Origin of the sequence: Oceanobacillus rekensis (assembly GCF_002153375.1) — a bacterium.
GTDB classification, from domain to species: Bacteria; Bacillota; Bacilli; order Bacillales; family Amphibacillaceae; genus Oceanobacillus; species Oceanobacillus rekensis.
Window position 1 is genome coordinate 57,672 of the sequence record NZ_MTBQ01000006.1, and the last position, 57,671, is coordinate 115,342.

57 protein-coding genes and 2 riboswitches (2 of these 59 cut by a window edge) are annotated in these 57,671 nt (G+C 36.9%); of the genes, 30 read left to right on the forward strand and 27 right to left on the reverse strand.

Annotated features, from left to right (window positions below; all coding sequences use genetic code 11):
• Positions 1-348 carry the start of a GTP cyclohydrolase II gene (locus tag BV906_RS14555; RefSeq protein ID WP_087974366.1) on the reverse strand. It extends 408 nt beyond the left edge of the window, so only the first 348 of its 756 coding nucleotides appear in the window; it begins with the start codon at positions 346-348; its stop codon lies beyond the left edge, outside the window.
• A 249-nt stretch (positions 349-597) separates the two neighbouring features.
• Between BV906_RS14555 and BV906_RS14560 the strand changes: the two genes are divergently transcribed.
• Positions 598-1,326, forward strand: a complete 729-nt coding sequence (locus BV906_RS14560; protein WP_087974367.1) for an EcsC family protein — start codon at positions 598-600, stop codon at positions 1,324-1,326.
• 86 nt (positions 1,327-1,412) lie between these two features.
• Here BV906_RS14560 and BV906_RS14565 read toward each other — a convergent pair whose 3' ends face one another.
• A complete protein-coding gene (locus BV906_RS14565; protein ID WP_281254148.1) occupies positions 1,413-1,907 on the reverse strand; it encodes a TetR/AcrR family transcriptional regulator in 495 nt (164 codons plus the stop codon).
• 37 nt (positions 1,908-1,944) lie between these two features.
• Between BV906_RS14565 and BV906_RS19550 the strand changes: the two genes are divergently transcribed.
• The 4 genes from BV906_RS19550 (at position 1,945) to BV906_RS14580 (ending at position 4,068) form a co-directional block, all read left to right on the forward strand.
• Positions 1,945-2,091, forward strand: coding sequence for a hypothetical protein (locus BV906_RS19550; protein ID WP_176330367.1), 147 nt, complete (start codon positions 1,945-1,947; stop codon positions 2,089-2,091).
• A gap of 307 nt (positions 2,092-2,398) precedes the next feature.
• Positions 2,399-2,722, forward strand: coding sequence for a PadR family transcriptional regulator (locus BV906_RS14570; protein ID WP_087974368.1), 324 nt, complete (start codon positions 2,399-2,401; stop codon positions 2,720-2,722).
• Positions 2,715-3,275, forward strand: a complete 561-nt coding sequence (locus BV906_RS14575) for an HAAS signaling domain-containing protein (protein ID WP_087974369.1) — start codon at positions 2,715-2,717, stop codon at positions 3,273-3,275. Before BV906_RS14570 ends, BV906_RS14575 begins: the two co-directional genes overlap by 8 nt.
• Positions 3,268-4,068: a DUF4097 family beta strand repeat-containing protein gene (locus BV906_RS14580; protein WP_087974370.1), complete on the forward strand. Its 801-nt coding sequence runs from the start codon at positions 3,268-3,270 to the stop codon at positions 4,066-4,068. Before BV906_RS14575 ends, BV906_RS14580 begins: the two co-directional genes overlap by 8 nt.
• Before the next feature lie 85 nt (positions 4,069-4,153).
• Here the strand turns inward: BV906_RS14580 and BV906_RS14585 are convergent, their stop codons facing one another.
• Complete coding sequence (locus tag BV906_RS14585; protein WP_245844166.1) at positions 4,154-4,861, reverse strand: MerR family transcriptional regulator; 708 nt, start codon at positions 4,859-4,861, stop codon at positions 4,154-4,156.
• A 340-nt stretch (positions 4,862-5,201) separates the two neighbouring features.
• On the opposite strand from BV906_RS14585, the gene uvrA reads away from it, so the two are divergent.
• Together uvrA and BV906_RS14595 are read left to right on the forward strand one after the other, a co-directional pair.
• Positions 5,202-7,673 (forward strand): excinuclease ABC subunit UvrA, encoded by a 2,472-nt coding sequence (uvrA, locus tag BV906_RS14590; RefSeq protein ID WP_087974371.1) that lies wholly within the window; start codon positions 5,202-5,204, stop codon positions 7,671-7,673.
• Between the two features lie 531 nt (positions 7,674-8,204).
• Positions 8,205-9,950, forward strand: a complete 1,746-nt coding sequence (locus tag BV906_RS14595; protein WP_087974372.1) for an ABC transporter ATP-binding protein — start codon at positions 8,205-8,207, stop codon at positions 9,948-9,950.
• Positions 9,951-10,262: 312 nt separating this feature from the next.
• On the opposite strand, the gene BV906_RS14600 is transcribed toward BV906_RS14595, so the two are convergent.
• The 3 genes from BV906_RS14600 to BV906_RS14610 are packed head-to-tail and all read right to left on the reverse strand — an operon-like array spanning position 10,263 to position 12,296.
• Positions 10,263-11,054, reverse strand: a complete 792-nt coding sequence (locus BV906_RS14600; protein ID WP_087974373.1) for a hypothetical protein — start codon at positions 11,052-11,054, stop codon at positions 10,263-10,265.
• A 1-nt stretch (position 11,055) separates the two neighbouring features.
• Positions 11,056-11,922, reverse strand: coding sequence for an ABC transporter ATP-binding protein (locus BV906_RS14605; protein WP_217896391.1), 867 nt, complete (start codon positions 11,920-11,922; stop codon positions 11,056-11,058).
• A complete protein-coding gene (locus BV906_RS14610) occupies positions 11,919-12,296 on the reverse strand; it encodes a GntR family transcriptional regulator (RefSeq protein WP_087974374.1) in 378 nt (125 codons plus the stop codon). The genes BV906_RS14605 and BV906_RS14610 overlap by 4 nt, the downstream gene beginning before the upstream one ends.
• Before the next feature lie 232 nt (positions 12,297-12,528).
• On the opposite strand from BV906_RS14610, the gene BV906_RS14615 reads away from it, so the two are divergent.
• On the forward strand, positions 12,529-12,960 hold the full coding sequence (locus BV906_RS14615) for an SRPBCC domain-containing protein (RefSeq protein ID WP_087974375.1): 432 nt from the start codon (positions 12,529-12,531) through the stop codon (positions 12,958-12,960).
• Positions 12,961-13,067: 107 nt separating this feature from the next.
• On the opposite strand, the gene BV906_RS14620 is transcribed toward BV906_RS14615, so the two are convergent.
• Complete coding sequence (locus tag BV906_RS14620) at positions 13,068-14,681, reverse strand: catalase (RefSeq protein WP_087974376.1); 1,614 nt, start codon at positions 14,679-14,681, stop codon at positions 13,068-13,070.
• A 258-nt stretch (positions 14,682-14,939) separates the two neighbouring features.
• On the opposite strand from BV906_RS14620, the gene yfkAB reads away from it, so the two are divergent.
• Positions 14,940-16,061, forward strand: a complete 1,122-nt coding sequence (gene yfkAB, locus BV906_RS14625; protein WP_087974377.1) for a radical SAM/CxCxxxxC motif protein YfkAB — start codon at positions 14,940-14,942, stop codon at positions 16,059-16,061.
• A 584-nt stretch (positions 16,062-16,645) separates the two neighbouring features.
• The gene (gene metA, locus BV906_RS14630; RefSeq protein ID WP_087974378.1) at positions 16,646-17,554 is read left to right on the forward strand and encodes a homoserine O-acetyltransferase MetA; all 909 of its coding nucleotides are present in this window, start codon (positions 16,646-16,648) and stop codon (positions 17,552-17,554) included.
• Positions 17,555-17,628: 74 nt separating this feature from the next.
• Here metA and BV906_RS14635 read toward each other — a convergent pair whose 3' ends face one another.
• Together BV906_RS14635 and BV906_RS14640 are read right to left on the reverse strand one after the other, a co-directional pair.
• On the reverse strand, positions 17,629-18,396 hold the full coding sequence (locus BV906_RS14635) for a DUF3891 family protein (RefSeq protein WP_087974379.1): 768 nt from the start codon (positions 18,394-18,396) through the stop codon (positions 17,629-17,631).
• A 109-nt stretch (positions 18,397-18,505) separates the two neighbouring features.
• A complete protein-coding gene (locus BV906_RS14640; RefSeq protein WP_087974380.1) occupies positions 18,506-18,991 on the reverse strand; it encodes a QueT transporter family protein in 486 nt (161 codons plus the stop codon).
• 8 nt (positions 18,992-18,999) lie between these two features.
• Positions 19,000-19,044: riboswitch (PreQ1 riboswitch) on the reverse strand.
• Positions 19,045-19,566: 522 nt separating this feature from the next.
• On the opposite strand from BV906_RS14640, the gene BV906_RS14645 reads away from it, so the two are divergent.
• Both BV906_RS14645 and BV906_RS14650 read left to right on the forward strand, forming a co-directional pair.
• Positions 19,567-20,427 (forward strand): VOC family protein, encoded by an 861-nt coding sequence (locus tag BV906_RS14645; RefSeq protein ID WP_087974381.1) that lies wholly within the window; start codon positions 19,567-19,569, stop codon positions 20,425-20,427.
• Between the two features lie 448 nt (positions 20,428-20,875).
• Positions 20,876-21,829, forward strand: a complete 954-nt coding sequence (locus tag BV906_RS14650; RefSeq protein ID WP_087974382.1) for a calcium/sodium antiporter — start codon at positions 20,876-20,878, stop codon at positions 21,827-21,829.
• Between the two features lie 122 nt (positions 21,830-21,951).
• Here the strand turns inward: BV906_RS14650 and BV906_RS14655 are convergent, their stop codons facing one another.
• The 3 genes from BV906_RS14655 to BV906_RS14665 form a co-directional block, all read right to left on the reverse strand.
• On the reverse strand, positions 21,952-22,380 hold the full coding sequence (locus tag BV906_RS14655) for a MarR family winged helix-turn-helix transcriptional regulator (protein WP_087974383.1): 429 nt from the start codon (positions 22,378-22,380) through the stop codon (positions 21,952-21,954).
• Between the two features lie 426 nt (positions 22,381-22,806).
• Positions 22,807-23,568, reverse strand: a complete 762-nt coding sequence (locus BV906_RS14660) for an ABC transporter permease (RefSeq protein WP_087974384.1) — start codon at positions 23,566-23,568, stop codon at positions 22,807-22,809.
• Positions 23,565-24,299, reverse strand: coding sequence for an ABC transporter ATP-binding protein (locus BV906_RS14665; RefSeq protein ID WP_087974385.1), 735 nt, complete (start codon positions 24,297-24,299; stop codon positions 23,565-23,567). The genes BV906_RS14660 and BV906_RS14665 overlap by 4 nt, the downstream gene beginning before the upstream one ends.
• 27 nt (positions 24,300-24,326) lie before the next feature.
• Between BV906_RS14665 and BV906_RS19555 the strand changes: the two genes are divergently transcribed.
• Positions 24,327-24,476: a hypothetical protein gene (locus tag BV906_RS19555; protein ID WP_176330368.1), complete on the forward strand. Its 150-nt coding sequence runs from the start codon at positions 24,327-24,329 to the stop codon at positions 24,474-24,476.
• Positions 24,477-24,493: 17 nt separating this feature from the next.
• Here BV906_RS19555 and BV906_RS14670 read toward each other — a convergent pair whose 3' ends face one another.
• Positions 24,494-26,068, reverse strand: coding sequence for a Vga family ABC-F type ribosomal protection protein (locus BV906_RS14670; RefSeq protein WP_087974386.1), 1,575 nt, complete (start codon positions 26,066-26,068; stop codon positions 24,494-24,496).
• Positions 26,069-27,319: 1,251 nt separating this feature from the next.
• Here BV906_RS14670 and BV906_RS14675 point away from each other — a divergent pair.
• The 4 genes from BV906_RS14675 to BV906_RS14690 all read left to right on the forward strand — a co-directional run bounded on the left by BV906_RS14675 (position 27,320) and on the right by BV906_RS14690 (position 30,790).
• On the forward strand, positions 27,320-27,652 hold the full coding sequence (locus tag BV906_RS14675; RefSeq protein WP_087974387.1) for a PadR family transcriptional regulator: 333 nt from the start codon (positions 27,320-27,322) through the stop codon (positions 27,650-27,652).
• Positions 27,598-28,308 carry an HAAS signaling domain-containing protein gene (locus tag BV906_RS14680; RefSeq protein ID WP_245844169.1) on the forward strand — a complete coding sequence of 237 codons (711 nt, stop codon included), beginning with the start codon at positions 27,598-27,600 and terminating at the stop codon, positions 28,306-28,308. Before BV906_RS14675 ends, BV906_RS14680 begins: the two co-directional genes overlap by 55 nt.
• A gap of 286 nt (positions 28,309-28,594) precedes the next feature.
• Positions 28,595-30,067 (forward strand): DUF4153 domain-containing protein, encoded by a 1,473-nt coding sequence (locus tag BV906_RS14685; protein WP_087974389.1) that lies wholly within the window; start codon positions 28,595-28,597, stop codon positions 30,065-30,067.
• A 24-nt stretch (positions 30,068-30,091) separates the two neighbouring features.
• Positions 30,092-30,790, forward strand: a complete 699-nt coding sequence (locus BV906_RS14690; protein ID WP_087974390.1) for an undecaprenyl pyrophosphate synthase — start codon at positions 30,092-30,094, stop codon at positions 30,788-30,790.
• An 81-nt stretch (positions 30,791-30,871) separates the two neighbouring features.
• On the opposite strand, the gene BV906_RS14695 is transcribed toward BV906_RS14690, so the two are convergent.
• From BV906_RS14695 to BV906_RS14730, 8 genes are all read right to left on the reverse strand, one after another.
• On the reverse strand, positions 30,872-31,639 hold the full coding sequence (locus BV906_RS14695; protein WP_245844172.1) for a sensor histidine kinase: 768 nt from the start codon (positions 31,637-31,639) through the stop codon (positions 30,872-30,874).
• 165 nt (positions 31,640-31,804) lie between these two features.
• On the reverse strand, positions 31,805-32,572 hold the full coding sequence (locus BV906_RS14700) for an ABC transporter permease (RefSeq protein ID WP_087974391.1): 768 nt from the start codon (positions 32,570-32,572) through the stop codon (positions 31,805-31,807).
• A complete protein-coding gene (locus BV906_RS14705) occupies positions 32,565-33,488 on the reverse strand; it encodes an ATP-binding cassette domain-containing protein (RefSeq protein ID WP_087974392.1) in 924 nt (307 codons plus the stop codon). The genes BV906_RS14700 and BV906_RS14705 overlap by 8 nt, the downstream gene beginning before the upstream one ends.
• 300 nt (positions 33,489-33,788) lie before the next feature.
• A complete protein-coding gene (locus BV906_RS14710; RefSeq protein ID WP_087974393.1) occupies positions 33,789-34,481 on the reverse strand; it encodes a response regulator transcription factor in 693 nt (230 codons plus the stop codon).
• Positions 34,482-34,524: 43 nt separating this feature from the next.
• Positions 34,525-35,106: a hypothetical protein gene (locus BV906_RS14715; protein ID WP_087974394.1), complete on the reverse strand. Its 582-nt coding sequence runs from the start codon at positions 35,104-35,106 to the stop codon at positions 34,525-34,527.
• A gap of 565 nt (positions 35,107-35,671) precedes the next feature.
• Positions 35,672-37,786 carry an MMPL family transporter gene (locus BV906_RS14720; protein ID WP_087974395.1) on the reverse strand — a complete coding sequence of 705 codons (2,115 nt, stop codon included), beginning with the start codon at positions 37,784-37,786 and terminating at the stop codon, positions 35,672-35,674.
• Between the two features lie 84 nt (positions 37,787-37,870).
• The gene (locus BV906_RS14725; protein WP_245844182.1) at positions 37,871-38,452 is read right to left on the reverse strand and encodes a TetR/AcrR family transcriptional regulator; all 582 of its coding nucleotides are present in this window, start codon (positions 38,450-38,452) and stop codon (positions 37,871-37,873) included.
• A gap of 26 nt (positions 38,453-38,478) precedes the next feature.
• Entirely contained in the window at positions 38,479-38,931 is a 453-nt protein-coding gene (locus BV906_RS14730; RefSeq protein WP_087974397.1) for a YaiI/YqxD family protein, read from the reverse strand.
• Between the two features lie 156 nt (positions 38,932-39,087).
• On the opposite strand from BV906_RS14730, the gene BV906_RS14735 reads away from it, so the two are divergent.
• The 6 genes from BV906_RS14735 (at position 39,088) to BV906_RS14760 (ending at position 43,304) form a co-directional block, all read left to right on the forward strand.
• Entirely contained in the window at positions 39,088-39,675 is a 588-nt protein-coding gene (locus tag BV906_RS14735; protein WP_087974398.1) for a hypothetical protein, read from the forward strand.
• A gap of 142 nt (positions 39,676-39,817) precedes the next feature.
• Complete coding sequence (locus BV906_RS14740) at positions 39,818-40,315, forward strand: GNAT family N-acetyltransferase (protein ID WP_087974399.1); 498 nt, start codon at positions 39,818-39,820, stop codon at positions 40,313-40,315.
• Positions 40,316-40,596: 281 nt separating this feature from the next.
• Entirely contained in the window at positions 40,597-40,983 is a 387-nt protein-coding gene (locus BV906_RS14745) for a GntR family transcriptional regulator (RefSeq protein WP_087974400.1), read from the forward strand.
• Positions 40,980-41,870, forward strand: a complete 891-nt coding sequence (locus BV906_RS14750) for an ATP-binding cassette domain-containing protein (protein WP_087974401.1) — start codon at positions 40,980-40,982, stop codon at positions 41,868-41,870. The genes BV906_RS14745 and BV906_RS14750 overlap by 4 nt, the downstream gene beginning before the upstream one ends.
• Entirely contained in the window at positions 41,857-42,603 is a 747-nt protein-coding gene (locus BV906_RS14755; protein ID WP_087974402.1) for a hypothetical protein, read from the forward strand. The genes BV906_RS14750 and BV906_RS14755 overlap by 14 nt, the downstream gene beginning before the upstream one ends.
• Positions 42,600-43,304 carry a hypothetical protein gene (locus BV906_RS14760; protein ID WP_087974403.1) on the forward strand — a complete coding sequence of 235 codons (705 nt, stop codon included), beginning with the start codon at positions 42,600-42,602 and terminating at the stop codon, positions 43,302-43,304. The genes BV906_RS14755 and BV906_RS14760 overlap by 4 nt, the downstream gene beginning before the upstream one ends.
• 50 nt (positions 43,305-43,354) lie before the next feature.
• Here BV906_RS14760 and BV906_RS14765 read toward each other — a convergent pair whose 3' ends face one another.
• On the reverse strand, positions 43,355-44,641 hold the full coding sequence (locus BV906_RS14765; protein WP_245844184.1) for an ATP-binding protein: 1,287 nt from the start codon (positions 44,639-44,641) through the stop codon (positions 43,355-43,357).
• Positions 44,642-44,951: 310 nt separating this feature from the next.
• Positions 44,952-45,134: riboswitch (cobalamin riboswitch) on the forward strand.
• Positions 45,135-45,318: 184 nt separating this feature from the next.
• On the opposite strand from BV906_RS14765, the gene BV906_RS14770 reads away from it, so the two are divergent.
• From BV906_RS14770 to argF, 4 genes are all read left to right on the forward strand, one after another.
• Positions 45,319-45,750 carry an acyl-CoA thioesterase gene (locus tag BV906_RS14770; protein WP_087974548.1) on the forward strand — a complete coding sequence of 144 codons (432 nt, stop codon included), beginning with the start codon at positions 45,319-45,321 and terminating at the stop codon, positions 45,748-45,750.
• A gap of 79 nt (positions 45,751-45,829) precedes the next feature.
• Positions 45,830-46,123, forward strand: a complete 294-nt coding sequence (locus BV906_RS14775) for a DUF3219 family protein (protein WP_087974405.1) — start codon at positions 45,830-45,832, stop codon at positions 46,121-46,123.
• A gap of 237 nt (positions 46,124-46,360) precedes the next feature.
• The gene (locus BV906_RS14780; protein WP_087974549.1) at positions 46,361-47,557 is read left to right on the forward strand and encodes a class I SAM-dependent rRNA methyltransferase; all 1,197 of its coding nucleotides are present in this window, start codon (positions 46,361-46,363) and stop codon (positions 47,555-47,557) included.
• Positions 47,558-48,286: 729 nt separating this feature from the next.
• A complete protein-coding gene (gene argF / locus BV906_RS14785) occupies positions 48,287-49,246 on the forward strand; it encodes an ornithine carbamoyltransferase (RefSeq protein ID WP_087974406.1) in 960 nt (319 codons plus the stop codon).
• A 72-nt stretch (positions 49,247-49,318) separates the two neighbouring features.
• Here the strand turns inward: argF and BV906_RS14790 are convergent, their stop codons facing one another.
• The 4 genes from BV906_RS14790 to BV906_RS14805 form a co-directional block, all read right to left on the reverse strand.
• Positions 49,319-51,184 (reverse strand): dihydroorotate dehydrogenase, encoded by a 1,866-nt coding sequence (locus tag BV906_RS14790; protein ID WP_087974407.1) that lies wholly within the window; start codon positions 51,182-51,184, stop codon positions 49,319-49,321.
• A gap of 494 nt (positions 51,185-51,678) precedes the next feature.
• Entirely contained in the window at positions 51,679-52,560 is an 882-nt protein-coding gene (gene thrB, locus BV906_RS14795; RefSeq protein WP_087974408.1) for a homoserine kinase, read from the reverse strand.
• Complete coding sequence (gene thrC, locus BV906_RS14800; protein WP_087974409.1) at positions 52,557-53,618, reverse strand: threonine synthase; 1,062 nt, start codon at positions 53,616-53,618, stop codon at positions 52,557-52,559. Before thrC ends, thrB begins: the two co-directional genes overlap by 4 nt.
• Entirely contained in the window at positions 53,615-54,916 is a 1,302-nt protein-coding gene (locus BV906_RS14805; RefSeq protein ID WP_087974410.1) for a homoserine dehydrogenase, read from the reverse strand. Before BV906_RS14805 ends, thrC begins: the two co-directional genes overlap by 4 nt.
• A gap of 199 nt (positions 54,917-55,115) precedes the next feature.
• On the opposite strand from BV906_RS14805, the gene BV906_RS19560 reads away from it, so the two are divergent.
• Complete coding sequence (locus BV906_RS19560; RefSeq protein ID WP_176330369.1) at positions 55,116-55,274, forward strand: hypothetical protein; 159 nt, start codon at positions 55,116-55,118, stop codon at positions 55,272-55,274.
• A gap of 194 nt (positions 55,275-55,468) precedes the next feature.
• Positions 55,469-55,684 (forward strand): DUF488 domain-containing protein, encoded by a 216-nt coding sequence (locus BV906_RS14810; protein WP_087974411.1) that lies wholly within the window; start codon positions 55,469-55,471, stop codon positions 55,682-55,684.
• A gap of 163 nt (positions 55,685-55,847) precedes the next feature.
• Here the strand turns inward: BV906_RS14810 and BV906_RS14815 are convergent, their stop codons facing one another.
• Complete coding sequence (locus tag BV906_RS14815; protein WP_087974412.1) at positions 55,848-56,996, reverse strand: MFS transporter; 1,149 nt, start codon at positions 56,994-56,996, stop codon at positions 55,848-55,850.
• A 230-nt stretch (positions 56,997-57,226) separates the two neighbouring features.
• Here BV906_RS14815 and BV906_RS14820 point away from each other — a divergent pair, with 230 nt between their 5' ends.
• Positions 57,227-57,671, forward strand: the 5' portion of a protein-coding gene (locus BV906_RS14820) for a squalene/phytoene synthase family protein (RefSeq protein ID WP_087974413.1). 374 nt of this gene lie beyond the right edge of the window; the window shows 445 of its 819 coding nt (coding positions 1-445); the start codon lies at positions 57,227-57,229; its stop codon lies beyond the right edge, outside the window.

Below are 57,671 nucleotides of genomic sequence, written 5' to 3' on the forward strand. Positions count from 1 at the left end.
ACCACAGTCACAGCGTTTACTGCCGAAAATATCTCCAGTATGGCAGATGGAATGCATACGGATTAGTGCATCATCCGCATTTTCGAAATCTCCATAGACAAGAACACTTGATTGTTGAAACTCAGCCAGGTTGGAAGAAGATAACTTCTCGATTATATTTTCGTAATCCTCGGTTACTTCATCGTAATTCAACCAACAATACCACTTGAAAATGGTTGTTTCTCCATATAAATTAACAGGCAGTTGGATTGGTCCAACCAAATATATAGCACGATCATCTGATCTTATTAATCGGATTTTGTCTTTTAAGACAGAAAAAACTTTTGATTCAAGCTTCATTTGTACCATTGTAAAAACTCCCTTCTCTTTCACCTTAGTATAGTTAAAAATTACATTATCATCAATTTTATTTTCTCGGATTAAGTAAATTGCCTATAAATTTAAAGAATTCGTGTTTTATGTTGTATCATTATGCTTCATTTCGTTGATTTGTGTAGGCTGCAAGAAGCAATTAATAAGGTTAATCTTAATATTAATAGAACTTTTTCCTGAATGTATACGTATAATAATAAGAAGATAAATTAGAGGATGATCATGATGACAAATAACTATGAAATGAAAGCCTATCAAGAAGTACAGGCATGGAGAATAAAAGTAATGAAACGTTCTGGAATGGCAAACCGGTTTACAAAAAAGGCACAAAATAAGATCAATAGCTGGATTCCAGAACAGGTACATAAAATAGTGACGGATAGCATTAAAAATATGGTTAAAGCAACTTTGGCCGGGTCAAATATGATGACGAAGAAACTAATCTCAACTGACATGATTTTAGAAGAAAGGGACAAGTTGCTTGAAGAAAAACATACTTCCTACCGAAAAACAGCCGTTATTGAAGGTGCTGGAACTGGTGCAGGTGGCTTATTACTTGGAGCCGCTGATTTTCCTCTGTTGTTATCAATTAAAATTAAATTTTTATTTGAAGCTGCTGCTATTTATGGGTTTGACACGAGCAAATATGATGAGCGATTATTCTTGCTCTATGTATTTCAATTGGCTTTTTCCAGTGAAGAAAAACGGAGAGAGACATTATTTATTATTGAAAACTGGGATGAGCAAAAGGAAAAACTCGTTGATATGGACTGGCGTGTTTTTCAGCAGGAATACCGGGATCACATTGATTTGATAAAAATATTTCAACTGATACCAGGATTTGGAGCTATTGTTGGGGCATATGCAAACCATAATCTAATGGACCGACTTGCGGAGACAGCGCTGAATGTGTATCGGATGCGGATTTTAGATGAACGCCCAAGGAACGATTAACAGGCAGAAGTCAGGCAACATTCGACTTCTGCCTGTTAATTTATGTCATTACCCACTATCCCATAGAAGAAAAGCTTTGTAAGATCTTAGGTTAGTGGAAGCAATGCCTGGCCGACATCTTTTTTTTGCATATATTCCTTAAACATTTGCATATAAACTAAAATCGCTTCATTCGATATCTTTGGGTCAATATATCCTTGATCCTTTCCATCATTAAAAAACTTAATTAATCGGGGAAGTGCCTCGGTTGTATAGAGTTCATCGACATAACTTTTTCCTGTTGAATAGTCCTTCATAAAATCTTGAAAGAACTTTTCTCCCATTTCACCGGCAATATCGCTTTTATCAAATGTGATGTGTTTTATTTTCTCCATAAATGGAAGCTCACTATCCAATAATGCTTTCTGTTCCTCCCAAATCTTATCCATATAGAATTTTAAAACGATTTGAACTAAATTATCTTTGCTTTCAAAGTAGTTATAAATCGTTACTTGCGAAACATTCGCCTTCTTAGCTATTTCAGCGACAGAAACCTTTCGGACACCGTATTCCATAAATAAAGCCAATGCTGCTTCAGTAATACTTTAACTTCAGGAACTGCTTGATTTTCCGGAATGGTTGATTAACTTATCTATTTTTGAACATATTCCACAAATACCGGCAGAAGAGATGAATATCATGTCGATAATTATTTTAATTATCATTGCCTTAGTTATTGCGTTTATAGGTTTTATTGGATATAACAGACGAGATATTCATGGATGACCTGAGCAGGTATGGGTTTCTAGTTAATAATTGAACTGATAAGACCACCCACGTCCTGTAGGCAACGTAGAAGTCAGCACTTCCTATGCAAGCCTGCTACTCACGTATTAATTGCATACGTTCCGTTGCCGGGAGCTACGCCGCCTCGAACTTAGCCGACCTCGGTCCTTTTTATCCTCCTTTTTGAACCCCTACTAAAACAAATATATAATATAGTACCTTGCAATGAATAATACTGTATGGTATATTTTTTTCATAGGTACTATACAATATATAGTAGTGGAAAAGAATGAGGTGCAACTATAGCATGAATGTACAATTTAAAAAAGGTGTATTGGAACTATGTGTTCTCGTATTACTTGATAAACAAGATCGTTATGGGTATGAACTTGTACAAAAAATTTCTGATCAGATTGATATCTCGGAAGGGTCTGTGTATCCACTATTAAGGCGCTTAACTAAAGAAGGATATTTTACAACCTATTTAAAAGAGTCTACAGAAGGACCACCAAGGAAGTATTATAGGTTAACGGATGGTGGAAGAATCTATCTTCATGAACTGCTTCAAGAATGGAAGGAATTCACGAATGGTGTCAATCAATTAATAAAAGAAGGTGTTAATGATGACTAAAGATCAATTTTTAACAAAATTAGAAGCCTCTTTAAAGAGACTTCCATCTGATGAACGGCAAGATATTGTACAGGATTTTGAAGAGCATTTTACGATTGGATTAGCAGAAGGGAAGACCGAGGAAGAAATTTCAGTTTCACTTGGTTCGCCACAGCAAATTGCGAAGGATTTAGTAGCAACCTACCATGTGGAGAGAGTAGAAGCGACTGCATCGACAGCAAATATATTTCGTGCGGTTTGGGCTGTGATTGGGTTAGGTTTTTTCAATCTGGTGATTGTATTGGGACCATTTATTGCGCTAGTAGCACTGATTATTGCTGGCTGGATAGTAGCGGGCGCTTTTATTGTTTCGCCATTACTTGTCATTCTAAACACTGTTATGTATCCGGAAATATTCCAGTTCTTTGATTTATTTTTCTCGATTGGACTGACGGGTCTTGGGCTATTTATTGCCATCGGAATGTATTTTGCTACTCGCGCCGTAACAAGTGGGTTTATCCGTTATTTGAAATTTAATGTGCGCGTTGTTAAAGGAGGTATGAAAGATGCTTAATGTTAAGAAAATAGCTGTTATTGCGTTAGTCTTACTCTTAGTTGGTGTAATCGGAAGTATCTTCACAGTAAAATCGGTAGTGGGATCTGATGTCAAACTAGAAACAATTGAAATAAATGATAAAGCTTTTAACCAGATTGCTATTAAGACGAATAATGCGACGGTAGAGCTTTTACCAACAGACGATGAAACGACAACTGTTGAATTTACTGGAAACAGAAAAAACGATCAAAAATATGATGTAAAAGCAGATGTAGATGGGAATGTTCTCTCCATTACAGTGAAGGAAAAATGGCTCAAATTTTTTAATTTCGACTTTTCATTTTCATCTCCAACATTGACTGTTTATGTTCCAGAGAAGGAGTATGAGACAATTCAAATCGATACAGATAACGGGCGTGCCTATGCGAATGGGTTAGAAGTAAATGAAATAAATGTAACCACGAACAATGGGCGAATTGAATTGAAAGATATTAAGAGTACGGTGGTTACTAGCGAAGCGGATAACGGAGAAATCCGGTTAGAAAATGTTGACGGTAAGCTTAACGGAAGAACGAACAACGGGAAAATTACACTCATTACGGAGCATTTAGACCATCCAATTGAATTTAGAACAAGCAATGGCCGTATTCATATTCAAACAGAAAATGAACCGACAAATGCACTTTTTGATGTAAAGGTCGATAATGGAAAAGTTAGGATCTTTGGTGATTCGAATTGGGACACAGTTATCGGTGATGGAGATAATTTTATTAAGTTAACAACTAATAATGGTGGTATTACCGTGGAATAATAGATCATATACGACCACTCTTAAATTAGACTTCAGTCTGGTTTAAGGGTGTTTTTTAAATTTATAGCCAACCATTAATTAAAAGTCAATAGTTGGCTCTACAATCTACTTTCTCACATAATTTGTATAAATAATACACACCCCGAAGCTGCTCCTTAATAAGATAATCCATATACATAAGTGAATCTCTTGCTATTTTTCTTGCTTGGACAAGGTTATTTTGGTCAATTTCATCTACAATCCCTCGAACAATATCCAGCGAGTATACTGCTGCTCGGATGGTTCGAATAATTAATAATCTGCGTATATCTGGACGACTGTATTTTCTGTACCCATTTTCTAGATCACGTTCTGGGATAATTAGACCTTCCTTCTCCCAATGCCTTAGTGTTGAACCGGGTACATCTATCTCTTCTGCAACCTCTCCAATCGTATACCATTCCTTACTATGTCTAGTAGTAAAGCTTTCAAGCTCTTCCAGTTCCAGCGCTTGGAGGGCTTGTTCTGCGCGAAGTTTTTCATTATGAAGGTTTGCTTGGGATTCATTAACAAGCCATAGTGCCTCGGTTATCTTATTTTCTTGTATAAGAGGCATGGTTTTCTTTACAAGATCCATACCAAAACCCTTATACATCGCACGAATACATTCAAAGTAGGCAAGATGCTCTTCTGTATAAAGTCGATAGCCATTTGGTGTGCGGTTAACTTTCGGGACAATCCCCCATGACTCATAATGTCTTAATGCACTCGTACTAATATTTAACTTCCTTGCAATATCAATCGGTTTAATCAACGATGGTTTTCCCCCTTGCTTAATCTTAAACATTAAATCAATATGACGGATAATTGTCAACAGACACCATTGTTTAGTGGAAAATATAATCTAAACATTATCATTTGCATGAATGTCGTACAATGAAGTGGTAAGTGATTAATAATGGTGGAAGGTGAGAATACTTAGAATTGACTATAGGGTCATCAATCAAAATACACATTACAAAAAAAGCTTAAAGTAGCGTGACGGATTAATTTAATAAAAGGCTGTTATAACGGTCTGTATTTACATGAAACTTAGGACTTGCATGAATGTTATATACTATTACTGTGATCCTGAAATTAAAGGAGGAATTCATTTGAAAGATGCAATTATTATAAAAGGTGCACGTGAAAATAACTTGAAAAATATTTCACTAGAAATCCCTAAGAACAAGCTTGTTGTACTGACTGGACCATCTGGATCAGGAAAATCAACATTAGCATTGGACACCCTACAACGGGAGAGTCAGCGACAATATATGGAATCAATGGGAATGCCGACAGATGGTTTTAGTAAACCGAAAGTCGATTCCATGATTGGACTATCCCCCTCCATTAGCGTGGGACAGCATGTTACAAACCGAAACCCCAGATCAACTGTTGGAACCATAACAGATATGTACACGTATTTACGACTAATCTATGAAAAGTTAGGTGAGCGACCGTGTCCTAACTGTCAAACAACCATTTTTCCCACATTAGAAAAAGTAGAAAGGGATGAAGAACCTTCTAGCTTCAAAGAATACATTCATTGTCCCAATTGTGACCACCGCTTAGAAAAGCTAACACGCTCCCATTTTTCTTATAATACATTAGAAGGTGCTTGTACAACATGTGGTGGTCTTGGCAATGTGACTGATATAAATTTAGATTCTGTTTTTGATGAAGAATTGAGTCTAAAGGAAGGCGCAGTTACAATCGGTATGTGGAATGGTTCGTATGGTGAATACCAGCGAAATATTGTAGAGCTAGCTTCCCGGCACTATGGTATACCATATGACGAAAATCTTCCTTTAAAGGAATTTAGTGAGGAGCAGCGGGACTTATTATTTTACGGAGTAGAAAGTGATAAATTTACAAGACATTTCCCAGATGTCAAACCACCTAAAGCGGTTGGAAAAGGAAAGTTTGAAGGAATTCTAACAGGTATGCGAAGAAGATTCGAGGAAAAAGGAGGTAGCTCCAGTTCAGGAGAAGCGGCCTATTTCTATTTTCAAATTTGTCCTGAATGCAATGGAGAAAGACTGAATAAAGTCAGTAGAGAGGTATATGTCGCAGGAACAACGATTACAGAGGTATCTAACTTCTCACTTGAAGCTATGCATATGTGGTTACTAGAGCTACAACAGTCAATCCAACCCGAAGATGCGGTGCTTGTTGAAACGTTTTTACATGATTTAATATCCAAGGTAGAGCGGATCATTCATGTTGGGTTGGGATATTTATCAATGGATAGGCAGACCATTACACTTTCTGGTGGGGAAGCGCAGCGGTTACGTTTGGCATCCATTCTCGGTTCTGGTCTGACAGGGGTTCTCTATATTCTCGATGAGCCAACTGCAGGACTGCATCCAAAGGATACAAAAGGTTTAGTAAAGATTATGAAGCAACTGAGAGACTTAGGGAATACCGTTCTTGTTATCGAGCATGATGTCGATGTCATGGAAGAAGCAGATTATATTATCGATATAGGACCAGGTGCAGGAGTCAATGGTGGGACAATAGTCGGTGAAGGAACATTGCTTGAATTAAAGGAACAGCCGGACTCGATTACTGGTTCATTTTTAAGAGAAAAGCCATTACCTGTCAAAAGGAATCGATCAGGTACAGGCGAGCATTTGACCATCCACAATGCAACCAAACATAATTTGAAAAATGTCACCGTATCGATTCCGCTCGGCTGCCTTGTATCCATTACAGGTGTATCAGGTTCAGGGAAATCGTCGTTAATATTTGATGTGCTCGCTGCTGGCGAGAGTGGGGTGTATCAGGGTTGTGAGAAAATTACTGGGTTTGAATCAGTAGGTAAAATTATCACTGTGAACCAAACTGCATTAAGCAGGATGCAACGTTCGAATGTTGCCACATATACCGATGCGTATACAAACATCCGTAATCTTTTCGCTAGTTTGCCTCAAGCGAAGGAAAGTTACTTGAAACCGAAAGACTTTTCCTTCAATACGACTGGAGGACGATGTGAAAACTGCCAAGGGCTTGGCTTCGTATCCGTGAACATGTATTTCTCTGCCGATATTGAAATACCTTGTCCTGTTTGCCATGGCACGCGTTTTAAAGAACATATTTTACAAGTAACTTATAAGGGTAACTCAATTTCAAACATCTTAGATCTGTCGATTGAAGAGAGCTTTCCTATGTTCGAGGATCATAAGAAGCTGGCTCCGATTGTACAATTATTAATTGAGATTGGACTCGGTTATTTGAAATGGGGTCAATCACTGACTACATTATCTGGTGGGGAAGGCCAACGCCTCAAACTAGCAAAGGAATTAAATAAACAAACGAATAAATCCACCTTGTATTTATTGGACGAGCCATCTACTGGATTACATCCAAACGATGTGAAGCAGCTACTAGTTTTACTAAATAAATTAGTGGATGCGGGTAACACGGTAGTTGTAGTGGAGCATAATAGTGATGTAATTCGTGCATCCGATTGGGTGATTGATCTTGGTCCAGAAGGTGGAAATGCTGGAGGGGAAATTATGGCAGAGGGGACTCCAGAGGTAATCTCGAAGGTAAAAGCTTCCCATACTGGCGCATTTTTGTGAGTGTGATACAGTGAAAAAGGCTCTATTCGTAAACTTTATTGGCCTTTAGATCTTTATTTGAGATAAACTACGGTGTACTTAAACCTTGCTATAGGTAACTGTTATAAACGCCGTCCGGGTGAGCGGAGGGCGGATGCGCATCTTAGGGCACGGCCTCAGCCCCGAAGAGAAAACCACACTTCTGGTCTTCGGACACGTGCTTTTCTAAGTAGGAGTCACCGCCTTCCGCTCACCCGAACTGGTAAAGTTGTATGATGCTATCTTAGCTATTAGAAAGGGTAGTAACTGCAAGCCACTTCTACCCAGCTCTGGGAAATACACGAAGACTCCTACGGGAAATGAGGCATAGGTGAGACCCTGAAATGCGTCAGCATGAAGGGGCTCACCAGCCGCCTTAGGATGCGCGCAGTGCATTTCCCAGAGCGGTCGCCGAAGTTACTTATCTTATTTCAAAGTTTATAGAAAAACAACTTAAGAAAAGATGTTGAATTGTTTTACGTTTAATAGAAAGAAATGACAGGGGATATAGTTATGGAAAAGAATGAAAAGCAAGAAAAACAGGGATTGAAACCATTTATATCACTCGTTTTATCGACAAAACTTCCAAAGGGAGCTCTTATATTTGGCTTAATTGGTAGTGTTATAACGATGCTAGTAGGGCTCTCTATCCCCCTACTTACAGGGAAATTGGTAGATGGATTTTCTTTTGAATCTTTGAGTATTGCATTAATGATTATAATTTTTTCAGTATTTATTTTACAAGCAGTTGTAGATGGAGTATCCACGTATTTATTATCTGTTGTAGGACAAAAAATTGTAGCAAGCCTTCGTGAAATGATGTGGTTTAAACTAATCCGTTTACCGGTAAGTTACTTCGATAAGCATGCAAGTGGGGAGTCTGTCAGTCGAGTAGTAAACGATACAGGGATTGTTAAAAATCTAATCTCCCAGCAATTCCCGCAGTTTATAACAGGATTGATCACTATTGTAGGTGCACTCGTTATCCTAATGATTATGGACTGGAAGATGACATTATTAATGCTAGTTGCAGTGCCGGTTACATTTCTTATTATGATGCCACTTGGAAGTAGAATGGCCAAAGTATCAAAGGGACTGCAGGATGAAACAGCAACCTTCACAGGGGAAATTCAACAAACATTAAGTGAAGCCCGTTTAATGAAATCCTCGACCGCCGAACAAATTGAAAAGGCGAGGGGATTAAAGGGAATAAATAGAATGTATGATTACGGTTTAAAAGAGGCAAAAATCTTTGCGTTAATTGGTCCGTTTATGTACACCGTCATGATGCTTGTTATTGTTGTTATTATAGGATACGGAGGAATTCGTGTTGCAGAAGGTTCGATGTCAACGGGTTCACTAGTTGCATTCTTACTATACCTTTTCCAAATTATATATCCGGTTACCTCTTTTGCGATGTTCTTCACTGAATTACAGAAAGGCAAGGGAGCAACAGAACGAATTATAGAGATTTTGGAAGTGTCTGAGGAAACTGGCCAGGATGGAATCGAGAAGGATATTACCAGTCAACCTGTTCATGTCTCTAATATTTCATTTGCATATCAAGAGGGCGAACCTGTCCTTCAAAATATATCGTTTGAGGCACAACCTGGTGAGATGATAGCCTTCGCAGGTCCTAGTGGTGGCGGGAAAACAAGCTTATTTGGTTTGTTGGAACGTTATTATGAGCCTACAGATGGTGAGATAAGAATTGGAGATACCCCAATTGATCAATTATCAATGAAATCATGGCGCAGTCAAATCGGCTATGTTTCTCAAGAAAGTGCCATGATGGCAGGTACGATACGGGAAAATCTCACTTACGGCTTACATAATGCAGATTCGGTTTCCGATGAACATTTATGGAAGGTTGCAGAGATGGCATATGCCGATCAATTTATCAAAACGTTCACAAATGGTTTAGATACAGAGGTTGGCGAGCGTGGTGTGAAGTTATCTGGAGGACAAAGGCAGCGGATCAATATTGCTCGAGCTTTCTTGCGGGATCCGAAAATTTTAATGCTGGATGAAGCAACTGCAAGTTTGGATAGTCAATCTGAACATGCAGTTCAAGAAGCCTTGTCTCGATTAATGGAAGGCCGCACTACATTCGTAATTGCCCACAGGTTATCAACCATTGTGGATGCCGATAAAATTATTTTCATTGAAAAAGGGAAATTGACAGGAATGGGAACACATCTGGAACTCATTGAAACACATGAGTTGTATCGTAAGTTTGCTGAGCAGCAGTTGACATAGTAGTCTTCGCGATAAAAACATGGCGATAATCTATAGATAACATTGTGACTTTAATATCTTCTGTTTAAAATGAAGATAAATAGTATACAGCAACACTGATCAAACGTTTGATCAGTGAATAAAGAAACACCCCTATAGCTTGATAGTAGCTGTTATAGGGTGTTTTAAAACTCATTCAGTACTTAGGTTGGGGTTAAAAAAAGGAATAAAAGAAAGCCTTATTCATCGGAGATTCCGCTAATCTAAAAAACTGTGTGTTTTCAATTAAGAATCCACACAGTTTTTTTAGTATATTATAAATTAATTTTGCCCTTACATCTTTATCGTTACTCTACGTGTGATTACACGTATAAAGCCTAAAATAATTCCTATCAAAACAATTGCCCCCAAAAATGATCCATAAAGAGGAAGGTCAATAGATGTAAATGGTAGCCAGTTAGATAAGGGTTCCTCTATATCGGTTCCCCAAAGCAAATCACCAATTACAATAAACGCGATTGCCAATGCGATAAATCCGAATCCGGCGATCCATCCAAATCGATAATAACCAGAACCTATAAACCATCCTACTGCATAAATGCTGAGTATATTAAGTGTGTACATAAACATGGATAGTAACCAGTTACTACTGTGAACCAAGATGGAAGAACCTACAATTGCTTTTGGTAGAAAAATGCTAACACTATTATCCGAACTTTCGATTACAGTATCAACCATACCACGGTCCAATTCAATCGGCAGGTTCGTCATTTCTAAAATGATATATTCTAATCCTGTCAGTAACGTTGCAATGATGGCAATGGCAAACGATACTCCAATGGCAGCAAGTGATGCCCCGATAAAGTAATCCTTTCTCGTTATACCTTGGTTAACATAAAAAGTTAAGAAAGCATAGGCAGAAATAATGCCAATGACAAGCATATAAATTTTGGAGGATCCATGGGAAAAGAAGATAAAGTCCCCTAGAGGATTACCAGTATTTATGGAAACGATTATCATGATGATATGTGCCGTTAAAATAAAACTAAGAAACCAAAGAGACCATTTTAGTTGAACATAGAACATGTCTACAGCAACCTTAGAAAAAAATGATTGTTGCTTCATATTAATCCTCCTCACTTGTTAAATGAATGAATAGGTCTTGAAGGGAGATGGGACCAACTTCCAAACCTTTTAGCTGGGCATCTTGTCTCTCGTTTTCATTTAAATCACCATAGACCATAACAGATTTCGTATTTCCTAACTGTTGTACATTCAATTGCTTCATTCCAATTATAAAATCATCCACTTTGTCGGCTGACCCTGTGATGGAAGCACCACGAGAAGCTAATGTTTCGTATTCTTCATGAAGTACAAGGGAGCCTTGATTAATAACGATGACTTCATCAAATAAATAGTCCATTTCGGAAACTAGATGTGTCGATAAAATCATTGTTCGTGGATGTTTTGCTTGATCATCCAATAATTCTTTATAAAAAATCTCCCTTGTCGGTGCATCCATTCCAAGATATGCTTCATCAAAAATAGTAATTGGTGTCCGGCCAGCTAACCCTAATGTTACATTCAGTGCGGATTGCATTCCTTTGGATAACTTGTGCACAGGCTTATCCAATGGCAACTTAAATCGTTTTATAAGATAGTTGGCATATTCCTTATCGAAATTTGGCCGATACCTTTCAATAACCTCAAGCATTCCTTTTACTTTTTCTGTTTCATCGCTATAATCCTTTTCGTAAATAAATGCCACGCTTTGCATAATTCTTGCATTTTCAAAAGGAGATTCTCCATCAATTGTTAAGGATCCATCTGTTTGTTCCCGGAAGGAAGCTAATATGGATAGAAGGGAAGTTTTCCCAGCACCATTTCTCCCGAGCAGTCCATAGATTTTGCCGCTCTCAAGCTTGAAAGAGATATTTTTCAATGCTTCAAAGTCTTTATATTTTAGTGAAAGATTATTTATATCAATGTTCACTTTAGTTCACTTCCCTTTACCTTTTTTATTAATGCCATAATTTCCTTTTCCGATATTCCTAATTTATCTGCTTCCTGGACTAGGCCAATAATATAGTTATCGATAAATGTGTCTTTACGTTTTTGCACTAGCTTCTCTTTTGCTCCATGCGCTACAAACATTCCGACCCCTCGCTTTTTATATAGGATTTCTTCATCAACTAACTGGTTTACTCCCTTTGAAACGGTAGCATGATTAATCTTGTAAAAATTAACGAGTTGAGTTGTTGATGGGGCCTGATCACCTTCCCTTAGTTGATCGTTTACAATCTGATCCTCTATTATTTCTCTGACCTGAATGAAAATTGGCTTATTATTATTAAACTGCCTACTCAATATGTGTACACCACCTTAAATGAGCTTTGTTAATATGGTTATACGGTTATATACCTATGTGTATAACCGTAACAGCAGTGAGTATTTATGTCAACATTTTTTAAAATGTAGTTATCTAGTTTCTGGATGTATTGTAAAAAGTAAGTTATCGTAAAGGACAGGAATCTAAATCTGGAAATGATATGAGTTAATTCTAGGTATAACTGATTTAAAAACGAATGGAGGATGAATGATGGGCACTTTAATCGTAAAAGATGAAATTATTATTCATGCATCAGCTTCGAAAGTGTGGGATGTTCTTGTTAGTCCGAAATATGTAAGACAGTGGGATGAACTGCCAGAAGACTTTCCAGAAGAAAAAATGAGTGTCGGAAGTGAAGTTGTGTGGGATCTGCCTAATGGTGGAGTAACAAAAACAACAGTCATTGAAGCTGAACGGGAGAGCAAATTAACGATTTCTCTCTATGTGTCCAATTGGGATATCAAACCGGATCCAGCAGCTATTGCATATACTTATGAAATGATAAAGCAAGATAATGGGATGAAACTCTCGATAAAAATTGGTGACTTTTCACTACTTCAAAATGGAGAAGACTATTATGAAGCATCTGTCGAGTTTGCACAGGAGTCAAAGCAGAAGATTAAACAATTAGCAGAAGAGTAATAAAGATTGGTTTTTATTGAATTTGAAGCTGTTTTAAGGCATATTTGTAACCAATAGAATCAAAATGGCGAGGTGTCGATTGAGACAACTCGCCATTTTTCTATAACTTAATAAGGTTCTGCGTCATGTCCTTTATCAATAGCTTCTTTAGGTGCTTTTTCTGCATCTTTTGCACCGATCGGATTTTGACTTGTTCCATCCTTATTCGTCATCTTACTGGCCTTTTCCAATCCTTCACGTAACCTCCGACCATATTCTTCATCCGCTGCTTCAGCTAAAGCAATCATTTTATCTTGAATCCGCTGATCACATTCAGACAGATCACCGATAAGATTGGAGATTAACTCATCTTTTTCCCAATCTTCAAACATGCGGTATGTTTCACCAGCCTGTTTTGTGTTGTCATTCCGATCGATGGACTCCCGTACAAGTTTACCTTCTACTTGTGGGGTATGTTCTGCACCAGTATTTTCAGCTTCCTTCAAACCACCCAATACAGATGGTTCATAGTTCACATGTGGATTCTGTCCGGGTGCTTTATCGTTTTCATAACGTAACTGCCCACCTTCTTGGTTTGTGGCAACGCGTTTTTTAGCCGCATTGATTGGCAACTGCAAATAGTTTGCACCTACACGATAGCGTTGCGTATCAGAATAGGAAAAAGTTCTTCCTTGGAGCATTTTATCATCGGAGAAGTCGAGACCATCAACGAGTACCCCAGTACCAAATGATGCCTGTTCCACTTCGTTAAAGTAGTTTTCTGGATTTTTATTCAATACCATTTTCCCAACAGGATGCCATGGAAACTGATCATTAGGCCAAAGTTTTGTATCATCTAGTGGGTCGAAATCGAGTTCTGGATGTTCACTATCACTCATTATTTGAACAAATAGTTCCCATTCTGGATAATCACCTTTTTCAATTGAATCATATAAATCCTGTGTAGCATGGTTAAAACTTTTCGCCTGTATCTCTTCGGCCTCTTTAACTGTCATGTTTTTAATCCCTTGTTTCGGTTCCCAGTGATATTTTATAAGTACTGCTTCACCCTCACTGTTTACCCACCTATAAGTGTTTACTCCTGACCCTTGCATCATTCGATAGTTTGCAGGAATGCCCCAAGGGGAGTAGATAAACGTTACCATATGAAAAGATTCAGGGGAGTTGGCGCAAAAATCAAAGAAACGCTCACTATCTTGTATATTTGTTACAGGGTCTGGTCGGAATGCATGAATCATATCGGGGAATTTCATTGCATCACGAATAAAGAATATTTTTATGTTATTCCCAACTAAGTCCCAGTTACCGTCTTCTGTGTAAAATTTAACCGCGAAACCACGTGGGTCACGAACTGTTTCGGGTGAACCTGCATTGTTTACTACTGTTGAAAACCTGACAAAAACAGGTGTCTGTTTTCCTTTGTCCTGAAACACTTTAGCACGAGTATATTTAGATACCGGTTCCTCACCAACTGTTCCATATGTCTCAAAATAACCATGTGCACCAGCCCCGCGCGCATGAACAATCCGTTCAGGAACCTTTTCCCTATCGAAATGACTAATTTTTTCAATATAATCATAGTTCTCAAGCATTGCAGGACCCCTATTGCCGACCGTTCTTATGTTTTGATTATTTGTAACGGGATGACCCTGTCTTGTCGTTAATGTATCGTCATTTTCTACATTTCCAGATTGATTCTGAGTTGATGGATCTTTAGCCATTTTTTCTCCTCATTTCCATATAGAATTTTGGCCTTTACCAAATGAACACCACACTATTTATCATTACCAGACGTCGTTAAAATAACCGGTTTCCCCTAAAATTTAGATTGGGAAATGAGGGTTTTTAGTCAAATTATTTAAAAGTCCAGATAGAACATATAGGTTTCAATAGTAAGTCATATCTCAGAAGAAATGAACATAGGAAACTATAAGTGTTAAAATGAGGAGTAAGAGTCATAAAGAAAGGGAGATTACGTGATGAAAACAATGGAGAAACTGGATAAAATACCTATCAATGATCCATGGGAAGCATATATGGATGTGGAACAACACGGGGAAATGACTTTATCCAATATCGAATTCACAACTACATATATGTGTAATATGAGATGTGCGCATTGTGCTGTAGGGTACACACTGCAGAATATGGATCCAGATGCATTACCAATGGATCTTATTCAAAAAAGACTGGATGAAATTCCACATCTCCGAACACTAAGCATTACCGGTGGGGAACCAATGATGAATAAAAAGTCAGTGAGAGATTATGTTCTTCCATTGTTAAAGTACGCACATAGCCGCGGAGTAAAAACCCAAATGAATTCTAACTTAACGTTGCCGTATAATCGTTATGAAGAAATTATTCCTTATTTGGATGTCCTACATATTTCTCATAACTGGGGAACGGAAGAGGAATTTGCAGAAACAGGATTTGCGAATATGGAAAGAAAGCCAACAGATGCGAACCGCAAAAAATACTTCGAACGAATGGTGGAGAATTCTCAAAGACTTGCGGGTGTTGGCGTAATGGTATCAGCTGAAACGATGCTTAATAAGCGTACATTTCCGTATCTCGAGAAAATCCATGAACATGTTTTGGAAATGGGCTGTGCACGGCATGAGATTCACCCCATGTACCCAGTTGACTTTGCCAGTAATTTGGAAATACTCAGTCTGAATGAGATGCGGATAGCGATAGAGAGACTTCTGGATCACCGTAATAAAAATATGTGGATGCTATTTGGAACGCTGCCATTTTATGCTTGTAGCTCCTCTGCAGAAGATCTAAAGCTTTTAAAACGTTTATATAAAGAAAAGAATGTCACCGTTAGAAATGATCCGGATGGTCGTTCTCGTCTAAATGTAAATATTTTCACGGGTGATGTAATCGTAACGGATTTTGCTGATGAACCCTCACTTGGTAATATCCAAACCACTTCATTACTGGATTCCTATGCTGCATGGATGAAAACAAATACCGCAAAGAGCCTGAACTGTCACTGTCCAGCAGTTAAATGTCTGGGACCTAATGTATTAGTTAAAAATGCATATTATCCAAATGTGGATTTCCAAAATAGAAACGCCAGTATTTCTATTTAATTATCAACTGGATGATAGGATATCATGCAAAAATTCGATTGATTTATAACATATGCACTCATTCTTCTGTTAAACTAATAGTATTATGCAAAAATTCATTGAATTAGTATTGACAATTACTACAATACCTAATAGATTTTGATATAACAGGGAAATCAAAGAAAGAGGATGTTCAAAAATTCCGGTAAAAATGACACATCGAATTTCGCGCCAAAGCTTGGTTTTCCGTTCGTTGGAAAGGAAAACCACCAATCCTTGTGTGCGAGAATATTTGCTCGCGTATTAGAAGCATACGCCCGAATAGAATTCTGCACCACCGCCTACAAGCGTATTAGGGGGAAGGGAATTCCTTGGTGGAAGCAGAGAAGCAAATTCACTGAAGTAGGCTCGCTGCCTCGAACTTCGACGCACAGGAAGTGCTAGTGTCGGCGTTGCAACAAAGCTATTTGATAGAGCGAGTAATCGCAGCTCCAAATGTTTTCGGTGGGACGAGTAACCGCAGTCCCAGGACGCCTGCGCACTTAGCCGAGTTCGGTCCTTTTTATCCTCCTTTTGAAAACATAAGAGAAAGGGTGCTTTTAAAAATGCCTATCAGAATTCCGGGACAACTTCCTGCAAAAGAAATTCTTGAAAACGAAAATATATTTGTAATGGAAGAAGAGCAAGCGACATTGCAGGAAATTCGCCCTCTAAATATCGTCATCTTAAATTTGATGCCTGAGAAAGAAAAGTATGAAACCCAGCTGCTTCGCTTTTTAGGGAACACACCTATTCAGGTAAATATATCCTTTTTACGATTAACGACCCATACTTCGAAAAATACAAGTAAATACCATCTGGACACATTTTATAAGCCGTTTTCAGAAGTGAAAAATAAGAAATTTGATGGAATGATTATTACGGGCTCTCCTGTGGAACTTATTCCCTTTGAGGAAGTAGATTATTGGGAAGAACTACAGAGTATAATGGATTGGTCACAGGAAAATGTAACATCCAACTTACATATATGTTGGGGGGCACAAGCTGCATTTTATCACCATTATGGACTTCATAAATATGAACTTCCAAGAAAATGTTTTGGGGTTTATGAACATACCGTATTATCACCGAATGAGAATCTAGTTCGTGGGTTTGATGATACTTTCCTTGCTCCGCATTCCAGATATACGGATATTGAATATGAAAAAATTAGAAACCATCCGTATTTGCAAGTGCTCGCTCATTCAGATAAAGCTGGCGTTTTTCTAGCCGCTTCCAAAGATGGTAAAAATATTATGGCTACAGGTCATTTGGAGTATAGTGCAACTACATTGGCTGAGGAGTATCACCGGGACCATGAACGAGGTATAGAAACACAAATACCGGAGAACTATTTCCCTGATGATGACCCGGAAAAAGAACCATTATATCGTTGGAAAAGCCATTGCAGTCTGTTGTTTTCCAATTGGCTTAATTATTATGTATACCAGGCAACCCCATTTGAATGGGATTGATTCTTCAAAAGTAATTAAAAAGCTAAACTTCCGTTTATATAAGAAGTTCAGCTTTTTTAATTATTAAGAGAATATTAACCTGGCAAAATGGTAATAAGCAATTCTTCCAATGAAGCTTCTTCATAACTTTCGATTAATCCTTGATTGGTGATCGAATCCTTTGTGACAACCTTTTGCTTTACATTAAATGTAATCGGACCCTTAAATGGAAAGTTGTTTATCGCAATAGTATGATTATTAAGCCACCTGAGCTGTAATTTTTGTGTACAAAATTGATGAAGAGGGGTATTGGTCGGAATACCTTCTTTGAAAAAGGGATGTTCATTCTGTTTAGAAGTACCAGGTTCATTCATACAAATATATAAGGAAAGGTTATCTGCAAGCTGGAGTAGACTATAATGAAATTCAAACAAACGTTTGTTGAATTTGTTGAGTGTATCAACGATTGCCTGTTGTCGTATTTCCTCATATATAACAAAAGCCTGTGCTTCAATAGAGGTATTATTTAATAGAAAACGCTTATAGTGTTCACTGCAAAGCATTGCTGCATAAGAGTCGACCTTTTCCACTTCATCAATGCCATGTTTATACAGAATGATTTTCGGCAAGTTTGGGAAGTCAAAAAATGTGAATGGTTTGTTTTCTTTATCATTATAGAAAGGCTGTTTATCAAATTCCTTCCAACCATAATCATGCTTGTAAGCCGCATACTCAACAGAATCACGAAGCTCCGGACCAAGGAAGTATTCCGACTTCCATTGTTCCAGGATATATCCGGAAATTTGGGCGTGATGGTCCTGTTGAATCAGTACATAATCATGTTCATGCTCTCGAACAATCATTCATATTCTTCCTTTCCATTATGCATTTTCTTTTAGTATAAGCATACATGGAGCGAGAATAAAATAATAACTCCATCAGCCGTTGTTAAATTCGGGCTGATGGAGTTATTTACATAAGTTTATTAAACTGTAATCTTTTATTTAAAGCATAAATGATTGGAATCCCAATTAACAATACAGCAAATTCTCCGATAGCTGTTGTAAGCCATGTGAACAGAAATGGCAGTTCCAGAGCAAGATTCAGTTCAAGTGCAATGATAAACATATTGAACGTGAATACAAGTGTATTTGCGGTAAGCAGTATCCAAATATTTTTAATATATCTTGCCAGCAAAATAATGACCGCTAATGAGATGGCAGAATGTGCTACACCGAAGACTAAATCATACCAGCCTAAAGGTGAAAATAATAAATTATATAAAAACACACCTAATACAATTCCAAAGAAATATTTCTTATCAAAGACAATCAGATGATTGAATAATTCAGAAATACGGAATTGTATATTTGTAAAACCGAATGGAATAATAAGTGCAGACACAGCAATATATAATGCTGCAAGTAAACCGTTTATGACAAGTGTTCTTACATTCATAAGATATTCTCTCCTTAGTTTTTTATCGTGGGATGGTTACGAACCACGTAAAGCAATGCAAACTAGTATAATACAAAAATGAATAAAAGAAAAGCTTCTTTTTCACATAGTTTGGAACTGCGGGTACTCGTTTCACGGAAAAGAATTGTTGGTTTATAACGTTGCAGCTCGAGATGAACTACGACATAAGATAAGTCTCTATGGCGACCGCTCTGGACGGTGACTCCTACGGGAACAGCACGTGTGCGAAGACCCCACAGCGGTGGTTTTCCGCGAGGAGGCTGAGGCCGTGCCCGTGGAAAGCATCCCTCCAGAGCGATCCCGGACGGTAGGGAAAGCACATACTTTAGAATTTAATTCAAACAGCAGTTAATTCGCTGTAAATAGATTTTGTGAATAAATCTTTTCGGCGGGACGAGAATATGCGTTCAAGTCTTCAAGAAATGAGCCTTCTTTAATAAAGAAGATCAGTTGACATTACTATAAAAAGTAATTATAATACTTACATAAAGTAACTAAGTATAAACTTGTAATGAAATATTGGATAAACAGAAAAATATAGAGGATGATTATAAATGGAAAAGAAGTTTTTTGAAAAACCGACAATCTATGTCGGGGAAGTTAATATAAATGTGACAAATTTGGAAAGGTCCGTGACTTTCTATAAGGATTTCATGGGATTTAAAACTCTAAAAGAAGAGGCAAATAAAGTAGTTTTGACAGCTGATGGAAAAACACCATTAATAACATTGGTACAGCCTAAAAATGTAACTAAAAAAGCTGAAAGGACAACTGGTTTATACCATTTTGCAATTCTGTTACCATCCCGTGCGGACTTGGCTGCATTCCTGAAACATATCATTCAAGCTTCAGGTGGGAAAATGCGCTTAGGGGCATCTGATCACTATGTCAGCGAAGCATTGTATTTTGATGATCCGGATGGGAATGGAATTGAAATTGCTCATGATCGCGATTCTTCGGAATGGAATTGGACTGAAAATCAAGTATCCATGGCAACAGTAGCGTTGGATGGTGACAATTTACTTGCTGAGGCAAAAGGAGATTGGCAGGGGATGCCTGCAGATACCCTTATGGGCCATATTCATCTACATGTCTCGGACTTGGAAAAAACAAGAGAGTTCTATATAGATGGGCTTGGATTTAATGTTGTTACGGAATTTCCTGGAGCACTTTTCACATCGCATAATGGCTATCACCACCATATTGGATTAAATGTATGGAATGGGGCAGGAGCACCAAAGCCTGCAGATAACAGTGTCGGCTTAAATTGGTTTACGCTTCAATTTCCCGATGTGACAACTCTTGATGAAGCAAAAGAAAAATTGGGAAAAGTAGGTGCCGACGTAAAATCTGAAAATGATTATTATGTAGTGGAAGATCCATCTGGTATTACGATTCATCTAGTCGTAAACTAAAGAATAGTAACTTAATATAGGTTGTTTTATAAAAATTGGGCCGTAGTTATTCGTCCTACCGTAAAACACTTATTGTTATTGACACAAAATCTATAAACTATGAAGTAACTGCTGGTTGATTTCTATCAGTATGTAGAAACTTCGACATCGCTCTAGGAAATATACTTCGCGCATCCTAATGCGGCTGGTGAGCCTCTCTTCCCGCTAGAGTCTCCGTATATTCCCCAGAGCTGGTTAGAAGTTACTTCGCAGTTTATCTCAATTGGATAAATTATGAAGCAAAAAGTATTGCGAAAAAGAGACTACAGGAAACTAGCTTCTGTAGTCTTTTTAAATTATTTAGTTAATTTATGGCATTATTTTTGTATTAAAGGGTAAAGTTATAGTATGTTATGAAGTGATATTTATAGAAGCTATAACATAATCTGCAAAAAGGGAAGAAAACAACATGGAATACATATTATTGGTTATAGGATTTGTCCTATTAATTAAAGGAGCGGACTGGTTTGTTGATGGTTCCTCCAACATCGCAGCATTACTTCGGATTTCGCCAATTCTAATTGGTCTTACCATTGTCGCCTTTGGTACAAGTTCTCCTGAGATGACAGTAAGTATTTTTGCTGCATTGGATGGTAGTGCAGACGTTGCTCTTGGAAATGTAGTAGGGAGTAATATATTTAATATTACTCTTGTAGTTGGTTTGGCTGCATTTTTATTTCCACTAAAAGTGCAAAATGAGACGATTAAGAAGGAAATACCTTTTACATTATTGTCTACTGCTGCATTATTGATTATAATGAGTGATGTTTTTCTTCAAGGTGAACGTAATAATTTGATTACCCGGGGCGATGGCTTGATTCTCCTCCTATTCTTTAGTCTTTTCATGATATATGTATTTGAAATTGCTCTTAAGGATAGAAATGCCACCAAGGAAAAACCTTTGCCTGAAGGAGTTACATGGGGAAAAAATATTCTATTCTCGGTGTTGGGTTTGGCAGCGATTATTATTGGTGGAGAAATGGTTGTAACCAATGCAACTAATATTGCATACACACTTGGTATGAGTGAAACACTGGTAGGTCTTACCATTGTTGCTATCGGAACCTCACTTCCTGAACTTGTAACTTCTGTTTCCGCAGCATTGAAGAAACAAAGTGAAATTGCGCTTGGAAATATTGTGGGAAGTAATATTTTTAATATCCTTTTAGTGCTCGGTACATCATCGGTTATCACACCACTTGCATTTGACGATAAAGTTTTTATTGATATATTTCTAATGGTTATTTTAACGATTATATTATTAATATTTTCCAGAACGAATTTCAAAATTGGTAAACGAGAAGGTCTCATATTGGCCTTGGCATACATTGCCTATCTTGTTTATATTATTATTCGAAATTAAAAAATCCGATGTTCTACTCTTTAAGGTAGAACATCGGATTATTTCTTATCAGCATGGCTCATTGATTAAAGGAAAGGCATTCACTTATCTTTCGTTATTTCTAAAGCATAATGACAGGATGCTTACTTTACCTCTTTATTACCGACCCTTTTCAGAACTTCAATCAGTATTTGTTTGTCTTCGATCGATACATCTTCAAAAATATCTTCAATTACTTTTTGATGCTTTGGAAAGATATCATCCATCAGATCTTTGCCTTGATCCGTTATTTGAATATAGACGACTCGCCGGTCATCTGCACAATTGCTTCTTTCGAGTAAACCTTTATTTTCCAGTTTATCAATAACATAGGTTATCGATCCAGTATTAATTAAAACCGCTTCAGAAATTTCTCTGATTGTTTGCCTACCTTTATGATATAATGCTTCTAGAATTGTGAAGTCGGAAGTTCGCATTCCGTAACTGCTAATATCCTTCTTAATGATTTCCTCCAATGTTCTAGAAGCCTTCATTAATACGACAAAAGCCTTTAATGAAAAGTTTTCACTCATTATAAAGCCCTCCCATCCGAATGTCATAAATTATATTTAATTGATATATTTTTAATTAAGTATAACAATACCGAATGACTGGCTGCTTGTCAACTCTTAGGGGTTAATTTAGGTTTCGTATAAGTAAGGCAACTTATTCAATATTCCATGTAAATCCCATATGAATTGTTAATTCAAAATGGAAAAGTTATGCGGATTTAGGTTATCTTTAAAGTTTCCAGGTAATCAACATCTGAATTAAAGGTGGGAGGAGGAAGTGATTTTCCATTCACTTAAATTTCTAATACAAACCAACTGTATTAACGGAATATGAGGTAGAAATACATAGAATAGTTTATGGAGAAATGGATTTAGAAACTCTTTTGAATGACAACTAAGGTACCGTTTGAAGGGTGGCCTTAGTTGTTTTGTATTTTACTAACGAATTCAACTATCTTCCCGGATCTTCAACATCTGCATTTGCTTATTAAACAGTGTAGGATAGGATAAAAAACCAAGCATAATACTTGTAACTGCTGCCGTCGTTAGCAACAGGAAGAGAATCAGCAATTGGAATTGAACCGCCTGGACAGGGTCTGCACCTGCGATAATCTGACCACTCATCATACCAGGAAGCTGAACAAGCCCAATTGTCTTTTGACTTTCTATTGTTGGAATCAAGCTTGCTTTAATCGAAGTGATTAGTGATGTCTGGACAGCTTGCTTCGGTGTGCCACCGAGAGAGAGAATCAATTCCGTTTCATCTTGACGTGTCTCAACTTCAGCGGTAAATCGGTTTAAAAATAAAATGGACAATACCATCGAATTACCAACAACCATACCACTAATTGGAATGATGTATTGTGCTGTTGCTGGAATGATATGGAATCCAAGTAGTATTGCTTGTGTAAGTATTTCCACAAAAATGAACGTACCTATCAGCTTCCACGTAATACCCTGGATGGTTGCACCTTTTTTGCGTGCATTTTGGGTAGCAGCTACAATCATTAGTGCGATCATTAAAATAATATAAATGTAATTGTCTGAGCCAAAAACGAATGTGAGAATATATCCAACGGCAAGAAGCTGAATAATAGAACGAACCGTTGCGATGATGGTATCTCTTTCTAGTCCCAGGTTCAGTGTTCTAGATAAGACAATTGGAATCAAAACAAAAATGAGGGATAGGGCAAGTCCTAAAAAGTTCATTCAATCTCCCCCTGTACAAATCGTTTTACACTTTTATTTTGTGGATTATTCAGGAGAGAGCTTTCTCCTGACTCAATTAGCTTCCCGCTCATCATTACCCAAGTATAGTCACCAATGGAGACTGCCTGCTGTAGATTATGGGTGATCCAGATAATCGTTACTTCAGACCTATTATTTATTCTTTTAATCAGTTCCTCAATATCCTGCTGAGAAACACGATCAAGTGAAGATGTTATTTCATCCAGCAATAGAATTTTTGGTTTGTTTACAAGTGTTCTGGCAATCGACACTTTTTGTCGTTGACCCCCAGATAGATCTTTGACATTTTTTTGTAAATATTCAGAACCTAATCCTACATCAATTAGTAGATTTATTGCTTTTTCTTCAGATAATATTTCTCCTTTTAATGTTAATGGCATGGACAGGTTTTTATAGACACTTCCACTAAGCATGGTCGCACTTTGTAGCGCAAGACCCACTGTACGCCTAAGCTCTGTTGGTTCATACTCATTGATATCCTTGCCATCTACTATAATTTCTCCTGAGTCTGGGGAAATGAGACCATTGCATAATCTGAAAAGTGTTGTTTTTCCTGCTCCTGATGGTCCAACTAACGTAGTGATCTTGCCTTTTGGGAAGAATCCGGTCACATTGTTTATTATCGGTGTGGCACCGTCAGAATAAATGACATGCTTAAATTGCAATGCTGATTCATTATTACTAGTTGTCAATAGAAATCATTCCTTGATTGTGGACAAATGAATTGGTTACTCATGTTAGTCCGTATTATTTTTGATTATGATATATTCTTCTTAGAGTTTACCAAAACGGACGAAATGATGAAACAAATTAAGAATGAAGTGGATATTAAAACGGCTTGGAATAAGAATATGTCCAAACCGTTTTAGAATCATATATTTCCTTGTTACGACCTGCCCATTTCCCTTTTTCTTTTCAGCAAAGCCTGAAACTCCTGATCTAAAGCTTCTGAGGGTTCCAAGCTCAGTCTGCCTAAAATTTCTGTTATTTTTGTTTCAATTAAAAGCAATTCCTGTTCCTTTGAATCAGCTTCGTCTTTTGGAATATGGTTTTTATAATTATCGTAGTTTCCTTCATATATTTTAATTTCCTCATTTTCAATGATTAGAATGCGATCAGCGGTATTTTGGATGAATTGACGATCATGGGAAACGAGCAATACGGTTCCTTCATAGTTTTGCAGTAGCCCCTCGAGTGCTTCTACGGCATCTATATCAAGGAAATTCGTTGGCTCATCTAAAATTAGCGTATTAATATCGCTGACAAATAATTTGGCGAAAGCTACTTTTACACGCTCACCACCACTTAATACATCAACCTTCTTATATACATCATCTCTATAAAAATGAAGCCTGGCAAGAACTGTCCGAATCAATGTTTCATCCTGTTTAGAGGTTAAAACGACATTTTCTAAAATAGATTGTTCTGTGTCAAGAACGTCAAGATTTTGACTGAAGTAACCAATCTTCATAGCAGTAGAGGAGGTTACTCCGGGTTCACTGGCTACTATCTTTTTTAATAGTGTTGTTTTACCAACACCATTTCTTCCGATAATAGCAATTTTGTCCCCGCCTCGAACCTGAAAACTTGAGGGGTTCCAAAGTATACGATCTTTTACGGATGCTTTTAATTCTTCTATTCGTAAAATAATTTGGCCTGTAAACGTTTCTATATTCGGAAGATCCATCTTAATTGCTGGTATTTCTTTTATTTTCTCCACTTTTTCTAGATTTTCCAACCTTGTTTCAATTGCTTTCGCTGTTTTTTGAAGTTTCTTTTGCTTTTTTGCAAAATAAGGTTTTGCCCCTGTGATTCTTGCTTCTGAAGAACTAATTTTCTTGGGCTTTTTCGTTGCTCTTTGTGCCTTTTGTTCTTTCAGTTCAAGGGCATTTTCTAATTGCCCTTTTTTTTGTTGATATTTTTCATATGCATTTTGCCTTTGGATGACTTCCAATTCTTTTTGAGCAGTGTAGTCTTTATAATTCCCTTTATACTCTTTAACTTTACCGTCGTTTTCAATCGCCCATATGGTCGTACAAAGGGCGTCGAGAAAGCTACGGTCATGTGAGACAATAACAATGGCCCCTTGCCATCTGGAAAGCTGTTTCTCTAACTTTTCCATATGCTCTGTATCCAAATTCGTTGTTGGCTCATCGGCCAGAAGCAAACCATTTTTCTTTGCCAGTGATTTATTGATATATTCCTTAGTAACTTCTCCGCCACTTTTCGTTGTGTTAGTATTCTTAAGCTGGGGCAGTAATTCACCGGAAGTTTCAGTGACAATTGAGCCCACATCAGCTTCACGAGTACCTGCCAGCAGTTCCAGTAAGGTGGTTTTTCCACTGCCATTACGTCCAACCAATCCAATTCGATCATTATTTTGAATGCTTAAGTTATCCACCTCGATAAGCAATCTATCTTTTACATAATATTTCAGGTCATTGATTTTCATAATAATCATATGTTTCATCTCCATTCTGTATTGGAGACATTAGAAAACTTGGCTTACCGCAATTATGGCGATAGCCTAAGTTGCACTTTGCAGATAGGAAAGTTTTCTGCTTTCCTATCTGCAAAAAATGCCTCCTATCCTTTTTCAGAATAGGAGGCATGGGTACACCAAAAAGAGACTGATCCCTTTGGCAAGAACAAAATACCATCCTATTCTGAAAAAATTCATGTTTTGGCATGACGAAAAGAGCAGATAGACTCCGCTGGTTTTTTTCACGCCTTAAATTGAATGTTTTCTAAAAAATAGGATTAGTACTTCATGTTCCCTTTGTTCACCCTTCCGTATATAACTTACTATCAGTATAAACGAAATATAAACGACTGTCGAGGTGGCTGCAACTCTCCATTTTTATTAAATGAGTCAATGAAAAAAGAGCATAATCCATGATGGACCATGCTCTTGTCCCAAAGATATGGGAAGTGCGGAAAATTCGTATTGAATCTAAAAACCAACCGCTTTCTCTGAGGAAATCTTATACAACCCGTCATTAAAAATGAATCAATCAAACGTTTGATTATATTGAAACTCATAGACCGCCTGAAAAGAACCTTCGCAATCTGATCTTCTAACCTTACTCTCAATTACTCAATTGCACTTTCACAAAAAACTACTTACTGCTTTGATAAGTCGATCGTGGAACCTTTTAGTTCTTGACGAGTCTGTCATACGCCAGTAAAGCAAATTTTCCGCCAAGGCTGTGCATTTCCTCATTGAAATTCACTTGTAAACAAGTTGCTGAAAAAAGTTCACAAGTCATTTACAACGTTCCTTCCAATGGTAGTTTGCCTTGTACTTTATATATACCCGTATTATTTATGGTTAAACCATTTTTTAAAAGATTATTTGCCACAAAATTTATAAACTACGAAGTGATTTAGGATTATTTACAAGATGTGCTATTGTTGCCATCCGGCTCTGGACGGATACGCACCTTAGGGCACGGCCTTCAGCCTCCTCGCGGAAAAGCGTAGTGAATACGGGCTGCGGTTGCCTAACCATCTTATTTCCATTATTAGTATTACAGTATATCTAACGTAGAGTAGTTACGTTACGTCCTACTTTATCTCGTGCTACGAGCATTATGAAGTCAAACTATTAAAGAAAAACCGTAAAAAATTTAAATAAATGATTAAAATGCTTTACAATTTATCATAATTTACTTATATTGTATATACCTAATAATTCTAGGTAGGTGAAAAAATGTTTAATCGTGAGCTTGTAAAAGGGAGCACATCATTACTTGTGTTGCAGCTTTTGAATGAGCGTGACATGTATGGTTACGAATTGGTAAAGGAAATGGACCGCCGCAGTGATCATAATCTGCAGATGAAAGAGGGTACACTATATCCCGCACTTCATAAAATGGAAAAGCAGGAATATATTGAATGCTACTGGCAGAATCAGAAAAAAGGCCCCGCACGTAAGTACTATCGTATAACTGCTCAGGGAAAAGAAATTCTAGCTGAGAGAACGTCAGAATGGCATCGTTATGTTCAGGTAATGAACAACTTAATTGGGAAAAACGAGTCATGACTGTGGATGAAGAAGAACTTTTTCGGGACATCGCCACACAGCGGTTCCTGAATGAATTAGATAAAGAGATTGGAGACTATCCAGATAAGCAAAGTATCATGGCAGATTATAAATTACATGTGTATGATTTGCTGCAGGAAGAGACTCTGGATGGAGATAAAATTTATGAAGAACTGGTTAACCGATTAGGAACGCCAAAGGAGCTTGCTTTGTTATGGAAGCAAGAGACTGCTGTAACACCTAGGAAAATGCAGTGGCTATTTGTGCTATGTAACTTTGCTATTTTTTTAGGAGGAGTTCTGCTGACAATCGGGTACAATGTATTTGATTGGAGCTGGCTGGAAAGTTTATGGACTGGATTAACAGATGCTACATCCATCATCATTCTTGCATATACGATGTTCTGGGGACTTCTTGGTTATGAAATTGGAAAAGCATTTGGTGCCAGGGGATATAAGTTATTAAATAAAACGTTTATTTTCTCGATTGTTCCGAATCTAGTATTCATGTATTTAATCGTATTTAAACTCATTCCATACGAGTGGTTTCAACCAATTTTGAGTTTTCGTCTTGTTGTAGTGTGTATTCTTTGCACAGGATTTTTATATCCAGTCAGTTGGTTAGGCTATAGATGGGGTAGGAAAGCTTCCGTGTGAAGAATGTTTAAAAAGTCATTAAAAATGACAATCCGGATTAGAGATTCGGTCTTCTACTAAGATCATCCACGTCCTGTGACTACGTTAACACATCTCACTCTCACTGAAATATTTGAGAAGGCATAGGACACATCGAATGGTTTGGTTTTGTTTTATTTTTCTTTTTAAACACATATTATAAAAAGGACGGAAAGAATGGTTTGGATTCACTCTTCGTGTGGAACAATTTTGCCTATATACATAGAATAACTATGTATATAGGATAACTATGTATAGGTGGGATGGTATGGAAATTCACATCAAAGGAAAAGACTTATTGTTTTTACTTACTTGTTTAGGGTTAGGGATATTAGCAGAATTCAGCTTCTTTCATGGGAAGATTGGATTGTCTTACCCTGTTTTTATAACAGGTTTTTACTTAGTCCTTTTTCTTCGTTTTCGTCTTTCATTCAATCATCGAAGGATTGGTTTACTTTTGATGGTGGCTATATGGATATTGGCTGGAGGATATCTGTTTTATGATAATGACTTTTTTCACGCCCTTAATTTACTCATCATACCAATACTCGTCTTTTTCCATATTGTGTTAATAACCAGTACGAAAAGATTTCGATGGAGTAAGCCAGAATTTATAACTCTGCTAACAAAGAAGTTTCAAGAAGGATTACAATATAATGCAGCGTTTTGCAAGTGGATATTAAAAAAATCTTTTAAAAATATGAATGAACAGACAGCACATATGTTAAAACGTATCTTTATCGGTTTGATGATTGGAGTTCCGTTATTGCTTCTTGTCATAGGTCTGTTAATGTCTGCCGATGCTATTTTCCAAGATGCTGTCTTACACATACCAGAATTTATCTTGCAGCTTAATTTTATAGAAGAAGCGTTGAGGATAGTAGCTATTATTCTCCTCACTTTATTGTTTTTCGGGATCTTTCAAGTGTTGCAAGTAAACGAAAAACCAATTGAGGACTCTATTATAGATCGAGTAAAAAAAAGAATCCGCTGGGATAGTGTTACTGCAGTAACCATTTTAGTTTTGCTAAATACGGTGTATGTATTATTTGTAGCCATTCAGTTTACGTATTTTTTCAGCGAGGGATTACAAGATGGATTAACGTATGCTGAGTATGCCAGAAGAGGTTTCTTTGAGCTTATCTTCGTTACACTAATTAATTGGGCAATTCTTATCAGCTTTTTGAAACTTGTTAAAGAAGAGCGGAAAGGCATGAAACTTACATTAAAAGTAATGTATTCCTTTCTTATTGTAATGAGTGGTGTCATGCTCATTTCGGCCTTTCAACGATTGAGTATGTATGAAGCTGCCTATGGATTTACAGTAGATCGGATTTTAGCACATGCATTTATGATCTATTTAATCATTATATTTGCATATACATTAATTCGAGTTTGGATGGAACGGTTAACATTATTGCATTTTTATCTGATTGCAGGGCTAACTTTTTATACGGGTTTAAATGCAATGAATATCGAGCAAATCATCGTTGATAATAACTTGGATCGTTATGAGGATACAGGGAAAATAGATATTGATTATTTGAATTCCCTTTCCTATACAGGATTGAATGGGTTGATAGAATTATATGAAATGGAACGAGAATATCCAGAACTTGAAAATATACTAAATGATCAATTGCAGCAAATGGAAAAGCAATCTAAGGATTCATGGCAAGCTTTTAATTTTACAAGACAAGAAGTGACGGAAAAAATACGAGAGCTTGACATCGGTCATTAATGTTAAAGAGAGGAGAGATTGTTAATGAATTTATGTGTTCCAAATCATATGGCTATCATCATGGATGGTAATGGAAGATGGGGCAAAAGAAGAGGGCTTACTAGAAGTCAGGGACATTATGCAGGCGCCCAGGCAATGGAAAAAATTATTGATGCGAGTATCGAGTTAGGGATAAAAATACTTACCCTTTATGCGTTTTCTTCTGAGAATTGGTCAAGACCTAAAGATGAAGTGAATTATCTAATGGATTTGCCAGTCAAATTTTTTAAGAAAAAACTACCTGGGTTTATGAAAAGAAATATTAAAATTAATATAACTGGTAATATTGCAGAACTTCCTGAACATACCAAGAAGGTTTTGATTGAGTCAGTTGATAAGACAAAAAATAATAGAGGAATTATTGTTAACTTTGCTTTTAATTATGGCGGAAGGGATGACATATTGCAGGCGGTTCAGAAAGTCATCCATGAAGTGCAAAACAAACATATAGATTTATGTAACGTGGATGAACAGTTATTGGAACACTATTTATATACGAAACAACTGCCAGATCCGGAATTAATCATACGTACCGGGGGAGAGAAAAGGATAAGTAATTTTCTATTGTGGCAATGTTCCAACTCGGAACTGTATTTTTCAGATATTTATTTTCCTGATTTTAATGGGGAATTGCTTAAACAAGTAATTTATGATACTCAAAGGAAACATTCAATTGCTGAATGATACTTCGGATAGCTATGAGAAATGTACAGGAAGACCAAAGGAGCGAGGCGGAATGAAGTTTCACTTTATAGACAATTATTTCTAAATGCCTTTGTTCTTCCATCTACATACGATGGACAGTTGTCCCTTTTCTAACGTTGCTGTAATATTCCCACCCATTTTTAGCATAAGACTCTTCACGATGGATAACCCTAAACCAGTACTTTTACCTGATCGATTTTGATCTACCATATAAAATCGATCGAAAAAGAGCTCTACATCTTTTTCTGTTAAATTTAGAGCGTTATTTTTAACGGTTAATATGGCTGTGGATTCCTGTTGCTCTAGGGTGATGGATATGTTCCCGCTTGAATGGGTTAGTGCGTTGGAAATCAGATTTTCGATTACTCTTGTTACAGCTGACCCATCTGATATGATGAATATATTATCTTCTGGTATGTTGATAATCGGTTCCATGTTTTTCTCGTTAAAACGATCATAAAAACTCATTAAGACATCTAATACTAGATTATTTATGTTTATTCGCTCAGATTTTAACTGATAATCTGTAGATTCAATAACGGACAACTCAAAGAAACCATTTAATAAAGTTTCCAGTCTTTTGGCTCGTTTATTAGCAATAGCTAAATATTGTTTGCTTTCATCTGCAGTAATAGTATCCGATTCGGCCAACTGAATATATCCTAAAATAGAGGTTAATGGCGTCCGTAAGTCATGGGACATATTAGCAACTGCTTGTTTTAGTTCATTTTCAAAACGCATTTTTTCTTTCTTTTCCTGAACATACAAATCAATCAATTGGTTGATTTCTTCCCCCAATTTTTCCATATCTTTATCAAAAAGTGCCATTTCGATTTTTTTGCTTGTTTTACAAGTGTTGTAGGAATACAGCTGCCCACTTATATTTTTAACTTCTCGTTTTAAAGAAAAGATGCGGATGAGAAAGATTGAAGCTAATATTGATAAGATTATTAATATGATATAGATTATTTTCCTCACCCTACTTTCTGAAATTTACTTAATTTCTTTTTTCTTAAAAACAACAATTCCACACACGGAAACAATGATTAATGATAGGAATGCAATGAGAATAGACATGGTTATCTCACCGGTTGACATGGTAAGTTTGAATACTGTGCTAAATTGGTTGAAAATTGAATTCTCATATAGCAACTCAATAAATGTTGGCTTAGGAAGCTTTTCAATTGCAAACATCAAGATTGTAAACAAGATCGAAAGAATAATTGTTTTCCCGCTATCATCCGTAATTATTGCTAATAACATAATGATAGCAGTATAGCCTAGAAATTGAAGTGTAAATAAGCTATAAGCCCTTCCGACATAACTCATATTAGTTAAATTCAATACATCACCGTGTCCTAATAAAATAACCATAACAAGAGCTGTTACTAATGGAATCAGTATCGTAACTATAATAGAGCCAAATGAAAAAACTAGATACTTTGCGATAAAAATATGCAATCTTTTATTTCCGCTCATTACTTGGTTCTTGATTACACCGCTTTGTGAGAACTCGATAGAGATAAAAAATCCCGCAAGTGTACTGACGATTAAGTTGAAAAATAGGGGGACTGTAAATGTTGATAACGCATTAAGTTCACTTAATCCTGCAGTGTCAAATACAGTTCCATGCATTTGCCACCAACCAATTATAACGAGGTAATGTAACAATGCACTTAATCCAGTTGAAGCTCCGATTATTACCCAAAATGATTTATTTCGTTTTAATTTAAATAATTCTGCCTTGATAAGATTATTCATGGTCTACACTTCCCACAAGCTTTGAAAAATAGTTTTCCAGGCTGTCACCATTTTCTGAGAGATGTTCAATAACAAGACCATGATTTGTTAAGGCCATCGATACTTTCCGAACATTGTCTAAATAACGATAGAGTTTAATTGTCCCATCAGACAGGACCTCAAAATCAGTAGTGGAAAGATTATCTTCCAGCACTGTTGCCCCTAAATTTGGATTATCGACTTTAATACGTAAATGTTGTCTGCATTTTTGATCCAGCTCGTTTGCTGTCAGTTCTTCCAGTAGCTTCCCTTTATGGATGATCCCAAAAGTGGTTGCAAGCTGGTGCAGTTCACTCAATATATGACTGGATATTAATATAGTTAATTCCTTTTCACGATTTAGCCTTTTCAGCAGCTCGCGGAGTTCGATGATGCCCATTGGATCTAATCCATTTGTTGGTTCATCAAGAATTAAGAATTCCGGATTACTTAGTAAGCAAAGAGCAAGTCCAAGTCTTTGTTTCATTCCGAGCGAAAAGTTTTTCACCTTTTTATTTCCTGTATGTGATAATCCAATCAATTCCAATGTGTTTTTAATGCAGTCTTTTCCTGGAATGCCTTTTTGCAGGCGATGCGCTTCCAGATTTTCAGATGCTGTCATATTTGGAAAAAGTGCGGGATCTTCTACGATGGCACCAATTCTTTTATGTGCCTCCGTTAGTTCGCTAGTTCCAGTCTTGCCGAATAGTTCAATTGATCCGTCCGATGGAAAGGCAAGACCTGTAACCATGCGTAGCATCGTTGATTTACCAGCTCCATTTTGACCGATAACCCCATAAATTTCTCCCTTTTTAAGTGTAATATTGACATCATGAAGGGCAAAATCATGATTATATTTTTTAGTAAGATGATTTGTTTTAAGAATAAATTCACTCATATATATAGCCTCCCTTATTAATGCGTGTTCAAAAAGGAGGATGAAAATGACCGAGGTCGGCTAATGTCGCAACGTCCTGTTGCAACGCCGACACTAGCACGTCCTGTGCGTCGCAGTTCGAGGCGGCGTAGCTCCCGGCAACGGAACGTATGCAGTTAATACGTGAGTAGCGGAAATGCAAGCCAACGAAGAAATGCGAAGTGTCATTTTCACCGGACCTTTTGAACAACCTCTATTAGTACTTAACTTAGTATGGGATAAGAAACATAAGAAAGGCTTAAGCTAATTCTTAAGAAAACCTTAAGATTTCATGCGATAACCCATACCCCAGACGGTTTCGATATATTCTTCCGCTGGATTAGCTTTAGAGAGTTTTGTTCTTAAATTACTCATATGTACATTAACCGTATTATCATCACCATGGAATGGTTCATGCCAGACATTTTCAAATAGATTGGATTTAGAAAAGACTTTCTTTGGAGACGACAAAAGAAGAATCAAAATGGCGTATTCACGTGAGGTTAATGCGAGTTTTTGGTTATTTACTTGGACTGTTTTCGCTTCCAAATCAACTAGAATATCTTTAAAGGCTAACTCCTGTTTGCTAGGCGCAATGCTCATGCGTTTATATCTTCTTAAATGTGAATCGATTCGTGCGGATACCTCTTCAATATCAAATGGCTTTGTAATATAATCATCTGCACCTGCACGCAAGCTATCAATTTTCGTATGCTGGTCTCCTTTAGCGGAAATAACGATAACTGGTACATTACTTTTTGCGGCAATTGCAGAGAGGATCTCTTCCCCTGTCATTCCTGGGAGCATTAAATCAAGTAATACTAAATCCCAGTCCTGCTTTTCCAAATAGAGTATTGCTTCTGTACCAGAATACGCAGGCTGGGCTGAATAATTACGTTTTCTTATGATGTTGCATAGCAAATGATTAATATCATTATCATCTTCCACTACTAAAATATTCACTTTATTATCCACCTTTTATTGCGATATATGTTAATACAGAGTATAAGACCATGAATTATATTTCAACTGAGAGCAGATTTAACTTAGGCTGTGTCATTTCTTCACGATTTCCATCTGTATAAAAATGGGCTAGTTTGCCCTGATATACTAACTGAAAATCCTCAGCCTCCTGTAAGTCATGAGGCATTACTAATGATAATGGCTTTGGAAACTCGATAATATCACATTCTTTAAGAACAGTTGCAACAAATTGCGAACAAAAGTATGCATTTTTTCGTTTTACTGGTTTATTTAGTATAACCCCGAATAAACCTAAAAAATTGTAACGAAACTGATCTTTTTGTTTTTCTATTCTTTTAATATAGTCATTTGCCTTTTGCAGTTGGTGATCGCTGACTGTACAACAATAAATTGCCGCTCTGGACTGTTTAAATAATCCTGTTTTAAAGTTTTCCCTTACAAATCCCCCGATAAAAGGATTGTTTGGTTTTTTTCTGCCGAAGCTATATACCTCTGACAAATCGGCATCACAAGAAATGGATGCATGATTGTATGGTTTTCTTGTATAGAACTTTATCATCTTTGTAAATAGTGTCCCCGTATCTGTTAATACGATATATACCTTTTTCTCTTCCATCATAAATCTCCCCTAAATTTAATCATGAAAATGTTTCTATTTCTAATATAAGTTCTAAAAGATAAGAAAAGCTTAAAGAAATCCTTAAGAAAGTCTTAAGTTTTCATCTAATCGTTGTTAATCTCCCTTTATATTAATAGATGTGCACATATATAATAAGCAACCTGAGGAATATTTAACTATAGGTCTGAAGGCGTATTACTAGTGTCACTAAACATATTAGTGCTCACTCCCTGAATTTTGTCGAATTTTTAGAGTGGTGCGACTATACAAGTGGCGGCTAGTTCCGGCTCCCAGGAGCTCATAGACTTCCTGACACCTCCGTCCGATAAGTCAACATCCATTCGCTTTACAGCTCATGGTGTTTCCTTTATCTCCTGCGAAGGAATGTTCAACAAGAACGCCACATCACGTGGCTTTGTTGAACCACCCCACGTCCTGTGGGGCGCAGTCTAATCGCTCCTAACCGGTCGCCTCCACTTTTGGGTATATTCACTCCACGAATTTTGTCAAATGTTGATGATAAAAGAAGCCCATCAGTGTATATGACTGATGGGCTTCTCGATTATGATTCTTTTTCTGCCTTTTTATTTTTATCTTTTTCAAATAGGACCAGTAATCCTGGTAACAAAACTCCCCTGACAAGGAAGGTATCTATTAGAATACCTATTGCCACGATAAAGCCAAAAACAAATAGCAATTGAATTGGCTGTGTCATCAGTACGGCAAATGTTGATGCAAGGATGATACCGGCGGAGGAAATGACACCACCTGTATTTGCTACTGCAATTTCCACTGCTTCTTTTACAGGATGTTTTTTGCGTTCCTCCATAAACCGTGAAACAAGGATAATGTTATAGTCAATCCCAAGTGCCACAAGGAATATGAAGGCATATACAGGTACCCTATTGCTAATCGTATCAATTCCAAAGAACAATTCAGTTAGGAACATGCCCAATCCAAGCGCAGCAGCGAAGGAAACGAGTATTGTTCCCATCATATATACTGGCATTTTAAATGATCTAGTCAGAATCATCAGCATGATAAAGATCAGGATGGTTTCAAGAATTACAATCAAAATCGTATCCCGGTTATTGTATGAACGATCATCGATGGAAGTAGCTGTTTCACCGGCAAAATAGAGTTCACCATTCAAGTTAATATCGGCAAGAATGCTGTCAGCTTCATTTTGAATTTTTTCTAATGCATCCATTGTTACGGCATCATAAGGATTTGTTTCAAAAGCCATGCTTAAAGAAATTGTTTTCTCATCTTCCGTAATATTCTCGAGTCGAACACTTTCCACCGATTCCTCTGAATTGAACCTCTCAATCAGTACTTCTTGTTCATCAGTACTGACAGTATCTGCTGATTCAAATAATACCGTTGTCGGTGCAAGATCCCCGGCTGTAAAATTCTCTTCCAATAATTCATAACCTTCCCTGGACGGCATATCCTCTGGGAAAGATTTAAGAATATTAAACTCATAATCCATATTGAATATATTTGCTGCTGATAGGAAAATGAAAGCAAGGATGATTGAAACGGACAGGGCAGGTTTCTTCGTAACGAATCGACCAACTTTACTCCATATGGAATTCCTTTTTACTTGCGTATCACCGACCTTAGGTATAACAGGCCAGAAGGAATTTCTACCAAATAAAGTGAATAACGCTGGTACAAGGGTAACGGAACATAACATGATTACAAGCAATGCAGTTCCGAAAATAGGGGCAAAGTTTTTATAATCTCCTAGTGAAGCAAATATAAGTACGAGCATGGCAACCAATACTGTTCCACCTGAATAAAAGACTGGCAATCCTGTTCCTCTCATTGCCATTTTCATTGCCTCATATTTATTATTGTGGGTCTTCAGTTCTTCTTTGAAGCGGGAAAAGACGAATAAAGAGTAATCAATGACAGCTGCGAATAATAATATAGTCATAATTGAAACTGACTGGGTACTCATTTCCAATCCAGCTTTTCCCCATATACCAAGAATCTGCATAACAATCTGGTAAACAAAACCAGCAGCAAGCAATGGAATAAGAGCCAGTAGCGGTGATCGGTAAATAACGACAAGGAGTACGAGAATGATGCCAACAGTCGCCATAATCAGTACTAGATCTGCTCTGGAGAATAAATCTGTTGTATCTACTGCAATTCCAGCTGGACCGGTAACAAGCAATTCAAGATCAGACAGTTCGTTTGTCAGTTCTGCAATCTTCTTTAGAGATTCTTTAATAGCTGCTGTGTCCAACGAAACAGATAGATTGGCAGGGATAATAGCTGTTGTGCTATCTTCCGAGAAAAAGGATTCTGCAGCCTGTGGAGGCAGCATTGCAAGTGGAACGATTTCTTCTAATCCGGAAATACCGGCTTCTTCGATTTCTGTGGTAATTTCTGATAGCTCAGTAAGGTCGATTTCTTCCCCATCATTTTGGAAAACAAGTATAGCGGGCAATAAATCACTAGTCTCGAAATAAGATGCGATCTTTTCACTTGCGATGACAGATTGGGCATCTTCTGGCAATGTTTCTACACTCGAAACCTGATAATCATGGACGCTTGGCGCAAAGACTGTCAATAATATCAGTACCAAAGCCCAGATTCCTGCTGTAATCCACATTCCTTTCTTTGTTGAAACACGATCTGTGATATTCTGTAGAAGTTTTTTCATATAATCTCTCCCTCTATAGCAAATGGAATTAAAAATAACACTAGTGTTACTTATTAGTATCCCTAAAAGTAACACTAGTGTCAATTAATCTTTTGTAAACATTCCGTGTCTGATTATTTCCTTTATCGAGGCTATCCATTCAACTTGTGGTACACCAAAATGATTTGGTATATCGACAGTCTGAAAGATGAGTCCCAAAATGAGAGGGTCTGGTAGATCTGCCTTTAGCTGATGATTTACTTTGCCTAATGAAACAAATTTTTGCAGCATTTCATACATATCTTTATGCTGACTTTTCAGCTTTAAGTTATTTTCTTTTACTTTTTCATTGGTAGCAGGGATTTCAAATGCCATGCTCCGAATTTGATGGATTTCGCTATCCGCAAATATAATATTAATCAAAAAGTCAAATTGCTGTTCAAAATTCTGATAGTTATCAATTTCTTTAAGTTTTTCAAGAAAGGAGTCCATTTCAAAAACCATATAATTCGTAATCAGTTCATCTTTATTATCGTAATACTTATAAAGCGTTGCCCTGGAAACCTGAAGTTCTTTTGCGAGTAAGCTGAAGGTGAATCCTTGATAGCCATTTTTCACTAAAATTTTCTTCGTGGCTGCATATAAATCCTGTTCCGTAAATTTCTTGTCTCTGCCCAATTTATTCACCTCGTTGCTGATACAATTCTTATTATTTAATTGGCAAGTTTTTGGTCCAAAGTTTCTTTGAAGAGTACTCTGAATTTCTCCTGATCTTCTACCGTAAATGGTTTTGGACCCTTTGTACGCTTACCGCTTTTCCGAGCCATTGCGCTCAGATATCTTGTTTGTAAAAGCTGATCAATGTTTTCATTCGTATATGTAAACCCTTTGTGATGAAGAATGGTACATCCTTTTGCTAGTCCCAATGAAGCGAGCCCGTAGTCCTGTGTAACGATTATATCTTTATTTTTAGCGAGCTTCATAATCCGATAGTCAGCTGCTTCTGCCCCGTTATCAACATAAATCGTTTTCACACCTTCAGGATTATCTTTGTTGGAGAAGTGTGAAAAGCTTGTTACCATCACAACGGCTATATTTTTAACCCTGGCTTCTTTTATAATAATATCTTTCACCGGGCATGCATCTGCATCAACATATATTATCATATCATCTCTCCTGTCACTCAATTGATTGTGATATTAAAGTTAGGGAGAGATTTTGTCAATAAAATAGGTTAGGAAGTGTAATGTTAGAATGTAAGTAATGTACACTTTACGCAGAGGGAAGATATCTCAGAGGAATTGCGCAGTCTCATTTAAGATATGGTCGAAGAGCGAGCGAATGGTGGAGAAATCAAAAGAACAGATGTGGAAGAGGTATTATTGGAATTAGGAAGCCGAAAGAAGTTAGCACAAAATTACCGTGAGAACCGAAAATATGTAATTGGTCCGGAATTATTTGACTTTTATATGCTAGTAATGAAAATTTCTCTTATTTCATTTGCCTTTAGCATGGGTGTTGTTTTTGTCATAGAAATTATTATTAACTCAATTGCTATTTTGGATCACTTTATTGGTTTGATTATTTCTATAATTACAGTCGTTCCGCAAATAGTTGGCTGGGTAACAATTGGGTTTGCAATTGGAGATTATTTTGGCGGTTTAAAAGCTGAAGAATTATCCAGGGGAGAAGCATGGAAACCATCCGATTTACCAGCAATTCCTGATCCAAGGGGAAGAATCAAACGAAGCGAGTCAATAACCGGAATTATTTTTTACAGCATATGTATGATGATTCTAGCCTTTAACAATGAATACTTTGGTATATGGTTTTCAGGGAAGGTGAATTCCAAGACGTTATTCCATTACTCAACCCGGAAACCTATACAGGCTATTTACTATTTATTCTAGCTATTTTTGGTTTGCTTTTAAAAATAGATGAAATTATGTGCAAATGACACATGATTGATTAAGATAATCATCATGTGCCATTTGCACGGATAGAAGTATACTTAGGAAATCAGTATAAGTGAACGAAGGGTATGGTAAATGAATGGAATATCAAATTTCTAAGATGGAAGAAAAAGATTGGGAGCAGGTTCGGGATATTTTTATACAGGGGATACAAACAGGCAATGCTACTTTTGATACAGATGCACCTTCGTGGGAAGAATGGGATCGGGGACATATACATGCATGCAGGCTGGTTGTAAGTAATGGAGAGAAATTACTCGGCTGGGCAGCATTGAGCCAGGTTTCGAGCAGGCGTGCATTTGCAGGTATTGCAGAACTGAGTATATATCTTAGTGTGGATAGTGTTGGAAAGGGAATCGGTTCAAAACTAATCCAAGCTGTTATTGAATCAAGTGAAGCGGCAGGATTCTGGACACTGCAATCAGGGATTTTCCCTGAAAATACAGCTAGTATTCATTTACATAAGAAAGTTGGGTTCAGGGAGATTGGTGTGCGTAAACAGTTAGGCAAAATGAATGGACGTTGGCGTGATGTTGTCATGATGGAGCGGAGGAGTGAAATTGTAGGGATTGAATAGTTTACTTTGGCGTAAAAACGTTGTAATGCTGAAGACCACAAAGAAAAAGTCGATGCCCATAGTCCAAATGCTAATGTTCAAGATAAAAATGAAGGAAGTTCACAAATTTAATACAAAAATTCACATATACGAGGCTATAGAAGCGTGTGGGTGAATAACTTATCAAAAAAAGATGTCTGATTCCAGGCATCTTTTTTAAATTCCTGTTGTACTTTTCAGAAAAAGGTAATATACTACATTACATGGGTAATGTACTAACTCATGTGAAGGAGGTTGCAGGCTTGAGTCTTAATACTAACGGGTCAAAACCTATTTATATACAGATTGCTGAATGGATCGAAGCAGAGATATTAAATGGAAATTTTAAAAAAGACGATAAGGTTTATTCGCAATACAAGCTTGCTGAAATGTTTACGATCAACCCTGCAACAGCTGCAAAAGGATTAAATATCCTAGCTGATGAAAAGATTCTCTATAGCAAGCGGGGGCTTGGTAAGTTTGTTACGAGTGATGCAAGAGCTATTATTATGGACAAACGGAAAAATCAGACGCTAAAGGGATTATTAAGGGAAGTTGTGTTGGAGGCAGAACGACTTAGTGTTGATGAAGAAGAGTTAATGAAAATGCTTCGGACGATGAATAACGAACGCAAGGGGGATGCGGAGTGAATGTTATTGAATGTGAAGGATTAACGAAGAAACAAGGGCAGTTAAAAGCATTGAATGATCTGTCATTTTCGATTAAAGAAAACACGATTACTGGTTTAATAGGGAGAAATGGAGCAGGGAAGACAACGCTTTTGAAAATTTTGGCTGGGTATTGGCGACAAACTGTAGGTGATGTGAACGTTTTTGAAGAAAGTCCTTTTAATAATCTTTTCGTATCAGCAAATACCATTTACGTTGATGATCAAATGAATTTCCCTAGGGTATTGACGCTTCCTGAAATCTTAAAAGAAGCAGAGCGCTTTTACGAGAAATGGGATCAGAATTTTGCCGAAAGACTGTTTGATTATTTTTCTTTTTATCCAAATCAAACGCATAGTCAATTATCAAAGGGAAAAAAGAGTACATTTAACATGATTGTTGGTTTAGCCTCTCGTTGTGCGCTAACTATGTTTGATGAGCCGACAACAGGGATGGATGCAGGAGTCAGAAGGGATTTTTATAGGGCGCTTTTGAAGGATTATCTCGTACATCCGCGAACAATTATCATATCCAGCCACCATTTAGATGAGATAGAAGATTTATTGGAAGATGTATTATTAATTGATCAAGGAAGAATGTTCCTTCATCTGTCAATGGATGAACTTAAAGAATATGCAGTTGGTTTATCAGGGAGAACAGAAGTTATTATGCAATGGACATCCAATTTAGAGGTACTTCATACCAAACAAGTCGGCGAGAATACTACTTATTCTGTGGTGAAAAATAATTCTTTTCCATTAGTGCAAGCAAAACAGCTAGGTGTTGAAGTTTCACCTGTTTCAGCTAGTGATTTATGTATATATTTAACCAGCAGAATGAAAGGTGGAATAGATAATGTCTTTAAGTAAAATCCACTTGGGAACACTCGTGAAAAGGCAATATTTATATAAATGTAAAGCTAATATAACTATTTTCAATTCAATGCTTGTAATTCAAGCTATTGCAATTTTATTTTCATTGTCAGGAACTGGCCAAATGGGTTTCGGTGGTGTCGGGTACAGCAGTGTAGATATTCAATACTACTCTGCAGATATTGTAATTGTTTTTACGATGATTTGGGGATTTATCAGCTCGATTCAAATTACAACCAAAGATTACAAAGAATATGATTATGCCTTTGTAACCAATAGGTTAAGTAGCAATCTATCCAATATTGCTTTTTCGTTTACTGCAAGTGTAGTAGGTGCACTTACAGCGATTTTTTCTGGTTATTTAATAAAAGTTATGATGATTTTTTTCTTCGATTATCAATTTCTAGGTGCTGGTAGCGTGCAGGGTTTTGGTATGTTTATAAGTGGGCTTATTGCAACCATGCTTTTTATTTTTATGGTTAGTTCCCTAGGTTATCTAATTGGTTCGATTGTTCAATTCAATAAGATATTTATTGGGATTCTGCCCGCGTTATTGATTGGATCCTTGTACTTAATTGGACGAAATGAAAGTGAAATACTGCTGGAGATTGGTCAATTTTATTTCGATGAATCATCCATCCTAATAGTTATTATTAAAACAGGAATAACTGCAGCAATATGTTTCCTTTGTGCTGTGATGATTTCGAATCGACAGGAGGTTAGAAAATGAATGTAGCTATTTCGTTTCTGCCAATCTTATTGTTACTAGGTATCCTTTTTGTACTTATTGCCATAATAAGACGTTTAAATAATAGGGGAAAAGGTGCAAAGTGGATATTTATTGGATATATCATTCTTCTATTCGTTTCAGTAGGTGTATATTATCTTCTGCCTATAGAAAAGAAAACAACGGATAGCAAAAGTTATAGCTTTGAGGAAACTCAAGGTTCGTATGATATGCATCTGTACGATGAAATCCAACATGGGCGAGTAGATGATATCGATTCATCATTTATTCGTGAAAGTTGGGATTTCCAATATCAAGGAGAGCAACTAGAAATAATAGCCCCGGAAAATAATGTTAATACTGTACCAATATATGTAGAGAAAGTAGATGACATAGAAAATGTGATTGAAGTTGTATTTTATCAAACACCTGTATTTGTCGAAATAGTAGAAGTCTCTAAATACACGGCATTACCGGATATTAATTTGTCATCAAATGTATTAAGTGTTAACAAACCATATGATGGTTCATATGAGAGTATTTCGTTTACTACCTTCAAGCAGGAGTTTCCGTTTAGACAGTTATCTGGTGAAAAATTAATGGATCATACTGTAATAAGTGGTTATGATGCAATATATATTCGAGTTTCAGAAGGTATTGAATTGGAATTTGATACAAATATGATGATTGAAACGGTAGGATAACATAGGATACATGCAAGATTAATGATGAAAAAAGCTTGATTAATTATAAATTAATCAAGCTTAACCAGACTACTAAATCCCATTCTACCCGCATATTCTTCTGTGTCCCATTCCTGCTTCATCGTTCTGCGGTGATTTTCCTGGAGGTCTTTTACAATCTTATCTACATCGACTTGATTCTCATAATGCCACTGAAGAGCAACGGACATATATAGCTCGTTAAGTTGGGCAATGGATAAACCTTTTGTTTGCTTCGTTAATTGAGTTAGCATCTCTTCGGATAAGAATTTTGTCATGCCTTTTTTATGCAAATATTTACTTCTTAATGCATCATCTGGCTGCTTGATTTCATAGGCACGATCAAAACGGCCTGCACGATTTATCAAAGCAGGATCAATTTTCTCAGGATAGTTGGTTGTTCCAATTAGAAAAATTCCTTCCTTGGATGTGGCGCCGTCAAGCGTATTCAAAAATACAGATCGCGCTTCCTCGGGCATGGAATCGATATCTTCTATAATAAGAATCATCGGCGCCATTTTCGTTAACGTAGCGAAAACTTCCTTAATCGAGTAGCTTGATGTATATTCGGTAATCTGCCAATATACAACAGGAGCCGGTACACTGCCTGCGATTGATTTAACGAGAGTTGTTTTCCCATTGCCCGGGCTACCATATAGAAGAATTCCACGCTTGTATGGAATATTGTATTCTTGAAAAAATGTCCCATTCTCATGGAAAAATTCATCAATCGAACGGAAAATATCCGTCTTCACATGATCTTCCAACAGAATATCATCCCGTCGTACTTGATAGGTTATTTTCTCACGAGTTTTTTCTAAGCCGTCCTCAGTATCTGTAAGAACGTTTATGCCATCAAGCATATATTCACGTTGCTTTTCAATCATATAGTTTAAAAATGCCAACACACATGCATCATTTTTTGCGAAAATAAATTCACGTACGTATTCCATATGACTTTGATAAATTGGTAATTTTACAATAACCACTTCATAGTTTGGGAAGTGGAATATATTATTCACTAAGGATGGTCTGACAGAGTACTGTTTTGTATCATTGTACTTAATGGTTGATGTTCCTACTGCATCATACACACTTGCCAGTATTTCAATATCTATCTCTTTTCTCAGAAGAAGTTGCTCTAAGGTATCATCCACTTCATCGATACCATCATCTATATCATAAAGATTATAGTTATTGCCAAATTTTTCGGTCAATACATCTTTTACCTTATCAATACCAACTGCATAATCGTAATACTGTGGAATTGTATTATTGTCTGTATCATTGAATTTAATTAAAGTTGGGTATTTTTTCAATATGAATTTCCTCCGAATTCAAATATAGATTTTTTATGTTAGATTTAATTATTATTTTTCACACTGATCCTATTGTATAACTATTTGCACTCTATTTTTCAGGGAGATTAAGCCACATTCTATCGCAAAACCGAACTGACCTACATCCTCCTGTAGGTCCCCGGTTAAATTCATCCCTTCGGCTAAAAGAAATGTCCACACGTCGCTAAACGTGTGTTTGCGCTTTTCTAAAATAATCATATCATAATATAATATATATATGTGTAGTAGGTTTATTTTGACTCGCAAAATTGTGATATAATGAATGAAATAAGAAATTTTTCTTTATGGTGACTTAATATACAAGTCGAGAAGGGAAGCTGGAAAAATCCACCGCGGTCCCGCCACTGTTAAAGAGGAGAATCCATCGGAAAACCACTGTTTATATTGATGGGAAGGTAGATAGGATTTGACGATCCTAAGCCAGGATACCTGCCATAAGGGAAAGTATGTAATCCTATGGGAGATAGGAGGATGCGTGAGCTTATTCCTAGCATACATTTTGCAGTTATTATAATTAGTGTTTTTTTACGAGCATCTTCAATTAAAGAAGGTGTTTTTTAATTTTATGAAGGAGAGATTATATATTGGAAAAGATAGCAATTAGCAAATCTAAAACAGTTCAAACGCGGTTGGTAATGCCACCAGATACGAATCACCTAAATACCATCTTTGGTGGAAAGGTTCTTGCATATATTGATGAAATTGCTGCTTTAACTGCGATGAAACATGCTAATAGTTCAGTTGTGACAGCATCCATTGATTCGGTTGATTTTTTATCCTCCGCAAAAGTTGGTGATTCATTGAGTCTGGAAGCTTATGTAACATATACAGGGACAAGCTCGATGGAAGTCTATGTAAAGGTTCATGCACATGATTTAATAAAAAATGAAAAGAAACTAACAACAGAATCATTTCTGACAATGGTTGCAGTAAATGAAGATGGAAAATCTGTTCCGGTTCCGGGTGTATTTCCAGAGAGTGATGAAGAAGTACTGTTATACTCATCAGCACCAGCAAGAAAAGAGAACCGTCTAAGACGTCATTCCTATAAGCAGAAACAGATTTAAGGCAGGGAGCTGTTCTGTTAAACAATTTAGCCTGAACCTGTTAGTATTTATGTATACTAATTTGGCAGGAGTGATTGAAATGAGTGAAAAGGTTAGCATAAATAACTTAACCATTGACGCATTAAATCTTCAGGAAGAAACAGTGAAAACGGATGAAGGCGAATTAAAGAAAGTAAGTTTTGATTTTAAAGTGACAACAGAGGACTACCATGATGTTACGGCATTGCTATATAAAAATGATTTTATAGTTAAGATTCCTGGGAAACAGCTTGAATTTCCAGCTGTTATCCATAATTATTCCACCTCAATTACAAATTTGTATGAAGCAGGGGCAGTTGGCGATTTTAAATTGGAACTCATCGAGCAAAACTAACAGGATTCTATGACGTTTATGTTGCGTCATAGGATTTTTTGATATGGAGAAATATCCCCTCATATCGATATAGTATTAAAGTAGAAAGCCTGAATTTTAGCTTTGAAGGTGATCCTTTTGTAAATCGAACGGAAATTAAGGGTACTTGTAACTACGTTGAAAATAGAAATGGATAGATATGCTTTCCCTTTTCGATTGGAAATGCGATAATGTGGAAAAACATGATTGGATGAAAATATGACAAAAACAATTGAATTAAACGTAAATCCGGATTTTATTGGCCATTATAAAAATAAATATCCATTGATCAATAAGGATGCAATTAAAAATCCTGGAGATTTATCAGCAGAAGGGACTTTAGTGCATTTGATTGACCAAAACAGCAACTTTCTTGCCAAAGGTTATTACGGAAAGCAGAATAAAGGACTTGGCTGGGTATTGACTTTTAATGAGGGAGAAAAGATTGACACAGTCTTTTTTAAAAGTAAAATTTTGACTGCTATCAATAAACGACAATCCTTTTACAAGGACAAAAACACGACTGCATTCCGTATTTTTAATGGTGAAGGTGATGGCATTGGTGGGCTGACCATTGATTATTTTGAAGGTTATTATTTAATCAACTGGTATAGCGAAGGAATCTATTCGTTTAAGGAAAAAGTTATCCAAGTCCTGGATGAACTCGGTGATTACAAGGCTATTTATGAAAAAAAACGCTTCGATACGAAGGGACAATATATTGATGACGATGATTTTGTAAAGGGAGAGCGTGGCGAATTCCCAATTATCATTAAAGAAAATGGCATGAGTTATGCGGTTTATTTAAACGATGGGGCAATGGTTGGGATATTTCTGGATCAGCGTGATGTACGTCAAGCCATCCGTAATCAGTATGCAAAAGGAAAACATGTGCTCAATACATTTTCATATACGGGAGCATTCTCTGTTGCCGCATCGCTTGGTGGTGCAGCGAAAACAACTAGTGTGGATCTTGCCAAGCGCAGTAAAAGCAAAACAATTGAACAGTTCAGTGTAAATGGAATTGATTTTGAACAGCAGGATATCATTGTGATGGATGTCTTTGATTATTTCAAATATGCGAAACGTAAAGAATTGAAATTTGATGTGGTTGTCCTTGATCCTCCAAGCTTTGCCCGTTCTAAAAAGCATACGTTCAGCACATCAAAAAATTATCCTGAATTGATAAAAGATACACTCGCGATTCTTGAAAAGGATGGAATCATCGTTGCATCTACGAACAATGCATCATTTGGAATGAAAAAGTTTAAAAAGTTTATTGATCAAGGCTTTAAAGATATGAAAGTGAAATATAGGATTGTCGAGGAATTTTCATTACCAGCTGATTTTCAAGTAGACCGTAATTTTAACCAAGGAAATTATTTAAAGGTCGTTATTGTGCAGAAAGTGAATTAATTGACACCCGCTATGGTTCTCGAAGCTTAGCGGGTTTTTTAGATGGATATAAAAGACAGTTCCTATTCGTTAAAAAATTAGGCTGTTTTCGCATATATATGTTGTTTTATAAACGTCGCAGTTGAGATAAACTGCCGAAGAAACTAGTATGTATTTTAGACCATAAAAAGTGATGTAAATGCAAGCTGATTTCTAAAGACGTCTGCTTTTGCGCCGTCCGGGGGTCGCTGCGGGCGGATGCGCACCTTAGGACACGGCCACAGAACCGAAGGGAAAACCACTCTTCGGGTCTTCGGACACGTGCAGTTCTAAGCAGGAGTCACTGCTCTCCGCTCACCCGAACTGGTCAAGCTGTGTAATCCGATTTTTAAATCAATCACTAAGGAATTAATTCGTCTTCAAGCTTAAACTAGATTTGGGAAATACACGGAGACTCCTACGGGAAGAGAGGCATAGGTGAGACACTGAAATGCGTCAGTATGAAGGGGCTCACCAGCCGCCCTAGGATGCGCGAAGTGTATTTCCCAGAGCGGTCGTCGAAGCAATCTTAAGTCGTTGTATATAGATTTTGTGGAAATAACAACCAATCTTTTTGTTGGGACGTGTAGTATTCACAATCACTTAGAATAAAGCCAAAGTTTATTTTAATAAAAAGCATAAAAGCTATTGTATATTTATTCTTTTTATTGCATAATAATTCATATAAACAAATTTATAAGGAGCGGTCATATGATTACGAAGGAAATTAACTTTCAGCAACAGGAACTAAAAGGGCGAGACTTTTTAACACTTGCAGATTATACACCAAAGGAAATCAATTATTTACTTGATTTGGCTGATTATATAAAAAAGCAAAAACAGGAAGGAATCGCTTTCGAGCCACTTAAAGGAAAAACATTAGGTATGATTTTTGAGAAATCTTCAACAAGAACACGCGTATCCTTTGAAGCAGGAATCTATCAACTAGGCGGTTTAGGAATCTTCTTGAGTTCCAAAGATATACAGATTGGTAGGGGTGAGACGATTTCAGATACTGCACAAGTTCTATCTGGTTATTTGGACGGCATTATGATTCGGACATTTTCACAAGAGACAGTTGAAGAACTTGCAGACAAAGCCAACATTCCGGTGATTAATGGGCTAACCGATTTATATCACCCATGTCAGGTACTTGCAGATTTACAAACAATTAAAGAAATAAAAGGGAAGCTTGGAGGTACCAAGGTCGTTTATATTGGAGACGGAAATAATATGGCGCATTCACTGATGATTGGTGCTGCAATCACGGGAATGGAATTAGTAGTTTCTGCACCAGAAGGGTATCAGCCCAATCCGTCGGTTATCGAAAAGGCAACTAAGCTAGCTGCTGAACATGGTGCTAAAGTTAGTATAGAGGTGGATCCAACAGTTGCTGTTAAAGATGCAGATGTTATCTATACTGATGTATGGGCGAGTATGGGTCAGGAAGAAGAACAGTTGAAAAGGGAATTGGACTTCGATGGTTACCAGGTAAATGAGAATTTATTGGCTAGTGCGAAAAGCGACGTAACATTTATGCATTGTTTACCAGCACATCGCGGTGAAGAGGTATCAGCGGAAGTGATTGACGGCGAGCATTCTGTTGTCTTCCAGCAGGCAGAAAATCGCTTACATGCCCAGAAAGCTCTAATGACTGCTTTGATGGGATAATAGAATGATAATGATAAAGAGGCCATAGTAAACAAAATGTACCCTATAGAGTAGAATCTTTAAATAGTCTACCTATGGAGTACATTTTGTTTTCGATACGGAATTTTTATTTCGTTTTAAGAAAGGATAGGATAATACTAATCCTACCAGATATAAAATGATTAAAAAGTAAACTGGAAGTAAATGTATAAATGTTGTGTAGCCGATATATATATGAGTTCCAATCCCCGCTATAAATGCAGGTAATGCTCCTATAGCAAGTGTATTCCAAATCCAACGTTCCCCTTTTCTAAAACCCCACAAGGAAAGCATTAGAACAAGTAAACCAACACTTACAAGGGCGCTTCCAAATCCTGCTCGGTCATGTGCAATAACAGGAATCAAATTGCTACTTATGCTATCTAACATTTGAGGTGACATACACAAGTAACTTAAGTCGGTAGACACAAAAACATTGGATACACCTATTGTGGAAATTACGATCCCGCCTACTACTATCAAAAATCCTAATATAATAAACATGAGCTGTCCATAAAGTCCGTATTGCCACACTTTATCATTCTGTCCCTGACTGGAATATGGGGTACCTGTAACTTTTTTTCCTTCCCTGAAGCTAAAATAATATATCGGCAATAAAATAAGCCAGAATAAACCATGTAGCCAATCAAAGTAACCGAAGCCGATAAAAAGAAAAATCCCAAGAAATCCTACAATTGCTGCACTGTGAAAAGCAATCCTTGCCCAATGCATATCGTATTTTATTCCGTGTCGTGCAAGTTGGATATACAATATTCCTCCTGAAATCATCGTACCAGCTAGTGCCATTCTGTCATGAGACATAAATGAAAGGATAAGTGGGTTTACTTGTAAGATATCTGCTCTTGTCAGCCCAAGAAAAGATTCATCATATGGAAGTATAATACTTGTAAATGCAAAATATAAAGCAATAATTCCTCCAATAAGGATAGAAAGACCAAATAGAAATGAAAGGTACCAATTTTGGTGTTTAATAGGTCGGTCTTCTTCATATAATAATCGTTCATGAATTCGCTTTGGTAGTCCTGGCCCTGCCTTTACATAACCATCTGTTAGCATTGCCAAATCTGCACCAGCACGAAATAAAGTACAAGCATCGTTTGGTGTCTCTACTCCACCAGAGGTTATGACCGTTAGCTCAGGATGCAGATCTTTAACCTGTTTAATCGTTTTAGCCAAACACTTATTTGCATTTGCAACTTCATACCAATAGCTATCTTCCGTTCGATGAGGAGCATTTACGACTATACCATCGATACCTGTATGTTGTATCAATTTTCCCATTTTGAACTCTTTTTTGTTCAGTTCATCAGTAGATAAAGATACATAAAAAGAGCGTTCCAAACCTACTACATTATTTTCTACGTATGAGTTCATTTGCTCATTTGTTCCGATGAAAGCATCTACAAGGGGTGTTAAATGCTGAATGATGATATCCCATTCATTCCTATTCACTTGTGCATCTATCTTCGCAAATATAGGAATTCGGATATTCAGGTTTATTATTTTTTTTATCGCTAGTTTGAGTGGAACTTTCTCTTGATTATCGGAAAACAGAATTTGATCTTTTTCTCTCTTTGGTTCATTTTGTTTTTGGGGTTCATTTAACACGATTGGTCCAATTTCTACAAATCCGAAACCTAACTCCTGGAAAGCATTGATTCCTGATAAATTAGGATCAATATGGCCACTTAGTCCAATAGGAGAAGGAAATCCAGTATGATTAATTTCCTTTTGAAATTCCCGTGCAGGTTTCATATGCCCTAAAAACCCAATAAGATTCCTCCCACCAGGAATGGATGCAATGGTGCTCATGGATTTATGTATAAACTCTCGGCTTGTTTTTGGGCTTATTTTATCTAATAAAAGTTTTTTTAATGGATGATAAGACCAATCTGGCATAAAGGACACCTTCTAAACGGTAATTTAGACTTCTGTAAGTCTTTTTACTGTATCGTTCTCGAATGAATTCACATATTCTTTCCTGCTACAATTCTAGCATGTTTAGCAACTAAGCAAAACTGTCTTCTAAATGCAAATACAAACATGCTACATTAATTGGCATAGAAATACTTTTTAGGAATACTAGACATAATAGGGTGCTTTGTAATTATGAGTTTACTAATCTTATTATTTAAAAATTCATTTTGTAATTCTAACCAAAAGGTCTTGTTGGAGGAGAATGATAATTGGAGACTCGAATTAAATGCTTTTGAAAAAAATGTAAAATAAAAAAGGCTTAGATAAAAAACTCCTAAGCCTTTTCGATGTGATTTATAACGCAGATTATTTTTGTGGAAATCCAGCGAAAGCAATGCGATTTTCTGTGTAAGTTTAGCATATTGTTTCTCCCAGGTAACCCTACTGGCGAACGATCAAGTTTGCTTTTGGCTTGTTTATTCGACTTTCATCCCTTGCAAATCTATATCCAATGTTTCCACCTGATAATCAGTTAGAAGGACTTGTAATGGTTTAGCAATAGCTGCTGCTTTTCCTTTAGGAACAATAGATAGCATGGTTGGACCGGCACCACTAATCACGGTACCATATGCTCCGTGTTTTTTTGCTTCCATTCTTATTTTATCAAAGTTAGGAATGAGCTCTGCACGATATGGTTCATGGAATAAATCTCTTTCCATCATTTTGCCTGCAAGCTCATAATTTCCTGATAAAAGAGAAGCAATTACCATATTGCTAATACCACTTGCACTTGCAGCATGGTTCCTCGGGTAGCTATCTGGTAAGACATTCCTTGCCGCTTCAGTCTTTAACTCGATATTAGGAATATATAAGACTAAATCAACATCTATTACTGGAATTTGAATCCAATCAATCTCGTCTTCAGTAACGACAGAGATGACGAGGCCACCATATAGTGCTGGAGCGATATTATCGGGGTGTCCTTCAATTTCCGTCCCATAACGCAGTTTCTCCTGAAGCGTTAATGAAAGATTGCAGGCATGATTAGCTAATTCAATCCCCGCAAGTATTGCAGATGCACTGCTTCCAAGCCCGCGAGCCAACGGAATGTCACTTTTCTCTATCACTTTACATGGCGGAAGCGTTTTGTCGTGTCGCTCGGCTGTTTGCTTCGCTATTTTAAAAATAAAATTCTCTTCATGATTGTTGTTGGAAGAAGAGGAATGGGAGTAGAATTCCCATTCCTCTGACTCTGTTACTTCCAATGTTAAATAAAGATTTATAGCTAAACCAGTGGAATCAAAACCTGGCCCGACATTACCGGAACTTGCCGGAACAGAAATCTTAAATGATTTCATTTTCTGATCATCTCTTCAATAAATTTTGTGACAGCTTCTTCATCATTTGGTAAGGAGGCAGGATTTATCTCCATTTGGTCAATTGCTGTTTGTGGATCTTTCAATCCATTTCCAGTTAATACAGCAACAACTTTACTTCCTTTTTTAATCGTACCATTTGCACATTGCTGGATAACACCTGCGATAGATGCACATGAACCAGGTTCTGCAAAAATCCCCTCTTTACTTGGTAACAATTTGAAGGCATTTAGAATTTCTTCATCTGTAACAGAATTGATTATTCCATTTGATTCTTCTTTCGCCTGCACTGCCAAATTCCAGCTTGCAGGATTTCCGATACGGATAGCGGTGGCAACTGTCTCCGGATCAGCAATCTCTTTACCTTGAACAATTGCTGCAGCACCTTCTGCTTCAAACCCGAACATTTTTGGTAGACCAGTTTGCTTATGATCATTATATTCTTTAAAACCCTTCCAGTAAGCACTAATATTACCAGCGTTACCGACAGGAATTGCAAGAATGTCTGGAGCTTGTCCTAATTGATCACAGACTTCAAATGCAGCTGTTTTTTGTCCTTCAAGACGATATGGGTTAACAGAATTAACTAATGTGACCGGTGTATTTTCACTAACTCTTCTTACCATTTTCAGTGCTTCATCAAAGTTTCCTTCAATTTCAACAATTTCGGCACCGTACATGACAGCTTGTGCGAGTTTTCCAAGTGCAACCTTGCCTTTTGGTATGACAATAATTGCCCGTATACCAGCTCTTGCAGCGTAAGCAGCGGCAGCAGCTGAAGTGTTACCAGTAGAAGCGCAAATGACAGATTTGCTGCCATCTTCAATTGCCTTTGCAACGGCAACGACCATTCCCCTATCTTTAAAGGAACCGGTTGGGTTAGCACCTTCCACTTTCCCATATAATTCAATACCTAACTCTTTGGATAATGTAGGGAAATGGATCAATGGTGTATTTCCTTCCATTAACGTAAGTGCAGGTGTATTTTCTGTAACTGGTAAATAATTTTTGTAATTACTTAGAAGCCCTTGCCAGTTCATGTAACAGCATCTCCTTCAACTTTGTAATAGCTTTTTACTTCCAGTACGACATCCAAATCCTTCAGCTTCTCACGAGCATTACGGAAGTTCTCGAGTGATGTGTCGTGTGTAATAAAGATAATCTCTGCTAGCTCATGTTTTTTAACAGGCGTTTGAAGGATACGCTTAAAGCTGATTTCCCGCTCATGGAAGATAGAGGAAATGGTGGAGAATACGCCAGCTTCATCCTTTGCAAATAATCTTACATAATACTGTCCATGGCGTTTATCAGGCGTTTTTAATTCTTTTTTGAAGTGTGGTTCGATAAATTGATTTCCTGTTACACCTAATCGTAAATTCTTAATAACAGATACGACATCAGAAACAATTGCTGTTGCAGTTGGGAGGCTCCCAGCACCAGGACCATAGAACATTGTTTCACCAACTGCTTCCCCATATACATATACAGCATTGAATTCGTTTTTTACAGATGCAAGGGGATGACTTTTGGATAGAAGTGTTGGTTGTACATTCACTTCCAATTCTTGACTATCAAAATTCGCATAGCCGATTAGTTTCATTGTATATCCTAATTGATCAGCATACTGTAAATCTTCCAGTTCAATATCACGAATACCACTAACTTCTACATCTTCAAGGTCCACTGGGGTAGAAAAGGCCAGCCTACCAAGGATTGCCATCTTTCTTGCAGCATCAAGGCCATCTACATCTGCAGAAGGTTCTGCTTCAGCAAACCCAAGATCCTTTGCTTCCTGCAAGGCATCCTCATAGCTGACACCCTCACTGTCCATTTGTGTTAATATGTAATTTGTTGTACCATTTACAATCCCCATGACTTTTTGAATACGGTCAGATGATAAACCATCAGCAATTCCTCTTAAAATAGGAATTCCTCCGGCAACACTTGCTTCATAATAAAAGTCGCATTTATTCTGGTTGGCAGCTTCTTCAAGCTCTGGCCCGTGCAATGCAACTAAATCTTTATTGGCAGTTACAACATGTTTCTTTGTAGAAAAGGCTTTTAAAATATGTTGTTTTGTTTCTTCAATTCCACCCATTACTTCTACTATAATATCAATCTCCGGGTCATTTAAAATATCATCCGGATTGGTTGTGAGTACAATTTCGTCTGTATTCACATCACGTGCCTTTTCCAGGTTCTTAACTAAGACGCTTTTAACCTGCACACTGCAGCCGAGCTGATGTGCAAGTTTTTCCTGATGATTTTCAATAATTTTGATGACACCTGATCCAACAACACCTAAGCCTAAAAGACCGACAGATACTTTACTTTCCATATAATCACCTCTTATAGCATTTTCGGGAAAACAAAAAATAGTATATTTAACTCATTTAAACATGAAAAACATTGTATGGCAATAGTGAATCTTTAAATAATTAATGTTAAGCGTTTTCACTAAATGGACAAATAGAGAACTAAAAAGAGGTAATATTCATAAACTATTATAAATCACCCAAAATTGGGAGGAATTTATAATGAACGAAGTGATATCAGGGGCTGTATTTATAGCCTGTCTAGGTCTGGGGTTTACGCTAGGGCTTCTTTTGGGTAGCATTGAAATTGGCGGGGGAATTGGTCTTGGAGTGGGATTAATTAGTATCCTTATATTGAGAAGGAATGATAAATATCGGTGAAACAATTGGCAAATTCAAACTTATTGTTAACTATACGTAATGGAGGTAACCCTTTATTATTAACTTATAATTGAAGCAGATGTAGTTTTAAATAAAAAGAGAGAAAAGTCCTCTCTCCTTTGGATGGGTGTTGTCTAGAGGGGATTTTTTTTGGAGAAAATAACCACAACAACTGAAATAGTTCCTTCCTTAATATAAAGTGGTATTCGTATGAACCTAAGAAATTTGATACATTTAAAGCAAACTATAAGGAAGAACTTAAGGGTGACAATCAGCAAGAGGAACTAGGAAAATTGAAGCATATCACGAAAAAGCATCATAAAAATGTGACATTACTCTATGCAGCCAAGGATGTAGATAATAATCAGGCAAAGGTACTTAAGGAAATTTTGGATAAACAGAAAGTATAATGAATGAAGTATATGGAATGAAAAAGAGCAAAACCACGGATTGTTAGTGGCTTTGCTCTTCAGCATCTTTCGACAACTTTCGGGAAGTGGAGGCGACCGTTTAGGAGCCAGAACTAGCCGCAACACGTATAGTCAAACAGAAATAAATGTAATTTGATACAATTCAGGAAGTGGCAGGCACCCGAATGGATAGGATAGCTGTGATTAGGCCAAAGAAGACGATGATTCCGCCAATAAAGGCGTTATTTTCGATACCAATATTGTCTACAACAATACTTCCGACGAAAGAGCCAACCGCAACGCCTAAATGTAAGGATGAGTTATTAAGACTAATCATAATATCTGAATTGTTCGGGGAAGATTCAATCAAATAACTCTGTATTGGTGGTGTAATAGCCCAACTCATTACTCCCCAAAAAACCAAGATAATAAAGAAAAATGGAATAGAAAGTGTAGTAAACGGAATTGCTAGTATAGCTAATATAAATAGACTAATGACAGTAAGTATGGTGGGTTTGGAACCAAATTGATCTGAAAAGGTACCACCAATTGCCCCACCGCTGACAGCAGCTACACCAAATACTAGATAAACGATACTGACCCATATACCATCAAGCCCCATCGTATCTTTTACAAACGGCGTTAAGTAGGCATACAATGTTGTATGACCTGCCAATACAAAAAAGGTTGTTGCATGGGCATATAATACCTTACTGTTTTTTAATGTGTGTATTTGATCGCTTAGCGAAATAGTAACTTGTCCAGGAGTAATTTTCTGCATAAAAAAGTATACGCCAGCAATGGAAAATAATGTCAAAATGGAAATCAATATAAATGGTGCACGCCACCCAAAGGCATTACCAAGCATCAGTCCAAATGGAATCCCTAACACAAGGGAACCACTGACACCCATATTTACGATACCAATTGCACGTCCGCGATATTTTGGTTCCACTATCTTTGAAGCCATTGTGACGCATAATACAATTAGCAGTGATGCACTTGCTGCAGAAATAATTCTGCTTAAAAATAGCACACTGTATACTGGGCTGAAAACCGCTAAGATATTACTTAATAGAAAAATAAATAATGTAAATAGCGTCAAATTTTTCCTTTCCAATTTAGCGGTAAGAAATAATAAAATTGGAGACGATACAGCAAAAACGAGGGAAAAAATCGTAATTAATAAACCTGCTTGTCCAACGCTGACATTTAAGTCAACTGCAACCAAATCCAATATGCCACCTATAATCAATTCGACCATTCCAACAACAAAGGAGACGATCGTTAATAAATACACTCGTTTATCCATTATTCATACGCCTCTCTTAAAAAAATATAACATTGCCATAATAGATCAAATGTCTTCCCCTAGCAAGCAAAAATAAAATAATACATACATTTACGAAAACAAAAATATAATCTGTAAAAAATTGGGGAGTGAAATGCACAGTATTTGTATTAGGGGGTTAAAAGGAGAAAAAGGTGTGTTTTTTTGTTATAATTAGATTACCTCGTGAATGTCCAAAGGAGGAGAATTCGGTGAGAAGTCAAGCTAAATTGGAAAAAGAAGCAATGCATGTATTGAAACTAACAAGCAGAACGTTTTACATACCAATTAAATTATTAAATTCTACGTTGAAAAAAACAGTAGGGTCTGCTTATCTTTGCATGAGAGCAATAGATGAAATTGAAGATCATGAAGAGTTGAATCCAGAAGTAAAGCAACAATTACTTTTGAAAATTAGTAATTTGTTGAAGAATGACTTTGATTCAAATGCATATCTAGAGCTTATAAAGCCATATGATTCGTTATTACCTGAAGTTACGATACGTCTTGGAGACTGGCTGGATTTTTGCCCAGCTGACATCGTCGATAAGGTAAAAGCATCTACTAGTGAGATGGCTGAAGGTATGGCAAAATGGGTTGAAAAGGACTGGGTTGTCAAAACCAAGGAAGATTTGGATGAATATACATATTATGTCG

Coding starts and splice junctions, on each gene's coding strand:
- BV906_RS14560 (WP_087974367.1), top strand. CDS start 598: ATGACAAATAACTATGAAATGAAAGCCTATCAAGAAGTACAGGCATGG.
- BV906_RS14570 (WP_087974368.1), top strand. CDS start 2,399: ATGAATGTACAATTTAAAAAAGGTGTATTGGAACTATGTGTTCTCGTA.
- BV906_RS14575 (WP_087974369.1), top strand. CDS start 2,715: ATGACTAAAGATCAATTTTTAACAAAATTAGAAGCCTCTTTAAAGAGA.
- BV906_RS14580 (WP_087974370.1), top strand. CDS start 3,268: ATGCTTAATGTTAAGAAAATAGCTGTTATTGCGTTAGTCTTACTCTTA.
- BV906_RS14595 (WP_087974372.1), top strand. CDS start 8,205: ATGGAAAAGAATGAAAAGCAAGAAAAACAGGGATTGAAACCATTTATA.
- BV906_RS14600 (WP_087974373.1), bottom strand. CDS start 11,054: ATGAAGCAACAATCATTTTTTTCTAAGGTTGCTGTAGACATGTTCTAT.
- BV906_RS14615 (WP_087974375.1), top strand. CDS start 12,529: ATGGGCACTTTAATCGTAAAAGATGAAATTATTATTCATGCATCAGCT.
- BV906_RS14620 (WP_087974376.1), bottom strand. CDS start 14,681: ATGGCTAAAGATCCATCAACTCAGAATCAATCTGGAAATGTAGAAAAT.
- yfkAB (WP_087974377.1), top strand. CDS start 14,940: ATGAAAACAATGGAGAAACTGGATAAAATACCTATCAATGATCCATGG.
- metA (WP_087974378.1), top strand. CDS start 16,646: ATGCCTATCAGAATTCCGGGACAACTTCCTGCAAAAGAAATTCTTGAA.
- BV906_RS14635 (WP_087974379.1), bottom strand. CDS start 18,396: ATGATTGTTCGAGAGCATGAACATGATTATGTACTGATTCAACAGGAC.
- BV906_RS14640 (WP_087974380.1), bottom strand. CDS start 18,991: ATGAATGTAAGAACACTTGTCATAAACGGTTTACTTGCAGCATTATAT.
- BV906_RS14645 (WP_087974381.1), top strand. CDS start 19,567: ATGGAAAAGAAGTTTTTTGAAAAACCGACAATCTATGTCGGGGAAGTT.
- BV906_RS14650 (WP_087974382.1), top strand. CDS start 20,876: ATGGAATACATATTATTGGTTATAGGATTTGTCCTATTAATTAAAGGA.
- BV906_RS14655 (WP_087974383.1), bottom strand. CDS start 22,380: ATGAGTGAAAACTTTTCATTAAAGGCTTTTGTCGTATTAATGAAGGCT.
- BV906_RS14660 (WP_087974384.1), bottom strand. CDS start 23,568: ATGAACTTTTTAGGACTTGCCCTATCCCTCATTTTTGTTTTGATTCCA.
- BV906_RS19555 (WP_176330368.1), top strand. CDS start 24,327: ATGAATTGGTTACTCATGTTAGTCCGTATTATTTTTGATTATGATATA.
- BV906_RS14670 (WP_087974386.1), bottom strand. CDS start 26,068: ATGATTATTATGAAAATCAATGACCTGAAATATTATGTAAAAGATAGA.
- BV906_RS14675 (WP_087974387.1), top strand. CDS start 27,320: ATGTTTAATCGTGAGCTTGTAAAAGGGAGCACATCATTACTTGTGTTG.
- BV906_RS14680 (WP_245844169.1), top strand. CDS start 27,598: ATGGCATCGTTATGTTCAGGTAATGAACAACTTAATTGGGAAAAACGA.
- BV906_RS14685 (WP_087974389.1), top strand. CDS start 28,595: ATGGAAATTCACATCAAAGGAAAAGACTTATTGTTTTTACTTACTTGT.
- BV906_RS14690 (WP_087974390.1), top strand. CDS start 30,092: ATGAATTTATGTGTTCCAAATCATATGGCTATCATCATGGATGGTAAT.
- BV906_RS14695 (WP_245844172.1), bottom strand. CDS start 31,639: ATGGCACTTTTTGATAAAGATATGGAAAAATTGGGGGAAGAAATCAAC.
- BV906_RS14700 (WP_087974391.1), bottom strand. CDS start 32,572: ATGAATAATCTTATCAAGGCAGAATTATTTAAATTAAAACGAAATAAA.
- BV906_RS14705 (WP_087974392.1), bottom strand. CDS start 33,488: ATGAGTGAATTTATTCTTAAAACAAATCATCTTACTAAAAAATATAAT.
- BV906_RS14715 (WP_087974394.1), bottom strand. CDS start 35,106: ATGGAAGAGAAAAAGGTATATATCGTATTAACAGATACGGGGACACTA.
- BV906_RS14720 (WP_087974395.1), bottom strand. CDS start 37,786: ATGAAAAAACTTCTACAGAATATCACAGATCGTGTTTCAACAAAGAAA.
- BV906_RS14730 (WP_087974397.1), bottom strand. CDS start 38,931: ATGATAATATATGTTGATGCAGATGCATGCCCGGTGAAAGATATTATT.
- BV906_RS14735 (WP_087974398.1), top strand. CDS start 39,088: ATGGTCGAAGAGCGAGCGAATGGTGGAGAAATCAAAAGAACAGATGTG.
- BV906_RS14740 (WP_087974399.1), top strand. CDS start 39,818: ATGGAATATCAAATTTCTAAGATGGAAGAAAAAGATTGGGAGCAGGTT.
- BV906_RS14755 (WP_087974402.1), top strand. CDS start 41,857: ATGTCTTTAAGTAAAATCCACTTGGGAACACTCGTGAAAAGGCAATAT.
- BV906_RS14760 (WP_087974403.1), top strand. CDS start 42,600: ATGAATGTAGCTATTTCGTTTCTGCCAATCTTATTGTTACTAGGTATC.
- BV906_RS14770 (WP_087974548.1), top strand. CDS start 45,319: ATGCCACCAGATACGAATCACCTAAATACCATCTTTGGTGGAAAGGTT.
- BV906_RS14775 (WP_087974405.1), top strand. CDS start 45,830: ATGAGTGAAAAGGTTAGCATAAATAACTTAACCATTGACGCATTAAAT.
- BV906_RS14780 (WP_087974549.1), top strand. CDS start 46,361: ATGACAAAAACAATTGAATTAAACGTAAATCCGGATTTTATTGGCCAT.
- argF (WP_087974406.1), top strand. CDS start 48,287: ATGATTACGAAGGAAATTAACTTTCAGCAACAGGAACTAAAAGGGCGA.
- BV906_RS14790 (WP_087974407.1), bottom strand. CDS start 51,184: ATGCCAGATTGGTCTTATCATCCATTAAAAAAACTTTTATTAGATAAA.
- thrB (WP_087974408.1), bottom strand. CDS start 52,560: ATGAAATCATTTAAGATTTCTGTTCCGGCAAGTTCCGGTAATGTCGGG.
- thrC (WP_087974409.1), bottom strand. CDS start 53,618: ATGAACTGGCAAGGGCTTCTAAGTAATTACAAAAATTATTTACCAGTT.
- BV906_RS14805 (WP_087974410.1), bottom strand. CDS start 54,916: ATGGAAAGTAAAGTATCTGTCGGTCTTTTAGGCTTAGGTGTTGTTGGA.
- BV906_RS19560 (WP_176330369.1), top strand. CDS start 55,116: ATGAACGAAGTGATATCAGGGGCTGTATTTATAGCCTGTCTAGGTCTG.
- BV906_RS14815 (WP_087974412.1), bottom strand. CDS start 56,996: ATGGATAAACGAGTGTATTTATTAACGATCGTCTCCTTTGTTGTTGGA.